The 57079-nt window shown below is 65.4% G+C and carries 53 protein-coding genes, 1 tRNA gene and 1 pseudogene (1 of these 55 cut by a window edge); 22 read left to right on the top strand and 33 right to left on the bottom strand.

What is annotated here, in order from left to right; all coding sequences use genetic code 11:
- The first annotated feature begins 34 nt into the window (after positions 1–34).
- The 6 genes and pseudogenes from QW887_RS22495 to QW887_RS22470 form a co-directional block, all read left to right on the top strand.
- Complete coding sequence (locus QW887_RS22495; RefSeq protein ID WP_315713645.1) at positions 35–514, top strand: c-type cytochrome, methanol metabolism-related; 480 nt, start codon at positions 35–37, stop codon at positions 512–514.
- Between the two features lie 78 nt (positions 515–592).
- Entirely contained in the window at positions 593–1702 is a 1110-nt protein-coding gene (locus tag QW887_RS22490; RefSeq protein ID WP_315752806.1) for an S-(hydroxymethyl)glutathione dehydrogenase/class III alcohol dehydrogenase, read from the top strand.
- A gap of 33 nt (positions 1703–1735) precedes the next feature.
- On the top strand, positions 1736–2299 hold the full coding sequence (gfa, locus tag QW887_RS22485; protein WP_315713222.1) for an S-(hydroxymethyl)glutathione synthase: 564 nt from the start codon (positions 1736–1738) through the stop codon (positions 2297–2299).
- A 358-nt stretch (positions 2300–2657) separates the two neighbouring features.
- Complete coding sequence (locus tag QW887_RS22480) at positions 2658–3110, top strand: (2Fe-2S)-binding protein (RefSeq protein ID WP_315713224.1); 453 nt, start codon at positions 2658–2660, stop codon at positions 3108–3110.
- A 2-nt stretch (positions 3111–3112) separates the two neighbouring features.
- Complete coding sequence (locus QW887_RS22475; protein ID WP_316183912.1) at positions 3113–5446, top strand: xanthine dehydrogenase family protein molybdopterin-binding subunit; 2334 nt, start codon at positions 3113–3115, stop codon at positions 5444–5446.
- A gap of 105 nt (positions 5447–5551) precedes the next feature.
- Positions 5552–5875 (top strand): annotated as a pseudogene (locus QW887_RS22470) (amidase); the annotation flags it as partial.
- An 8-nt stretch (positions 5876–5883) separates the two neighbouring features.
- Here QW887_RS22470 and ccoG read toward each other — a convergent pair.
- Positions 5884–7365 carry a cytochrome c oxidase accessory protein CcoG gene (ccoG, locus tag QW887_RS22465; RefSeq protein WP_316174183.1) on the bottom strand — a complete coding sequence of 494 codons (1482 nt, stop codon included), beginning with the start codon at positions 7363–7365 and terminating at the stop codon, positions 5884–5886.
- Between the two features lie 354 nt (positions 7366–7719).
- Entirely contained in the window at positions 7720–8514 is a 795-nt protein-coding gene (locus QW887_RS22460; protein WP_315752802.1) for a fumarylacetoacetate hydrolase family protein, read from the bottom strand.
- A gap of 959 nt (positions 8515–9473) precedes the next feature.
- Between QW887_RS22460 and QW887_RS22455 the strand changes: the two genes are divergently transcribed.
- Entirely contained in the window at positions 9474–10088 is a 615-nt protein-coding gene (locus QW887_RS22455; RefSeq protein WP_315752801.1) for a heme-binding protein, read from the top strand.
- Between the two features lie 270 nt (positions 10089–10358).
- On the opposite strand, the gene QW887_RS22450 is transcribed toward QW887_RS22455, so the two are convergent.
- Positions 10359–11135 carry a cyclase family protein gene (locus QW887_RS22450; RefSeq protein ID WP_315713232.1) on the bottom strand — a complete coding sequence of 259 codons (777 nt, stop codon included), beginning with the start codon at positions 11133–11135 and terminating at the stop codon, positions 10359–10361.
- A gap of 50 nt (positions 11136–11185) precedes the next feature.
- On the bottom strand, positions 11186–12175 hold the full coding sequence (locus tag QW887_RS22445; protein WP_315752800.1) for a fumarylacetoacetate hydrolase family protein: 990 nt from the start codon (positions 12173–12175) through the stop codon (positions 11186–11188).
- Positions 12176–12274: 99 nt separating this feature from the next.
- On the opposite strand from QW887_RS22445, the gene QW887_RS22440 reads away from it, so the two are divergent.
- The 5 genes from QW887_RS22440 to QW887_RS22420 are packed head-to-tail and all read left to right on the top strand — an operon-like array spanning position 12275 to position 16241.
- Entirely contained in the window at positions 12275–13210 is a 936-nt protein-coding gene (locus tag QW887_RS22440) for an ABC transporter substrate-binding protein (protein ID WP_315752799.1), read from the top strand.
- Complete coding sequence (locus tag QW887_RS22435; protein ID WP_315752798.1) at positions 13210–13908, top strand: GntR family transcriptional regulator; 699 nt, start codon at positions 13210–13212, stop codon at positions 13906–13908. The genes QW887_RS22440 and QW887_RS22435 overlap by 1 nt, the downstream gene beginning before the upstream one ends.
- Before the next feature lies 1 nt (position 13909).
- Positions 13910–14713, top strand: a complete 804-nt coding sequence (locus QW887_RS22430) for an ABC transporter ATP-binding protein (protein ID WP_315752797.1) — start codon at positions 13910–13912, stop codon at positions 14711–14713.
- Positions 14710–15477 (top strand): ABC transporter permease, encoded by a 768-nt coding sequence (locus tag QW887_RS22425; RefSeq protein WP_315752796.1) that lies wholly within the window; start codon positions 14710–14712, stop codon positions 15475–15477. The genes QW887_RS22430 and QW887_RS22425 overlap by 4 nt, the downstream gene beginning before the upstream one ends.
- The gene (locus tag QW887_RS22420) at positions 15474–16241 is read left to right on the top strand and encodes an ABC transporter permease (RefSeq protein WP_315752795.1); all 768 of its coding nucleotides are present in this window, start codon (positions 15474–15476) and stop codon (positions 16239–16241) included. Before QW887_RS22425 ends, QW887_RS22420 begins: the two co-directional genes overlap by 4 nt.
- A 495-nt stretch (positions 16242–16736) precedes the next feature.
- On the opposite strand, the gene QW887_RS22415 is transcribed toward QW887_RS22420, so the two are convergent.
- From QW887_RS22415 to QW887_RS22365, 11 genes are all read right to left on the bottom strand, one after another.
- Entirely contained in the window at positions 16737–16916 is a 180-nt protein-coding gene (locus QW887_RS22415) for a hypothetical protein (RefSeq protein WP_316174186.1), read from the bottom strand.
- Between the two features lie 347 nt (positions 16917–17263).
- A complete protein-coding gene (locus tag QW887_RS22410) occupies positions 17264–18655 on the bottom strand; it encodes a M20/M25/M40 family metallo-hydrolase (RefSeq protein ID WP_316174187.1) in 1392 nt (463 codons plus the stop codon).
- A 126-nt stretch (positions 18656–18781) separates the two neighbouring features.
- Positions 18782–19129: a RidA family protein gene (locus QW887_RS22405; RefSeq protein ID WP_316174189.1), complete on the bottom strand. Its 348-nt coding sequence runs from the start codon at positions 19127–19129 to the stop codon at positions 18782–18784.
- Between the two features lie 7 nt (positions 19130–19136).
- The gene (locus QW887_RS22400; RefSeq protein ID WP_316174191.1) at positions 19137–20270 is read right to left on the bottom strand and encodes an FAD-dependent oxidoreductase; all 1134 of its coding nucleotides are present in this window, start codon (positions 20268–20270) and stop codon (positions 19137–19139) included.
- Positions 20267–21673: an NAD(P)/FAD-dependent oxidoreductase gene (locus QW887_RS22395; RefSeq protein WP_316194997.1), complete on the bottom strand. Its 1407-nt coding sequence runs from the start codon at positions 21671–21673 to the stop codon at positions 20267–20269. Before QW887_RS22395 ends, QW887_RS22400 begins: the two co-directional genes overlap by 4 nt.
- On the bottom strand, positions 21670–21966 hold the full coding sequence (locus QW887_RS22390; RefSeq protein WP_315810554.1) for a (2Fe-2S)-binding protein: 297 nt from the start codon (positions 21964–21966) through the stop codon (positions 21670–21672). The genes QW887_RS22395 and QW887_RS22390 overlap by 4 nt, the downstream gene beginning before the upstream one ends.
- A gap of 33 nt (positions 21967–21999) precedes the next feature.
- Complete coding sequence (locus QW887_RS22385; RefSeq protein WP_316194994.1) at positions 22000–23136, bottom strand: FAD-dependent oxidoreductase; 1137 nt, start codon at positions 23134–23136, stop codon at positions 22000–22002.
- 11 nt (positions 23137–23147) lie between these two features.
- Positions 23148–23957 carry an ABC transporter permease gene (locus tag QW887_RS22380; protein ID WP_315713261.1) on the bottom strand — a complete coding sequence of 270 codons (810 nt, stop codon included), beginning with the start codon at positions 23955–23957 and terminating at the stop codon, positions 23148–23150.
- Positions 23954–24835 carry an ABC transporter permease gene (locus tag QW887_RS22375; RefSeq protein ID WP_315713263.1) on the bottom strand — a complete coding sequence of 294 codons (882 nt, stop codon included), beginning with the start codon at positions 24833–24835 and terminating at the stop codon, positions 23954–23956. Before QW887_RS22375 ends, QW887_RS22380 begins: the two co-directional genes overlap by 4 nt.
- Positions 24832–25875: an ABC transporter ATP-binding protein gene (locus tag QW887_RS22370; RefSeq protein ID WP_316194992.1), complete on the bottom strand. Its 1044-nt coding sequence runs from the start codon at positions 25873–25875 to the stop codon at positions 24832–24834. Before QW887_RS22370 ends, QW887_RS22375 begins: the two co-directional genes overlap by 4 nt.
- Positions 25876–25991: 116 nt before the next feature.
- Positions 25992–27023 carry an ABC transporter substrate-binding protein gene (locus tag QW887_RS22365; protein WP_316194990.1) on the bottom strand — a complete coding sequence of 344 codons (1032 nt, stop codon included), beginning with the start codon at positions 27021–27023 and terminating at the stop codon, positions 25992–25994.
- Between the two features lie 218 nt (positions 27024–27241).
- Here QW887_RS22365 and QW887_RS22360 point away from each other — a divergent pair, with 218 nt between their 5' ends.
- Positions 27242–28171: a LysR substrate-binding domain-containing protein gene (locus QW887_RS22360; RefSeq protein WP_316194988.1), complete on the top strand. Its 930-nt coding sequence runs from the start codon at positions 27242–27244 to the stop codon at positions 28169–28171.
- 124 nt (positions 28172–28295) lie between these two features.
- Here the strand turns inward: QW887_RS22360 and QW887_RS22355 are convergent, their stop codons facing one another.
- The 4 genes from QW887_RS22355 to QW887_RS22340 form a co-directional block, all read right to left on the bottom strand.
- Entirely contained in the window at positions 28296–29282 is a 987-nt protein-coding gene (locus QW887_RS22355) for an FAD:protein FMN transferase (protein WP_316194986.1), read from the bottom strand.
- Positions 29263–31467 carry a PepSY domain-containing protein gene (locus tag QW887_RS22350; RefSeq protein WP_316194984.1) on the bottom strand — a complete coding sequence of 735 codons (2205 nt, stop codon included), beginning with the start codon at positions 31465–31467 and terminating at the stop codon, positions 29263–29265. Before QW887_RS22350 ends, QW887_RS22355 begins: the two co-directional genes overlap by 20 nt.
- 16 nt (positions 31468–31483) lie before the next feature.
- On the bottom strand, positions 31484–31954 hold the full coding sequence (locus QW887_RS22345) for a DUF2271 domain-containing protein (protein ID WP_316194982.1): 471 nt from the start codon (positions 31952–31954) through the stop codon (positions 31484–31486).
- Between the two features lie 238 nt (positions 31955–32192).
- The gene (locus QW887_RS22340) at positions 32193–32630 is read right to left on the bottom strand and encodes a PepSY domain-containing protein (protein WP_316194980.1); all 438 of its coding nucleotides are present in this window, start codon (positions 32628–32630) and stop codon (positions 32193–32195) included.
- 140 nt (positions 32631–32770) lie between these two features.
- Here QW887_RS22340 and QW887_RS22335 point away from each other — a divergent pair, with 140 nt between their 5' ends.
- Positions 32771–33433: a response regulator transcription factor gene (locus QW887_RS22335; RefSeq protein ID WP_315713274.1), complete on the top strand. Its 663-nt coding sequence runs from the start codon at positions 32771–32773 to the stop codon at positions 33431–33433.
- Entirely contained in the window at positions 33430–34755 is a 1326-nt protein-coding gene (locus QW887_RS22330) for an ATP-binding protein (RefSeq protein ID WP_316194978.1), read from the top strand. The genes QW887_RS22335 and QW887_RS22330 overlap by 4 nt, the downstream gene beginning before the upstream one ends.
- Positions 34756–35322: 567 nt before the next feature.
- Here QW887_RS22330 and QW887_RS22325 read toward each other — a convergent pair.
- From QW887_RS22325 to QW887_RS22295, 7 genes are all read right to left on the bottom strand, one after another.
- Positions 35323–35398, bottom strand: a tRNA-Lys gene (locus QW887_RS22325).
- Between the two features lie 165 nt (positions 35399–35563).
- Complete coding sequence (locus tag QW887_RS22320) at positions 35564–36169, bottom strand: Spy/CpxP family protein refolding chaperone (RefSeq protein ID WP_315769039.1); 606 nt, start codon at positions 36167–36169, stop codon at positions 35564–35566.
- 149 nt (positions 36170–36318) lie between these two features.
- Complete coding sequence (locus QW887_RS22315) at positions 36319–37644, bottom strand: TRAP transporter large permease subunit (protein ID WP_315769041.1); 1326 nt, start codon at positions 37642–37644, stop codon at positions 36319–36321.
- A complete protein-coding gene (locus QW887_RS22310) occupies positions 37641–38207 on the bottom strand; it encodes a TRAP transporter small permease (protein WP_315752772.1) in 567 nt (188 codons plus the stop codon). The genes QW887_RS22315 and QW887_RS22310 overlap by 4 nt, the downstream gene beginning before the upstream one ends.
- A 122-nt stretch (positions 38208–38329) precedes the next feature.
- Positions 38330–39346: a TRAP transporter substrate-binding protein gene (locus tag QW887_RS22305; protein WP_315713282.1), complete on the bottom strand. Its 1017-nt coding sequence runs from the start codon at positions 39344–39346 to the stop codon at positions 38330–38332.
- A 299-nt stretch (positions 39347–39645) separates the two neighbouring features.
- The gene (locus QW887_RS22300) at positions 39646–41223 is read right to left on the bottom strand and encodes a 2-isopropylmalate synthase (protein ID WP_316174204.1); all 1578 of its coding nucleotides are present in this window, start codon (positions 41221–41223) and stop codon (positions 39646–39648) included.
- A gap of 112 nt (positions 41224–41335) precedes the next feature.
- Positions 41336–41461: a hypothetical protein gene (locus tag QW887_RS22295; RefSeq protein ID WP_284423887.1), complete on the bottom strand. Its 126-nt coding sequence runs from the start codon at positions 41459–41461 to the stop codon at positions 41336–41338.
- An 870-nt stretch (positions 41462–42331) separates the two neighbouring features.
- On the opposite strand from QW887_RS22295, the gene QW887_RS22290 reads away from it, so the two are divergent.
- The 5 genes from QW887_RS22290 to QW887_RS22270 all read left to right on the top strand — a co-directional run bounded on the left by QW887_RS22290 (position 42332) and on the right by QW887_RS22270 (position 50503).
- Positions 42332–43078 carry an alpha/beta hydrolase gene (locus QW887_RS22290; protein ID WP_316194975.1) on the top strand — a complete coding sequence of 249 codons (747 nt, stop codon included), beginning with the start codon at positions 42332–42334 and terminating at the stop codon, positions 43076–43078.
- Between the two features lie 315 nt (positions 43079–43393).
- Positions 43394–44953, top strand: coding sequence for a serine hydrolase (locus QW887_RS22285; RefSeq protein ID WP_316194974.1), 1560 nt, complete (start codon positions 43394–43396; stop codon positions 44951–44953).
- 256 nt (positions 44954–45209) lie between these two features.
- Positions 45210–46661, top strand: a complete 1452-nt coding sequence (locus QW887_RS22280) for a HAMP domain-containing sensor histidine kinase (RefSeq protein WP_316194973.1) — start codon at positions 45210–45212, stop codon at positions 46659–46661.
- A 348-nt stretch (positions 46662–47009) separates the two neighbouring features.
- Positions 47010–49310, top strand: coding sequence for a TonB-dependent siderophore receptor (locus QW887_RS22275; RefSeq protein ID WP_316194971.1), 2301 nt, complete (start codon positions 47010–47012; stop codon positions 49308–49310).
- A 17-nt stretch (positions 49311–49327) separates the two neighbouring features.
- On the top strand, positions 49328–50503 hold the full coding sequence (locus QW887_RS22270) for a PepSY-associated TM helix domain-containing protein (RefSeq protein ID WP_316194969.1): 1176 nt from the start codon (positions 49328–49330) through the stop codon (positions 50501–50503).
- A gap of 10 nt (positions 50504–50513) precedes the next feature.
- Here the strand turns inward: QW887_RS22270 and QW887_RS22265 are convergent, their stop codons facing one another.
- Together QW887_RS22265 and QW887_RS22260 are read right to left on the bottom strand one after the other, a co-directional pair.
- Entirely contained in the window at positions 50514–51077 is a 564-nt protein-coding gene (locus QW887_RS22265; protein WP_316195026.1) for an HXXEE domain-containing protein, read from the bottom strand.
- A 122-nt stretch (positions 51078–51199) separates the two neighbouring features.
- Positions 51200–51490: a hypothetical protein gene (locus QW887_RS22260; protein ID WP_315713297.1), complete on the bottom strand. Its 291-nt coding sequence runs from the start codon at positions 51488–51490 to the stop codon at positions 51200–51202.
- A 181-nt stretch (positions 51491–51671) separates the two neighbouring features.
- On the opposite strand from QW887_RS22260, the gene QW887_RS22255 reads away from it, so the two are divergent.
- Positions 51672–52277, top strand: a complete 606-nt coding sequence (locus QW887_RS22255) for a TetR/AcrR family transcriptional regulator (protein WP_316194968.1) — start codon at positions 51672–51674, stop codon at positions 52275–52277.
- A gap of 6 nt (positions 52278–52283) precedes the next feature.
- Here QW887_RS22255 and QW887_RS22250 read toward each other — a convergent pair whose 3' ends face one another.
- Positions 52284–52520 carry a hypothetical protein gene (locus tag QW887_RS22250; RefSeq protein WP_315825220.1) on the bottom strand — a complete coding sequence of 79 codons (237 nt, stop codon included), beginning with the start codon at positions 52518–52520 and terminating at the stop codon, positions 52284–52286.
- 123 nt (positions 52521–52643) lie between these two features.
- On the opposite strand from QW887_RS22250, the gene QW887_RS22245 reads away from it, so the two are divergent.
- Positions 52644–53369 carry a Crp/Fnr family transcriptional regulator gene (locus tag QW887_RS22245; RefSeq protein ID WP_315713303.1) on the top strand — a complete coding sequence of 242 codons (726 nt, stop codon included), beginning with the start codon at positions 52644–52646 and terminating at the stop codon, positions 53367–53369.
- Between the two features lie 69 nt (positions 53370–53438).
- On the opposite strand, the gene QW887_RS22240 is transcribed toward QW887_RS22245, so the two are convergent.
- The 4 genes from QW887_RS22240 to QW887_RS22225 all read right to left on the bottom strand — a co-directional run.
- Positions 53439–53792 carry a hypothetical protein gene (locus QW887_RS22240; protein ID WP_316192854.1) on the bottom strand — a complete coding sequence of 118 codons (354 nt, stop codon included), beginning with the start codon at positions 53790–53792 and terminating at the stop codon, positions 53439–53441.
- A 170-nt stretch (positions 53793–53962) separates the two neighbouring features.
- Positions 53963–54595 (bottom strand): CAP domain-containing protein, encoded by a 633-nt coding sequence (locus tag QW887_RS22235; RefSeq protein WP_315825222.1) that lies wholly within the window; start codon positions 54593–54595, stop codon positions 53963–53965.
- A 150-nt stretch (positions 54596–54745) separates the two neighbouring features.
- A complete protein-coding gene (locus QW887_RS22230) occupies positions 54746–55747 on the bottom strand; it encodes a transporter (protein WP_316194966.1) in 1002 nt (333 codons plus the stop codon).
- Between the two features lie 412 nt (positions 55748–56159).
- Positions 56160–57079, bottom strand: partial view of an arylsulfatase gene (locus QW887_RS22225; protein WP_316166002.1) — the 3' portion only. The gene runs 1288 nt beyond the window's last position; only the last 920 of its 2208 coding nucleotides appear in the window; its start codon lies beyond the right edge, outside the window; it ends in the stop codon at positions 56160–56162.

The following is a 57079-nucleotide window of genomic DNA, read 5'->3' as shown; positions in this document are numbered from 1 at the left end:
GGTCGCCACGGCTCTGTTCCTGGCAACCGGCGGGATGACTGTCGCCGAAAATGCCTGGGCGGAAAGTCCGGGAGATCCTGCGGCCGTCAAGTCCGAGGACGGGAAGTACTTCGATAAGGATGGCAATCCGACCTACAAGGTGGGCGCCGACGGATCGGTCGACTGGTACACCTACTCCGGATACCGCCGCTATCATTCCGAATGCCACGTCTGCCACGGGCCCGACGGCATGGGATCGACTTATGCGCCTGCGCTGAAGGACTCGGTCAAGACCATGAGCTACGGCGATTTCATCGGTGTCATCGCCAGCGGCCGCAAGAATGTCAGCACGTCCCAGGAGAACGTCATGCCGGCTTTCGGCGACAATCCGAACGTGGCCTGCTACATGGACGACCTCTACATCTACCTGCGTGCCCGCGGCAATGACGCGGTAGGACGCGTTCGCCCGGCCAAGCACGAGGACAAACCGCCAGCCTATACGGAAGCGGAGAACTCCTGCATGGGCAAGAAATGACTGACGACGGGGACCGCGGCTGAACAGTTTCCCTGGGCAGCGTCGCGGGCTCAAGAGAATGAAAGAGGAGTTTGAGACATGAAGACGCGCGCCGCGGTCGCTTTCGAAGCCAAGAAGCCGCTGGAGATCGTCGAGGTCGACCTCGAAGGGCCGAAGGCCGGCGAGGTACTGGTCGAGATCAAGGCCACCGGCATCTGCCACACCGATGCCTACACGCTCGACGGTTTCGACAGCGAGGGCATCTTCCCCTCGATCCTCGGCCATGAGGGCGCCGGCATCGTGCGCGAGGTCGGCCCGGGCGTGACCTCGGTCAAGCCCGGCGACCACGTCATTCCGCTCTACACACCGGAATGCCGCCAGTGCAAGAGCTGCCTCAGCCGCAAGACCAATCTCTGCACCGCGATCCGCGCCACGCAGGGCAAGGGCCTGATGCCCGACGGCACGTCGCGCTTCAGCTACAAGGGCCAGGCCATCTACCACTACATGGGCTGCTCGACCTTCTCCAACTTCACCGTGTTGCCGGAGATCGCGGTCGCCAAGATCCGCGAGGACGCGCCCTTCGACAAGAGCTGCTATATCGGCTGCGGTGTCACCACCGGCGTCGGCGCGGTCGTCAACACGGCCAAGGTCACGCCCGGCTCGAACGTCGTGGTGTTCGGCCTCGGCGGCATCGGGCTCAATGTCATTCAGGGCGCCAGGATGGCGGGGGCCGACAAGATCATCGGCGTTGACCTCAATGACAGCAAGGAGGAATGGGGCCGCCGCTTCGGCATGACCCATTTCGTCAACCCGAAGAAGGTGACCGGCGACATCGTCCAGCACCTGGTCGCGCTGACCGACGGCGGTGCCGACTACACCTTCGACTGCACCGGCAATACCACGGTGATGCGCCAGGCGCTGGAAGCCTGCCATCGCGGCTGGGGCGAATCGATCATCATCGGTGTCGCCGAGGCCGGCAAGGAGATCGCGACCCGCCCATTCCAGCTCGTCACCGGACGCGTCTGGAAGGGCACGGCGTTCGGCGGCGCGCGCGGGCGCACCGACGTTCCCAAGATCGTCGACTGGTACATGAACGGGAAGATCGAAATCGACCCGATGATCACCCACACGCTCAAGCTCGAAGACATCAACAAGGGCTTCGACCTGATGCATGAGGGCAAATCGATCCGTTCCGTCGTCGTGTTCTGACCCCAAGCACGCAAAACTGAGGAGGATTGCGCCATGACTGTCCACATCCATCCGTCCGTCGATAACGGCGTCAAACAGGGAAGCGGCCATTTCGCCGGCGGCACGCTGGTCTGCAAATGCCACGACCGGCCGGTCAAGGTCGGCATCAAGGGCGATGTCGCGCATAACCACGCGTGCGGCTGCACCAAATGCTGGAAGCCCTCCGGCGCGACCTTCTCGGTCGTTGCCGTGGTGCCGCGGCAGAACGTCACGGTGCTGGAGAACGGCGACAAGCTCAAGATCGTCGATCCCTCCGCCGTCATCCAGCGCTATGCCTGCACCGGCTGCGGCACGCATATGTATGGCCGCATCGAGAACACGGGCCACCCGTTCTACGGCCTCGACTTCATTCACCCCGAGCTGTTCCAGGAGCAGGGTTCGGCCGCGCCGGGCTTTGCGGCCTTCGTCTCCTCGGTGATCGAGTCGGGCGTGAAGCCGGAACAGATGGGCGAGATTCGGGCGCGATTGAAGGAGCTGGGGCTCGAGCCCTATGACTGCCTGTCGCCGGCCCTGATGGATGCGATTGCCACCCACGTGGCGAAAGCAAAGGCGGCCTGACGGCCGCCACGGACCAAGCGTACAACTGAAGCGTTCCTTCCTGAAGACTTGGTGCCTCGCCTGCCCCACGCTGGCGAGGCATTCTTTTTGTCGCCGTTTTGGTCAGGCGGCCGCCATCGTCGTCGGCGCATCGCCCATTGTTCCGCATTTGCATTGCAGCGGGCTGCACGCGCAGCGCTTGTCTGCTCTGACAACACACGCGCCTGTGTAGACCGATGCCTGTCCCGGTCTGCTATCATCAATCGTCTTCCGACAACTCTCAATTGATCCGGCGCGTGCACGTAAGGACATGTGGTCCCGCGCGCGTCCACCAACGATCAGAACCAGCGACCATTGGTCCGACAGAGCGAGGGCGAACATGATCAAGGTGAAAATCAACGGACAGGAGCAGAGCTGGGATGGCGATCCGAGCCTGCCGCTGCTGTGGTATCTGCGCGACGAGCTGGGTTTGACCGGAACGAAATACGGGTGCGGCGCAGCGCTGTGCGGCGCCTGCACCGTGATGGTCGACAAGGAAGCGGCGCGCGCCTGCATCACCGCAGTATCGGATGTCGCGGGACGGGAGGTCACCACCATCGAAGGTCTGCATCCGACCGGAGATCATCCGGTGCAGAAGGCATGGCGGCAGGTCAACGTGCCGCAATGCGGCTTCTGCCAGGCCGGGCAGATCATGCAAGCGGCCGCACTCTTGAACGAGAATCCCAAACCGTCGCATGACCAGATCAGGGATGCGATGGCCGGCAACATCTGCCGCTGCGGCTGCTATCAGCGCATCGAGAATGCGATCCATCTGGCCTCGACGGGGGTGTGATCATGAACATCATCGCAAATCCCGACATCGCAAAGTCTGCTTCTCGCCGCGGCTTCGAGCGGCATCTCAAGGTCGAGAACGTCTCGCGCCGTACCATCCTGCAGACGCTGGGCCTCGCCGGCGGGTTCGTGCTCGCGGCTCCCTTGCTGTCGCGCCCGGCGTTTGCCGCCTATGAAACCGGCGCCGGCAAGATGCCGCACGGCACCGTGGTCGATCCCAAGGTTTTCGTTTCGATCGCCCCCGACGGCATCGTGTCGATCCTCGCCCACCGCTCCGAGATGGGCACGGGCGTGCGTACCAGCCTGCCGCTGATCGTGGCGGAGGAGATGGAGGCCGACTGGTCGCGCGTGCGCGTCGTGCAGGCCCCCGGCGACGAGGTGAAGTTCGGCAACCAGGATACCGACGGTTCGCGCAGCACGCGGCACTATCTGCTGCCGATGCGACAGATCGGCGCCATGGCGCGGGCGATGCTCGAAGCCGCGGCGGCCAAGCGCCTCGGCGTGCCGCCGAGCGAGGTGAAAGCCGTCAATCATGAGGTCGTGCACAGCGCCAGCGGCCGCCGCCTCGGCTTCGGCGAGCTCGCGGCCGATGCCGCCAGTCTGCCGGTGCCTGCGGTTGACACCGTGCAACTGAAATCGCCGAAGGACTTCCGCTATCTCGGCAAGGGTCAGGTCAGCATCGTCGATCTGCACGACATCACCGTCGGCAAGGCGCGCTACGGCGCCGATGTCCGCCTGCCCGGCATGAAATACGCGGTCATCGCCCGGCCGCCGGTGACCGGCGGCAAGGTCAAGTCGTTCGATCCGGCCGAGGCACTGAAGGTGCCCGGCGTCGAGCAGGTGATCGAGGTCAAGGGCTGGCCCTGGCCATCGAAGTTCCAGCCGCTTGGCGGCGTCGCGGTGATCGCGCGCAACACCGGCGCCGCGATCAAGGGCCGCGACGTGCTCAAGGTCGAGTGGGACGACGGCGCCAATGCGAGCTACGACTCTGTCGCCTATCGGGCCGAGCTCGAGGCCGCCGCGCGCCAGCCGGGCCTCGTCGTACGCGAGGAAGGCGACGTCGAGGCCGCGCTGAAGTCGGCCGACAAGGTGATCACCGGCGAGTACTACCTGCCGCATTTCGCCCATGCCAGCATGGAGCCGCCGGTCGCGGTCGCCGACGTCAAGGGCGACAAGGCCGAGATCTGGGCGCCTGTGCAGAGCCCCGGCGGCACGCACGAGGATGTCGCCAAGACGCTGCAGATCCCGCCGGAGAACGTCACCGTCAACGTCACCCTGCTCGGCGGCGGGTTCGGGCGGAAGTCAAAATGCGACTTCGCGCTCGAGGCTGCCCTGCTGTCGAAGACGCTGGGCGCACCGGTCAAGGTGCAGTGGACACGCGATGACGACCTCCATCACGATTTCCTGCACACCGTGTCGGTGGAGCGCATCGAAGCCGGGCTCGACAAGAGCGGCAAGGTGGTGGCCTGGCGCCACCGCAGCGTCGCGCCGACCATCCTGTCGACCTTCGCGGCGGGCGCCGATCATGCCGCGCCGTTCGAGCTCGGCATGGGCCTCGTCGACATGCCGTTCGAGATCGCCAACATCCAATGTGAGAATCCCGCCGCCAAGGCGATGACCCGCATCGGCTGGTTCCGCTCGGTCTCCAACATCCCGCGCGCCTTCGCCGTGCAATCGATGGTCGGCGAGATTGCCCATGCCACCGGCCGCGACCAGAAGGACACGCTGCTCGATCTGATCGGCACTCCGCGCGTCCTGAAGCTCGCCTCGGTGAAGGATCTCTGGAACTACGGCGAGCCCTACGAGAGCTATCCGATCGACACCGGCCGGCTGCGCCGCGTCGTCGAGTTCGTGGCCGAGAAGGGCAATTGGGGCCGCTCGGTGCCCAAGGGCCACGGCCTCGGCATCGCCGCGCATCGCAGCTTCGTCAGCTACATCGCCACCATCGTGGAGGTGTCGGTCGACGACAAGGGCAAGCTCGTGGTGCATCAGGTCGACACCGCGATCGACTGCGGCACCTTCGTCAACCCCGAGCGCATCGCCTCGCAGCTCGAAGGCGCCGCGATCATGGGGCTGAGCCTCGCCAAATATGGCGAGATCAGCTTCAAGAATGGCCGGGTGCAGCAGCGCAACTTCGACGACCATCCGGTGGTCCGAATCGACGAGGCGCCGCTGGTCACCAACGTGCACATCGTGCCCGTTGATGCCGACACGCCGCCGAGCGGCGTCGGAGAGCCGGGCGTGCCGCCATTCGCGCCGGCGCTCGCCAACGCGATCTTTGCCGCAACGGGCAAGCGCCTGCGCGCATTGCCGATCGGCAATCAGCTCGCGACCTGAGCTTGCAGCAATCAGCAGATCATCGGCCGGAGCGATCCGGCCGATGATCACGCCAGAAGAAGCAGGATCAGTCAGCGCCCGTAGCGCACCGAGGCATAGCGGCCGATCACGGCGGACGGCGAGGTTTGCATCACCGCGCTCGAGACCGGCGTCACCGGCACCTTCCGCCTCACCGTGCGCAAGGACATGGACATCACCTGGCCGTTCGCCGAGAACGCCACCCACCTGATGTCGATCGGCCTCGGCGAGGATCTCGATGACGCCGCCAAGCAGGCGGTGCGCGAGATGGTCAAGCACGTCTGCGCCCGCACCAACCTGTCGCGCAACCAGGCCTACATGCTGTGCTCGCTGGCCGGCAATCTGCGCGTCACCCAGCTGGTCGACGGCAACAAGGGCATCCACATGCTGCTGCCGAAATCCTATCTGTAGGCCCTCCTCTACCGGTTCACGAAGCGGTCGCGCGCGGTCAGCACGACCTGGCCGTTGGCATCGACCGCCTGGAAGGTGACATCGGCATCCACAGACTCGGGCATGGTCAGCGTCACCCGCAGCGCCTCCGAGCCGTCCGGCTCGACCTCGATCGCATCCGCCGCCGCATGGCCGACGATGGCGAGCGCCGCATCGATGCCGCTGATGCCGAGCCTGAAGCTCTGCACGGCGGACGACTTGTTGAGCAGCTTCACCGTGTAGCCGTTGCGCACCGAGCCATCCGACAGCCGCACCGACATCGGATCGCGATCATGCTGCACCGACAGCACGGCGGTCGTCTTCGTGACGAACGACACAGCGATCACGCCGGCCACAGCGACGCAGGCGAGCGCGAGCCCGATCGTCTTCGGCCGCACCAGCCGTGAGACACGTGGCTCGCCGACACGCCCACGCTCGATGTTGCGCCAGCTCTCGTAGTCGATCAGGCCGCGCGGACGGTCGAGCTTGGCCATCACGCCGTCGCAGGCATCGACGCAGAGGCCGCAATTGATGCAGGCGAAGCTCGGCCCCTGGCGGATGTCGATGCCGATCGGGCAGACGGCGACGCAGGCGCCGCAATCGACGCAATCGCCGGCCGGCAGCCCCTGCGACCGCGCCTCGGCGGCCTTCTTCGCCGACATCCGGGTCTCGCCGCGATAATCGCGATAGTTCACCGTGAAGGCTTCCGGATCCCAGATCGCGCCTTGAAGACGCGGCCACGGGCACATGAAGGTGCAGACCTGCTCGCGCGCGAAACCGGCGAGGCCATAGGTCGTGCCGGCGAACACCAAGGTCCAGGTCAGCGCTGTCGCCGACATCTCGCCATGCAGGACATCGCGCACCAGCTCCGGCGCATCGGTGAAGTAGAAGATCAAGGTGCCGCCGGTGCCGAGCGCGATCGCCATCCACAGCGCGTGCTTGGTGGCGATCTGTGCGATCCGCCGCGCCGTCAGCGGCGCGCCGACGTTCTTCAGCCGCTGCCGGCGGTCGCCCTCGACGAGGCGCTCGACCAGCAGGAAAAGGTCGGTCCACACCGTCTGCGGACAGGCGAAGCCGCACCACAGGCGGCCGGCCAGCGCGTTGACCAGGACGAGGATGAACGTCGCCAGCAGCATCGCCGCGGTGATGAGATAGAGATCCTGCGGCCAGATCTCGGCGGGGCCAAGATAGAGCTTTCCGTGGGCGAAATCGAGCAGCACGGCCTGGCCTGGCGCATTCGGCCCGCGGTTCCAGCGCACGAACGGCGTGATGTAGTAGACGGCGAGCGTCAGAACGAGAATCAGCCATTTCAGCCGCCGGATTGGCCCCTTGACGCCCTGCGGAACCACCGGGCCGCCAGCGCTGCGCAACGACCGTGCCGGGCCGCGGGCCTGACCCTGGCCCCTGCTTGGGCCCTGGCCCTGCGCCATGCGCCGCGTCTTGGCGTGATCGATCTCGATGGTGATGGCCACGGCTGCCCTCGTTCGCTCGGCTGATGCAGGGCAACGATAGGCGGCGGTGCCCGGCGGCTCTTTGTCGGGCCACAAACTTGCGAACGGCTGGCAGCGCCTGTTTGCGCGGGAACAACGATAGTTCCCGTCCGACAGGCGATGAGAGGCGCGGCGCCGCGAGCGCCACGGCGTCAGTCGCAGCATCCGGAGGGATGGCTGCGGCTGCCGCGCTTGTTGGATAGCGCGCGTAGCGACGCTCGCTGCTCGTCTCTCCCCGCGCGCGGGGAGAAGGCGCGTACCGGCATTGCGGCGGCGACGTCCGTTCCGATCGGCAGCGTCAACGTGCTGCACACGACGTGTGGTCCAGCCCCTCTCTCAAACGATCTTGATCGACATGTCCGGCAGGCCCTCGAGCTTGCACAAGAGCACGTCGCCCTTGACGACCGGGCCGACATTCTCCGGCGTGCCGGAATAGATGATGTCGCCGGCCTTCAGCTCGAACGCCTCGGACAGTTTCGCGATCTGCTCGGCGACGCTCCAGATCATCTTGGTGAGGTCGGAGTTCTGCCGGACCGTGCCGTTGACCGCGAGCGAGATCGCGCCCTTGGTGAAGTGGCCGACCTTCGCCACCGGATGGATCGGGCCGAGCACGGCGGCATGATCGAAACTCTTGCCGATCTCCCATGGCTTCTTCTCGGCGGCCATGCCGTTCTGCAGGTCACGGCGGGTCATGTCGAGGCCGAGCGCGTAGCCATAGACATGATCGAGCGCGGACTCGGCGGGAATGTTGGTGCCGCCGGATTTCAGCGCCGCGACCAGTTCGACCTCGTGATGATAGTTCTTGGTCAGCGACGGATAAGGATGATCGGCGACCTCGCCGATCGCGACGTTCTGGATCGCGTCGGTCGGCTTCTGGAAGAAGAACGGCGGCTCGCGGTTCGGATCGGAGCCGCGCTCGATGGCATGCGCCGCGTAGTTGCGCCCGATGCAGTAGATGCGGCGGACGGGGAACACGCCCTGCTCGCCGGCGATCGGAATGGTGGTCGCCGGCACGGCGAAGATCGGCTTCGGCCCGGCCTGTGCAGCGGCAGGGTAGGTGTCCGTCATGATCGCAGCCGCTGCCGCGGCGCTGCCGGCGACGAGGAGATCGCGGCGTGAGGTGTCTGCCATGGGGTTCCTCCTGGATCAGCCGTTGCGGCCGGCTGATTTGTTGGTGGTGGCGCGCCAGCATCGGCGCCCCGCTCAACTGATAAGCATATCCAGTATGCCAGCGCCACCATGCGCGCACGCGCCGTCGCCCTCGCAGCGCAACACGCGCCCGAAGCGATGCTCGAGACCCTCGCCGGAAACGCGAGGGCGCAGGGAAGGCCGGACCTCGACTGAGGCCCGTGGCCCGCCTGCGGAAAAATGCAGGCGGCAGGAACCACAGGTTCAGCCGGACAGACCCGGCCTTCCCTGCGCGATGGGTGAACGTCTGCTCCGAGCTCTCCCCGGGGACCGGCTTGTTTGCCCCCGTCACCTGCGCAACCCGTCAGGTCGGCATCAGGCTTGGCGCCAGCATCGGGGCGCCAGGACCACACGGCTTGAACGTCCGCGAGCTGACAGTCGTCTTGCGCAAAAGCGCCTGACAGACCCGCGGCCACCGCTCCCCGCCTCAACGTATCGTGACGACGCGTACGCCCCTCTGCATGAGGCGGGATGGAGGGAGGAGAGCACATCTTCCGATAAAACGAAAGTTGGAAATTTTTACGCCGAGATCTGGACAGAGGCGATCGCGCTGAGCGCGCTGCGGAATTTTCGTTTTCGGCGCAGGCACGATCTGGATCATGAGAGGGGTTGCGGGGCGGCGCATCTTGTCGCGCCCGAGCCCGAGTCGCCCGACGGGCATGCACCGCCATCGGCACGCGCGTAGCCCGGATGAGCGCAGCGACATCCGCGGGTCCCCTACGCCTCGTGCGATCCCGGATATCGCTGCGCTCATCCGGGCGACGCTAAAGTCGGGCGTCGAAGGACGACCGCAGGCGGGCAGCCGGCACGTGATCTGCCGGACCTTCGCTCGCGTTTCCTCGTTATTCAAACCTGACGGCGCAACCGCGATGACCGAGCCGACACCACCGAGGAGACGCCGCATGCTGATCTGGCTCGCAGGCGCCACCGTGCTTGTCCTCGCCGGCGCCGCCATTGCCGCAGGGCCGCTCATGAGCCGGGTCGAACATCCCAGATACGACGTCGTTTCGCGCGATGGCGACTTCGAAATCCGCGCCTATGCACCGATGATCATCGCGCAGGCCGAGGTGCAGGGCGCGCGCAAGCCGGCGATCGAGGAAGGCTTTCGCATCATCGCCGGCTACATTTTCGGCGCCAACCGTGCGAAAGCCAAGATCGCGATGACGGCACCGGTGCAGCAGCAGGCCAGCGCCACCATCGCGCCCGCCGATGGCGTCGCCAGCGACCGCTGGAGCATCAGCTTCGTGATGCCCTCGAACTGGTCGCTCGACACTCTGCCGCCGCCGGCCGATGCCCGGATCAAGCTGACGGCCCAGTCTGCGCAGCGCATGGTCGCGATCACCTTTTCGGGCTCCACCTCCGACGGCATCATCGCTGACAAGACTCGCCAACTGCGCGACTACGCGCAGCGCAAGGGGCTGACCGTCACCGGATCGCCGCTGCTCGCGTTCTACAATCCGCCCTGGACCCTGCCGATGCTGCGGCGGAACGAGGTCATGCTGGCGTGTAGTTGCTAAAGCGAGATGAGAGAGAGCGGCCTGATTTTGTAGTTAAGGTCGGCTCGCAACTGTCACCACGACGCGCAACGAGCTCCCTCTCTGGCTTTGCCGAGCCCTCTCCTCGGTCATTCCGGGGCGCGCGCAGCGCGAACCCGGAATCCATCCTTCAGCACGTCGCGCGGCTCGATGGATTCCGGGCTCGTCGCGCTGGCGCGCGCCGCCCCGGAATGACGCGAAGATCAAACGCGCCAGAACCCATGTCGTGACTTCAATCGGAGATTAGCCGCCTCACCCCTCGATGATCGCCACCGCCCGCGTCCATCCGGCCGAGGCGCGCTCGATCTTGACCGGGAAACACGACACCATGAACCCCGTCGACGGCAGTTGCTCCAGATTGTGCAGCTTCTCAAGATGGCAATAGCCGATGTGGCGTCCGGCCTTGTGGCCTTCCCAGATCAGCGCGGCATCGTGGGTCTCGGCGTATCTCTGCGCGGTGAACACGAACGGCGCGTCCCAGCTCCAGCCGTCGGTGCCGGTCAGGCGCACGCCGCGCTCGAGCAGATACATCGTCGCCTCATAGCCCATGCCGCAGCCCGAATTGACGTAGTTGGCCTGGCCGAAGCGCGCGCCGGCCGAGGTATTGACCACGACGATCTCGAGCGGCGACAGCGTGTGGCCGATGCGCTTGAGCTCATCCTCGACATCCCTCGCGGTCACCACATAGCCGTCCGGGAAACGACGGAAGTCGAGCTTCACGCCCGGCTGCAAACACCACTCCAGCGGCACCTCGTCGATGGTCCAGGCGCGCTCGCCGCGATTCATCGTCGGATGAAAATGCCAGGGCGCATCGAGATGCGTGCCGTTGTGGGTCGAAAGATTCACCTGCTCGACCGCCCAGCCCTGCCCGTCCGGCAGATCCTCGGCTTTCAGCCCGTCGAAGAACTGCAGCATGCGCGGCAGGCCCTGCTGATGGTCGATATAGGTGATGGTCGGATGATTGCCGGGCGGATCGGCGGGCACGTCGTTCTGCAAGGGCACGGAGATGTCGATCAGTCTGCGGGCCATGGGCGGTCCTCTCGCTTTGTCGTTATTGGTTGTTGTCGTCGGCAGCAGGATCAGACGTCCTGCCGCTCGACCTTGTTCTTCAGGATGCCGATCTTCTCGACCTCGAGCTCGATCACGTCGCCATGTTCGAGATACCAGCCGAGCTCGAGACCGCAGCCGTTGCCGACGGTGCCCGAGCCGATGAACTCGCCGGGCATCAGGGTCTCGTCCTTGCTGATATAGGCGATCAGCTCCTCGAACGAAAATAGCATGCCCTCGCTGACGCCACGCGAGCGGACCTCGCCGTTGACCCGCGCCTCCATCTTCAGGCGATAGGGATCGCCGATCTCGTCGGGGGTCACGATCCACGGCCCCATCACGTTGCCGCCGTCAAAGCTCTTGCCTTTGGAGGGGCCGAGCCGGCCGTCCATCTCGATGCGCTGCGTGTCGCGCGCGGAGAAGTCGTTGAAGATCGTGAAGCCGAAGATGTGATCGCGCGCCTTCGCGGCCGGAATATCCTTGCCTTTGCCCCTGGTGATGATGCCGAACTCCAGCTCATAGTCCATCACCTTGCTGTAGCGCGGCCATTTCACCGTCGTGTTCGGGCCACGCACGCTGAAGCGGTTGGTGATGTAGAAGATCGGGACCTTGCGATAGACCTCGGGCAATTCGCCGAGCGGCTCGGCATCGATGCGCGCGAGCTCCTGCGCGTCGCCGCGCTGCCGCGCCGCGAGCTTTCGCTGGCCGCGCGGCGCCTGCAGGATGTGCAGCGGAAACGACATGCCGTCGCGCATCTGCCGCGGCTCCGGCACCGGGGCCAGCAGCTCGGTGCCGCCGACGTCGCGCGAGAGGCTTTCGTCGCTGCCATGGCGCTCGACCAGCGCGCGTGCTGCGTCGAGCGCGGCTTCGCCGGCATCGATCAACGACAGCATCGAGCCGAACGCCGGATTGCTCTTGCCAGCACGATCGGCGGCCGCGGTGAGGTCGAAAAGCTTGGAATCGCCGCCATGGACGACGCCGATCCGCTCCCCGCCTTCCGCCCGAAATGTCGCAAGTTTCACGCTGGCCTCCCCTTGTGTTCTGTCTAAAAATATACAAACATATAAAATATCGATAAACAAGAGGCATCCGAGAGACGGGCGCCCGGGGAGGAGTCAAGGATGCGTCATCGGATCATCAGTGCTGCGCTCGGATCGGTGCTGGCCACGCTTGTGCTCACATCTGCGACACGCGCGGAGAAGATCCAGATCGGCTGCACCGCCACCTCGGACTGCGCCTCGGCGATGGTCGCGGTCGATGAGGGTCTCTTCAAGAAGCACGGGCTCGACGCAGAGATGGTGCTGATCGGGATCAACTCGAACATCCCCGCCGCCATCCTCTCCAACTCGATCCAGATCGGCGGGCCGACATCGACCGTGTTCCTCCAGGCCGCCGACGGTGGGCTCGACCTCGTCGCGGTCTCCGGCGCCTCGATCATGAACAAGACCTCGAACGATGCGGTCGCCGCCTTCGTGCGCAACGGCATCACCATCACTGGGCCGCAGGACTTCAAGGGCAAGAAGGTCGGCGCCCCCGGCATCGGCGCCTTCCTGCACGTGCTGTTCGTGAAATGGCTGGTCGAGAAGGGCGTCGATCCACGAAGCGTCAACTTCGTCGAGGTGACGTTTCCGACTATGGCCGACACCATCAAGTCGGGCGGCGTCGATGCGGTGCTGACGGCCGAACCGTTCGTGACGCGCATGACCAATGCCAGCCTCGGCACGGTCGGCGCGCGCTACGCCGCCGAACTCGCCCGCACCGAGCCGATCATCTTCTATGCGGCCTCGCGCGAATGGGCCGAGAAGAACCCGGAGACGGTGAAGAAATTCCGCGCCGCCATCGCGGAGGCCGCCCCAATCGTGAACAATGATCGTGAGAAGGCCTCGGCCGCCATCGCCAAATTCACCAAGCAGCCGCTGGAGTTGGTCAAGCTGACGGCGCCGAACTACGCCGAGCCGGTGCTGAAGCCCGAGCAGCTGGCGTGGTGGATCGACGTGATGTCGGCGCAGAAGATGTTGCAGAGCAAGCTCGATCTCAAGACATTGATCCTCAACTGATGACGGCAACGAACCCGATCCTGCAGACTGAGCCGACGAGCGGCGACACGCTCAGCGAGCGCGCCGCCGCCCTGATCGAGCGCGACATCGTCGCCGGCATTCTGGCCCCCGGCTCGCGTCTGGGGATCGTCGAGCTTGCCAAGCGCTACGAGATCGGGCCGACGCCGCTGCGCGAGGGGCTGTCGCGGCTGGTGTCGCGCGGCCTGATCGTCGGCATCGGCCAGCGCGGTTTTCGCGTCGCCGAGGTCAGCCGCGACGATCTCGTCGACATCACGCGCATGCGCACTGTCGTAGAGAAAGAGGCGCTGCGGCTGGCGATGCAGAGCGGCGACGACCAATGGGAGGCCGGCATCATCGCCGCGCTCCATCAGATGCGCCGCTACATCCAGCGCATGCAGAGCGAGTTCCGCGAAGGCGCGCCGGAGTTCGATCGCTTGCACAAGGCGTTTCACACCGCGCTGCTGGCGGCCTGCGGATCACGGCGCCTGCTTGCCGCTCATTCGGATCTCTACGACCAGGCCTATCGCTACCGCCGCGTGATGATGCGCAGCTTCGAGGATGGCAGCGGATTCATCAAGGAGCACGAGACGCTCGCCGACCTCGTGCTCGCGCGCAATGCCGCCGCGGCCCAAGCGCGGCTTGAGGCACATCTGTGCTCGACCGTCGATATCGTCTATCCGCATCCGAAGGGAGCCTGAGATGGCAGAGCCTGCCCTCGCATTGGTGCAATCATCTCCCTCGCCTGCGCGCGCGCAGATCGCCTTCGACGATGTCGCGCTGGTGCTCGGCGGCAAGACGATCATCGACACGATCAGCCTGGAGGTCGCATCTGGCGAGATCCTGTGCGTGGTCGGCGCCTCCGGCTGCGGCAAGACCACGGCGCTGCGGCTGGCGGCCGGGCTGTACCAGCCGACCGGCGGCAGCGTGCGCTTCGAGGGCGAGGCGATGCGCGCGCCGCGGCGCGAGATCGCCGTCGTGTTCCAGGACTATGGCAAGGCGCTGCTGCCGTGGCGCACCGCCGCCGGCAACATCTCGCTGGCCTTGGAGACGATCGGAATGCCCTCCGCACAGCGCGAGGCGCGCATCGCCGAGTTGCTCGCCAAGGTCGGGCTCGCCGGCCATGCGGCCAAATATCCGACCGAGATGTCGGGCGGCATGCAGCAGCGGCTGCAGATCGCGCGCTGCCTCGCGCAGGATCCGAAGGTGCTGCTGATGGATGAGCCGTTCGGCGCGCTGGACGCGATGACGCGCCAGGGACTGCAGGACGAGATGCTGGCGCTGGTGGCGGCGACCGGCGCCACCGTCGTGTTCGTCACGCATGATCTCGAGGAGGCGATCTATCTCGGCGACCGCGTGGTCGGCCTGCTGCCGCATCCCGGCCGCGTCGGCCTGGAATTGAAGATCGGCCTGCCGCGGCCGCGCGACCAGTTGGCGACGCGCGAGCATCCGGAGTTCCTGCGGCTGCGGCGCGAGTTGTTCGACTTCATCAAGGCGAGCGAATGACGATGCCGGATCGCATCAAGCCCGCGCTGCTGCCGTTCGCGGCACTGCTCGTGTTCGAAGCCTGGATGCGGCTCGCCGGCGTGCAGAGCGACTCGCTGGCGCCGCCGAGCGCGATCGCGCTCGCCTTGCTGGGCGCGCTGACCGACGGCTCGCTGCTGGCGGCGACGCGCGACACGCTCGCCTCGGTGTTCGCCGGCCTCGCGCTCGGCGGCACCATCGGCCTCGTGCTGGGCATCGCGCTCGGCCTGTCGCCTATCTTCAACCGGCTGATGGAGGTCACGATCGAGGCGATCAGGCCCATTCCTTCAGTGGCGCTGCTGCCGATCGCGCTGATCGCGCTCGGCTTCGGCTATCGCATGGAGATCGCGATCGTCGCCTTTGCCTGCGTCTGGCCGGTGCTGATCGTGACGCGTGCCGCGGTGGGCGGCATCGAGCCGCGGCTGATCGAGGTGGCGCGCGTGCTGCGGCTGACGCAGCGCGATCGCATCAGGAAGATCGTCATCCCCGCCGCCCTGCCCCGCATCTTTCTGGCGTTCCGGCTCGCCGCCGGCATCGCGCTGATCGTCGCGGTCACGGTGGAGATCGCGATCAACCCGCTCGGCCTCGGCGCCGCCATCATGACCGCGCAGCAGGCGTTGCGGCCCGATCTGATGCTGGCCTATCTGGTATGGATCGGCGTGACCGGGTTTGCGCTCAATACCGCGCTGATGGCTGCACAACAAAGCTTGTTCGAGCGCGCGGCCGCGATGGGAGACCCCGCATGAAGTGGTCGGTCGCCGCCTGGCGCCTCGCCAGCTTCGCCGTCGCCGCCGGCATCATCGTGCTGTGGCAGTGCGCCGCCGATCAGCGGCTGATATCACCGGTGTTTCTTCCCAGCCCCGACCGCGCCTGGGCGGCGCTGCTGCGCGGCTTCACGAGCGGCGATCTCCTGACCAAGCTCACGGGCACCCTCACGCATATGGCCTATGGCTGGCTGCTCGCCTCCGCCGCCGGCATCGCGCTCGGCGCCATGATCGGCTCCTCGAAGGCGATGCGCATCTACGTCGCACCGACCCTGGAGCTGCTGCGGCCGCTGCCGGTCTCAGCGATCATTCCTGTCGCCATCGCCGTTCTTGGACTGAGCCAGGGCATGGCGCTGTTCGTGATCGCGTTCGGCTCGCTGTGGCCGCTGCTGCTCGGGACGATCCACGGCTTCGCCGCGGTCGAACCACGACTCTACGAAGTCGCGCGGGTGCTGCACATGTCGCGGCTCGCCGTGATCTTCAAGATCGCGCTGCCATCGGCGGCACCCGACATCCTCGCCGGCATGCGGCTGAGCCTCACGGTCGCGCTGATCCTCGCCGTCGTCTGCGAGATGCTCGCCGGTCTCGACGGCCTCGGCCAATGGGTGCTGCTGTCGGCGCGCTCGTTCCGCTCGGCGGATCTGTTTGCCGGCGTGATGCTGCTCGGAATCATCGGCTACACGACCGCGCTCGCGATGGGCGCGGCCGAGAGCCGGCTGCTGCGCTGGCAGCACGCGCGGCGCTGAGGCTCCGGTCGCACGCGCCCGGTCGGCGACGCGGCGTGGGGCGATCTCGATCTCACACTGTCGCGGAGATATCACCGGCTTGGAGGAGCGCGACTGGACCGAACGCCCATGGGGCCGATTGCGGGGGCCAGAGCACCACCCCACCCCCCTGAAAGAAAGAGGCCGCCGACACACGAAGTGCAGGCGGCCCAAGTCCAGGGAGGAAACGCCCCAAGAAGGGCTAGTTTTTACTTACTAGATCAGGAGAGTCGTGGGTATCCGGATGATACCGGAGGTTGTCATCGCGCTGACGGGTTCCATATCCCGACCGAGATACCGCCAGGTTACGCCGCCTGACGCTCCTCATACCCAACAAATTCCGTGACCTTCTCGGCATTGGAGTCGACCCACCCTGCCATCGGTCCTCCTCCTGCAACGACTGCTCGCGGGGCGCGCGAACCCTCCTCGACACCGGCGGCACGGCACAATGCGAGCCGCGACTTGTAGGTGGCGATCTCAAAAGTCTCGAATGTTGTTGGCGAAGGTGTTCTTCAGGAACTCGTCGCCGAACATCGCATGTTCGATCGCCGCCAAGAGCGGGACCTTCTCAGCGCCACATGGTTGGTGTGACAAGATGCGCGTCATCGGTTCGTTTCCGACCGAGAGCGCCAGGGCTTTGTGCAGCCTCATCGACATTGGGCGCAGGCTCGATTGCTGGCGCGTGGTCGAGCTGGATCACAGGAACCGCGGCGGGGTGTTCCGGAGCGCTGCGCTGATCGCGCGCGCAAGGGAAAGCGGAACTTGCCGAATCACTCGGCTGGTCAACGGGGTCGTGCATGTGGCAGCTCCGAGCCCTGAAGCGGCGATTACTAATCCCTTCCGAGACTAGGCGATATCAACTGCGTTAATCCATGCGCGATCTCGCCGCGTGCGGCCGATTCACCCGCAAGGCGGCGGACGACCGTGTGCTTGCCATCCGTTCGTGGCTGCTCGATGACGCCTCCCGCACTGCACGCGGAATCGTGATGGCCGTTCCGCCGGCATCAGCGCACGCGCGCGCCGACGCGGTCGAGCAGTGCCGCACCGGTGCGGATGCCATTGTAGAAGCAGTCGATCGTCATGTTCTCGTTGGGCGCGTGATTGGCCTCGTCGGCATTCGCATAGGGAACGACGAAGGCGGGAATGCCGAGGAGCTTGGTGAAGACGTAGTCCGGCAGACTGCCGCCGGTGCACGGGAATTCGAGCGGCGTGAGGCCCTGCGCGAGCGCGATGGCATCGCGCACGATCGCGCCAAAGGGCGAATCGAGCGGCACGCGCGACGGCAGCATGCCGCCGCGCCGGATGAACTCCACCTCCGGCGCATGGCGCTTCACATGCGCCTCCACCTTCGCCAACACGTCGTCCGGCGTCATCGCCTCGACCAGGCGGATGTCGCATTTGGCGAAGGCCTCGCAGGGCAGCACGGTCTTGCTGCCCGGTCCGCCATAACCGCCGTGCAAGCCGTTGATGGTCAGCGTCGGATGGAACATCAGACGTTCGTAGTAGCCGCGATCGGGCGGCGCATCGAGATGGCTGAGACCGAGGCTCGCCTTGGCGGCATCGAGGTCCAGCGGCAGGCGCTTCACGGCAGCAATGTCCAGCTCGCTCGGCGGCACGACTGCGTCATGCAGACCGTCGATAGTGATCTCGCCCGCGGCATTCTTCATCGTCCCGAGCAGGTGGACCAACGTCCAGATCGGATTCGGCACGATGCCGCCGAGGTTGCCAGAATGCACGTCGCGGCTGGCGTGCTTCGCGCGCAGCTCGAACGAGCACATGCCGCGCACGCCATAGGTCATGGTCGGCCGCCCCGAGGGGTGCATCGGCCCGTCCGCGGTGACGACGAAATCGGCCTTCAGCCCGTCGCGATGCTCAGCGACGAAATCGGCGATGCGCGGGCTGCCGATCTCCTCCTCGCCTTCGAGCAGAAAGATCACATTGCAGGGCAGCTCGCCATGCACTCGGAGATGGGATTCGATCGCCATGAGCTGCGCGAAATGCTGCCCCTTGTTGTCGCCAATGCCGCGGGCATAGATGCGCCCATCGCGGATGGTCGGCTCGAACGGCGGGCTCAGCCACAGCTCCAACGGATCCGGCGGCTGCACGTCGTAGTGCCCGTAGAGCAGCACGGTAGGTGCGCCCGGCTTCTTCTGCCAGCGTCCGAGCACCATCGGATGCCCGGCGGTCGCGATCGTCTCGGCGTCGAGGCCGATCTCCCGCAGCATGGCGACCAGCAGTGCGGCGACCTCGGTGATGCCGATGTTGTGAGCGCTGATCGAGGGATGCCGGACATAGTCCATCACGCGGGCCAGGAAATCCTGCTTTTGATTCTCGATGTGAGCGAACACTGCCTTCAGGCCAGCAGATGGACGCGGCAGGCTACGCTCTTCATTCATGATGTCGGCTTTCGGCGCGTGCGGTGGACGGACAGGCTCATGTTCGATCGAATTGGACCGAAAAGCAAATCACGCGCGGAGCGAGCCCCGCGCGTGATCGATTGACCGCTCGATGCGGCGCGATGCTCAACCCTTGACGGCCGTGACCACGATCTCGATCAGCGCGCCGCCGCCGAGATCGGAGACGCCGACCGTGGCGCGAACCGGCAGGTCGTCGCCGAAGAACGCAGTCCAAGCCGCATCCATCTCCTTCTTCTTCGACAGGTCGGTGACGAAGATCTGGCCGGAGACGACGCGCGACCTGTCGGTGCCAGCTTGCTTCAGGAAGCCGTCGATCTTGCCGAGGATGTTGCGGGTCTGCTCGCCCATCGACACCGAGGTATCGTCGGCGATGGTGCCGCCGATGAAGACGAAGCCGTTGGCCTCGACGATGCGGTGGTGGATGGCGGAGCGGATCTTGCGGGTGATGGTCATCATGTCCTCATGTGGATGGTGAAGGGATGGAGTTCTGAAAGCGCGCGATGCTGAGATCGCCGATGCGCGTCTGGGTGCCGCCGTGCGCGATGAGCTCGGCCATCACCGCGCCGGCGCCGGGGCCGAGCTGGAAGCCGTGCGCCGAGAAGCCGAACTGGTGATACAGCCCGTCGTGAACGGCGCTCGGCCCGAACACCGGAATGTCGTCGCGCATGCGCGCCTCGATGCCGGCCCAGGCGCGCACGATGGTCGCGCGGCGCATCACCGCGAACAGCTCCGCGACGGTGCGCGCGCTCTCCGACAGCTTGCGCCAGTCGAGCACGGTCTCGTTGCGGTCCTGGTCGGGCGTTGCAAGATGGCCCCCGCCGATCAGCACCGTGCCGTTGGGGAACTGCTTGAACGACAGCTTGCGGCCGCGCAGGATGACGACGGGATCGATGAAGTGCGCGACGGGCGACGTGATCATCAGCATCGGCGCGATGGTCTCGACCGGCACCGGCTCGCCGCACTGTTCCGCAATGCGGCCGGCCCAGGCGCCGGCGGCATTGACCAGCACCGGAGCGGCAAAGCTCTCGGAGCCGACGTCGACATGCCAAAGCTTGCCGTCCTTGCGGATGTTCGTCGCCGCCACGCCCTCGCGAATGAGCGCGCCGAGCTGCTCCGCCTTGCGGCGGAACGCCGTCGTGGTGCGCGCGGGCTGCGCCGCGCCGTCGCGCCGCGACACCACGCCGCCCGGACAGCTCTCCGCTACCGCCGGCACGAGGCGACGCAATTCCGTGCCGTCGATCAGCTCCTCGTGGCTGAAGCCGCGCGCGTTGAGATCGGCGACGCGGGCGCGACAGGCGTCGAGCTCCGCGTCGTTCTCGGCGACCAGCACCTGGCCGAAGCTTTCGAAGCCGCAATCATCATCGACCAGGTCGCTGATGTTCTCCCAGATGCCCATCGAGCGGATCGACAGCGGAATCTCCGCGACGTCGCGCATGAGTTGGCGCACGCCGCCGGCATTGACACCGGAGGCGTGACGGCCGGCATAGTCCTTCTCGATCAGCACCGGCTTCAACCCGGCCAGGCATAGATGCAGCGCGGTCGAGCAGCCGTGGATGCCGCCACCCACGATGATGGCATCCGTCTTCACCGTCATCCGCGCACCACGGCCTTGGTGGCCTCTTCAGTCTTCGGCAGGCCTGCGAGCTCCGACAGCATGATCGGCTTCACCGGCGCGCGCAGCCGGTAGTAGCCGATCTCCTGCGGGGTCTTGCCGCGCGCCTCGGCCATCAGCTCGGTGACGGTGAGGCCACACAGCCGCCCCTGGCACGGCCCCATGCCGGTGCGGCGATAGGCCTTGAGCTGGTTCGGCCCGGTGGCGCCGATCGCGACGGAGTCGAGCACGTCCTTGGCGGTGATCTCCTCGCAGCGGCATACGATGGTGTCGCCTTGCGGGATACGGAACTGCTTTGCCGGCTGGAACAGAACGTCGAGGAAGGTCCTACCGCGCTCGGCGCGGGCCAGCTCCGCAGACCTATCGATGACCTTTGCGTGCGGGCGAAGCGCCTTGATCGCATCCCCGGCCGCCCGCCGGCCGCGCACCACGGCCGCCTGCGCGCCGCCAATGCCGGCGCCATCGCCGGCAATGGCGATGCCGGGAATGGAGCTGTTACCAAGGGCATCCAGCACCGGAGTCCAGCACAGCTGCAGCTCGTTCCAGCGATGCTCGACGCCGGCGGCCATCGCGAGATTCACATTGGGGACCACGCCCTGATGCAGCAGCAGCAACTCGGCCGCCAGCGTCTCGCGCTTGCCGCCCGCGGTGGCGTAGCTGACCGCCGAGAGCTTGCCCTCGCCCTCTGCCACGAGTTCGGTCACGCCGCTGGTGACGCGCACCTTCGCGCGCACCTCGCGCATCATCGCGAGCCCCTTGCCGAAATAGGGCGAGGTCAGGAACGCGAGGGCATGAGGCAGCGCCGCGATGTAGTTGGCGCGCGGGGTGGTGTCGAGAATGCGATCGATGCGGCCGCCGAGGCGCAGGATCTGCGCCGCGAGCAGCCACAGCAGCGGCCCCTGCCCGGCCAAAATCGTCGGGCAGTCAGGCACGAGGCCGGAGGATTTCAACATCGTCTGCGCCGCGCCCGCGGTCATCACGCCGGGCAGGGTCCAGCCGGGAATCGGGAACGGACGCTCCTGCGCTCCGGTCGCGATGATAACCCGCTTGGCCTTGATGAAGGCCGAGCCGCCGGCCACCGAGACGCCGATCTCGAGATTGCGGTCGAGGCTCCACACCGTGGCGCGATGAATGATCTCCGCACCGCTGTCGCGCGCGGCTTTCACGAGCTGCTTGCCGGACCAATAGTCCGCGCCGAGCAGCGCCTCGCTCTTCAGAGGCGTCGCATCGATCGCACGCCAGACCTGGCCGCCGGGGCCGGCGTTCTCGTCGAGCAGCAGCGTCGACAGAGCGGCGCCAGCCGTCATCTCTGCAGCAGCGAGGCCCGCAGGACCGGCGCCGATCACCACGGCGTCATATTCATCATGCTTTGGCGCGGCGCTCATTTGCCGATCTCCCGCTTGCCCTTCTGGACTTCGATCTGCATGCCCTCGGCGACAGGCACGAGACAGCCTTGCCGGTTACCGACTCCATCGATGGTGACGAGGCAGTCGAAGCACACGCCCATCATGCAATAAGGCAGGCGCCTTGCGCCGCTGACCGCGGTGGCGCGCCGGACGTCGAGGCCGGAGGCGAGCAGCGCCGCCGACACGGAGTCACCCTCGCGCGCGGCAACCGGCTGGCCCTCGACATGGATCGTCACCGATCCCCTCGCATCACCCTCAGTTCGTTTGAACATCATCGTCTCCATGGCGCCTTGCGCCGTCATCCCTCAGTAGTAGCCACTGCCGCCCGCTCCCGCTTCGCTGTCGAAGCGGCTGGCTGTGAATGCACCGACCAGCTCCGGCTCGAGCGCACCGTCCTTGACCATGCGCGCGATGTCGAAAGCGTGGTTCGCCGCGAGCGTCACGCCGGAATGGCAGCAGGCGACGAAGGCGCCCGGGTGGCTCTCCGACTGCTCGTAGATCGGGAAGCCGTCCTTCGGCATCACGCGGATGCCGGTCCAGCTTCTGACGACGTTGAGCCGCGCCAGATGTGGGAAGGTGCGCTGGGCGCGATCGGCCATGACCGCGTTGACGGAAAAGTTCTGCACGCGGTCGTCGAGCTCGTCCTCCTTGCTGTCGCCGATCATCACCGTGCCCTCGTCTGTCTGGCGGATCGTGGTCAACGGATGCGGCAGGAACGGCATCGTGCGCTCGGTCACGACGATCTGGCCGCGCGTCGGCCCCATCGGCGCCGACAGCCCGACCATCGGCGCCAGGGTCTGGTTGGCATTTCCTGCCGCGAGCACGACCTTGGCCGCGCGGATCTCGCCTTGCCCCGTCGTCAGCCTGAACTCATTGCCGTCCAGCGCGATCGCACCGACCGCACGCTCCGGCAGATAGTCGACGCCGAACTGCTTCATGCCGGCGTGCAGGGCGCGGAAGGTGCGCAGCGAATTCACGTGACCGTCATAAGGGCAGAAGCTGCCGCCCGAGACCTCCGGGCCGATCAGCGGCAGCATCTTCTTCACCTCGGACGCCGGCAGCATCTCCATTTGATAGTCGGCGGCGCCGACCTGGTTGTGCATGCGCGCGACGAGCTGGGTGCGCTGCTCGTACTCGGCCTCGCCGAGGGTGAGATGAAAGCCGCCGTTCTGCTGCAGCACCACGTCGAGACCGGTCTGCGCCTTCAGCTCCTCGGCGAGCTTCGGCCACGCCTTGGAGCCGCGCACCGTCCAGCCGGTGTAGGCCGGCATGCCCAGGCCCTTGCTCTGCACCCACACCAGCGCGAAGTTGGCGCGCGAGGCACGCTTGGCGATGTCGCCCTCGTCGAGCACGGCGACGCGCTGACCGAGCCGGCCGAGCCCCCAGGCAATCGCAGAGCCGAGCAGGCCGCCGCCGACGACGGCGACGTCATAGTCTCTCATCGTAGTATCTCCTATCGTCCTGCGTCGCCGCCTTTGGCAGTGAGCACGCGGTCGAGGCCATAGACGCGATCGAGCACGATCAGGACGGTCATGGTGATGGCGATGACGCTGGCCGACACCGACGTCACCAGCGGATCAATGTTGTCCTGGATGTAGAGGAACATGCGCACCGGCAAGGTCTCGGTGCCGGGCGTCGCCAGGAACACGGTCATGGTCAGATCGTCGAACGACTGGATGAAGGCGAGCATCCAGCCGCTCACGATGCCAGGCAGGATCGCGGGCAAGGTGACGCGGCGAAACATGGTCCAGCCGTCGGCGCCGAGCGAGACCGCGGCCATCTCGATCGACCGGTCCATGCCGGTCGCGGCCGCAAGCGTCAGCCGCAGCGCGAACGGAAACACCACGACGACATGGGCGATCACCAGCGCCACGAAGGTGCCGCCGATGCCGACCGACGTGAAGAAGCGCAGGAAGGCGATGCCGAGCACGACGTGCGGGATCATCAAGGGCGACAGGAACAGCGCCGACAGCGCGTCACGGCCGCGGAAGCGATAGCGGCTGATCGCCAGCGCCGCCGGCACCGCGAACAAGAGCGCCACGCACGAGGACAGCGCGCCGAGCCACAGGCTCACGCCGAAGGCGTGGACGAATTCCGGATAGTCGGCGAGCGCCCTGAACCAGCGCAGCGAGAAGCTGGTGATCGGGATCGACAGAAAACCTTCGGGCGTGAACGCGACCCAGCACACGACGACGATCGGCGCCACCATGAAGACGACGAACACGGCATGGAAGATCAGCGCCAGAGGGCCGTTCCGGCTCATCGGAACACCTCCTGATAGCGGCGCTCGATCAGCGCGTTGGAGCCGACGACGATCAGGACGAGCGCGATCAGCAGCAGCACGGCGACCGCGGCGCCGAGCGGCCAGTTCAACGTATTGAGGAATTCGTCATAGGCGAGCGTCGCCGCGACCTTGAGCCTGCGGCCGCCGATGATCGCCGGCGTCGCGAACGCGCTGGCGGACAGCGAGAATACGATGATGGCGCCCGACAGCACGCCCGGCATGATCTGCGGCAGCACGATGCGGCGGACCACCGTCAGCGAGCTTGCCCCCAGCGACAGCGCCGCATTCTCGACCTGCGGATCGAGCCGCTGCAGCGCGGTCCACACCGCGAGCACCATGAACGGCATCATCGCGTGCGCCAGCGCGATCACCATGCCGGTCTCGGTGAACATGAACCTGATTGGTGACTCGATCAGGCCTGATGTCATCAGGAGCTTGTTGGCGAGCCCGTTGTTACCGCCGAACAGGAGCGCCCAGCCGAGGGTGCGCGCAACGACCGAGATCAGCAGCGGGCCGATGATCACCAGCAGGAAGAGACCCTTCCACGGCCCCTGCATGCGGTTGAGGATATAGGCCTCCGGTACGCCGAACACCGCCGTGATCAAGGTCGCCAGCACCGCGACGCGGAAGGTGCGCCAGAACATCTCCGCGTAGTAGGGATCGTCCACGATCTCGCGCCAGTTCTTCAGGATGAAGACCGGCTCGATGCCCTTGTACTGGCCCCAATCGTGGAACGACAGCATCACGGTCATCGCCAACGGGATCACGACGACGCCCAGGAACAGCATCAAGGCCGGCAGCGCCAACGAAAGGCCGGCGCGCGTCTCCGACGAGTTGGACGCGATGGTCGCGCTCATGCTGCAGCCTTCGCAGTGCGCAGGCTCATGTCCGAGACCTGCCAGACGAGATGCACCGCTGCGCCCTGCTCCGGCTGCGGCTGGCCGTCATTCTGCCGGATTACGATGGCGGGCCCGCATTCGGTGTCGCATTGGAACAGCCAGTGATTGCCCTGGAAGATGCGGCTCGTGATGCGCCCTGCAAGCCCGGCGTCGCCGAAGTTGATGCGCTCGGGCCGGACGCTGACGGCGACGGAGCCGGCCACGCCGGCCGGCGCCGGCGCACTCCACGATCCCGCGACCAGTCTGGCCTGCCCCCCGGTGTGGTCCACGGTCGCAGCAAACTCGTTGGTCTTGCCGAGAAACTGCGCGACGAAGGCGGAAGCCGGCTGCTCGTAGACCTGCTGCGGCGTGCCGATCTGCTCGATCCTGCCTTTGCTCATCACGACGATGCGGTCGGACAGCGACATCGCCTCGATCTGGTCATGGGTGACGAGGATGGTCGTGGTGCCGAGATCGCGCTGGATCTGGCGCAGCTCGATCTGCATGTCCTCGCGCAGGCGCGCATCGAGGTTGGACAGGGGCTCATCGAGCAGCAGCAGGCTCGGCCGGATCACCAGCGCGCGCGCGAGCGCAACGCGCTGCTGCTGGCCGCCGGACATGCGGCGGGGATGACGGTCCTCATAGCCGGCAAGGCCGACCAGCGCGAGCGCCGATCGCACGCGCTCCTCGCGTTCCTTGCGCGCGACTTTGCGCATCTCCAGGCCGAACGCGACGTTCTCGGCGGCGGTCATGTGAGGAAACAGCGCGTAGCTCTGGAACACGATGCCGAGGCCGCGCTTCGCCGGTGGCACTGCGACGAGATCCCTGCCCTCGAGGCGGATCGCGCCGTGTGAGGGATCGAGGAAGCCCGCGATCATCTGCAACGTGGTGGTCTTGCCGCAGCCCGAGGGGCCGAGGAACGAGATGAACTCGCCCTTGGCGACGCCGAGGCTGAACTCTTCGACGGCCGCGTTGGGGCCGAAAGATTTGCCGACGCGATCGATCTCGAGGAAGGACATGCTTTGGATCCAGATGGGCGAGGAATACTGGCGCCCCGCGCACGGTGCACTTCCCTTCCCCCCTGCGGGGAAGGGAGAACACCGTCGTCAACGAGAGGCTCGCAACAAACGACCAGTCAGCGTTCGACTTCGCGATTCCAGCGCTTGGTCCATTCCTCGCGCTTTTCGTTGACCACGGTCCAATCGGGCGCATAGACCTTGGCGGCGCGTTCGCCGATCGGCGCCATCGCGCCCACGCCCTCGGGGACCACGACGGACTTCACGACCGGGCCATAGCCATATTCCTTCAGCATCGTGAGCTGGATCTTCGGATCGAGCAGCAGCTTGATGAAGCTCGAGGCCAGCGGCGAGACCGACGGCTTGGCGATCGGACACGCCGTCGTCAGCAGGCTCACGGCCCCTTCTTTCGGATAGACGAAATCGACCGGGAAGCCGGTGTTGGCAAAGCTCTGCACGCGACCGCTGCCCCACACCGCGATGACCGCCTGCCCCGATTGGAACAGCTCGGTCATCTTGCCGGGCGACGGCTCGTAGGCCAGCACGTTGGGATTGATGTCATTCTTGAAGATCTTGAAACCGGCATCGACATTGCTCTCGCTGCCGCCGTTCATCTTCGCCAGCATCAGGAGCACGTTGAGGCCGTAGGTGTTGTTGATCGGCGGAATGACGAGCAGCTGCTTGTATTTCGGATCCTTGAGATCGTTCCACGAGGTCGGCGCGGCCCAGCCTTTCTCGGCAAACACCTTCTTGTTGTACATCAGGCCGGTGGCGACGAGGCCGATGGCGACCGCCTTGTCGTCCTTGAAGCGCGCGACCTCCAGCAGATCGCCGGGCAGTCCGGCGACCTTGTCGCAGAAGCCGAGCTGGATCGCCTGGTACATCGGGCCGTCATCGACGATCGCGACGTCGATCTGCTGGTTGCCCTTCTGCGCCTGCAGCTTGGCGAGGGTGTCGGTGGAGTTGCCGGCGACGTATTCGACCTTGACGCCGTTGGCCTGCTCGAACGGCGGGATCACCTCCTCGCGGATCGTCTTCTCGAACGAGCCGCCATAGCCGGCGACATAGAGCGTCTTCTGCTGAGCCCAGACCTGCGAGGCAGAGGCCAGGATGGCGACACCGACCGCCATCAGGAAATTAGGGTGCTTCATCGGACCGATCTCCATCATCTTGGATACGAGACGGTATTAAAAAACCGCCCCCAGGGAGATCGGCTTGCCCGATGGCATCCGCACCCCAGAAACCCGGAGCTGAAGCCTAAAAAACGAGCCTTCCCTCACCCTGCCAAAAAAGATCGCAGCAGAGACTTTGATCGTCCAATGAATAATGGCACCCTATTCATACAAAAATGTTATGGATGTGAGAACGTATGGCGCGGATCAACTCGCGGCAGGTCGAAGCCTTCCGGGCGATGATGCTGAGCGGCAGTGTGACGGAAGCCGCCAAGCTGATGGCGGTGACCCAGCCGGCGGTCAGCCGGCTGCTGCGCGACCTGCAGGCGCTGCTCAAGATGGAGCTGTTCGAGCGCCGCGGCACCGGCCTGGTGCCGACCGCGGCAGCGACGGCGCTCTACATGGAGGTCGAGCGCTCCTTCGTCGGGCTCGATCGCATCACCGCAGCCGCTGAGGAGATCCGTGGCCGGCGCACCGGGACGCTGCGCATTGCCGCGCTCCCCGCGCTCGCCAATGGCTATCTGCCGCGGCTCGCAGGCCACTTCCTGCAGGAACGGCCGAACCTCAACCTCGCCTTCTTCGGCGTGATCTCGCCGATCGTGATCGACTGGGTGCTGAACGCGCAATGCGACGTCGGCTTTGCCGAGGTGCCGATCGCCCATGCCGGGCTGCCGAGCATCAAGCTGCCGGCGCTGCCGCGCGTCGCCGTTCTCCCCGCAGGCCATCCGCATTGCGCGAAGACGATCTTGGTGCCGCGCGACTTCGAGGGGGAGACCTTCATCTCGCTCTCGTCAGGCTCCACCAGCCGGCATCTGATCGATCAGATCTTCCATCGCGAGGATGTCAGGCGCGTGCTGCGGGTCGAGACGACGCTGTCGGAAATCATGTGCGGGATGGTGTCGTCGGGATTGGGCGTCTCGATTTGCGATCCGTTCACCGCGCGCGAATTCGACGGCCGTGGCGTGGTGATGCGGCCATTCACGCCGCGCATCGATTTCGAATTCGCCGCGGTGTTCCCGCCGCAGCGCAGTCCCTCGCCGGTGGCGCTGGACCTCGTCGAGTCGGTGCGACAGGCCCTGGAAGAGCTCGGCCGAGCATCGATCCCTGGAGAAACCGATGAAGGTTAGCTGGGCGAACCTAGAACCCGCTGATTGAGCGGCGTGTGATCTGGTCCTTGCTGAGAGCCACCAAGGCCGACGCCATCGCCACGGACCAGAACGCGGGAATGCTTGTGATTGAGAGTCTGCCGGTTTACGGGCTCATTTCCTGCCGCGCGCCCCGAGGCTCATAGAACAAGGGACCGACAGGAATCTCCAAGAACGTCTCGTTTTGCCGCTGGATGAGCAGTGCATCCAGTCCTTGCTTCTGCGCCAGCGCCTTGCCTTGCTCCGGACCGAGAACCATGAGCGCAGTGGCCCAGGCATCGGCATCCATGCAGCTAGCGGCAACGACTGAAACTGACGCAATTCCATTTTCTACCGGACCGCCGCGCGATCGGTCCATCGTGTGAGAGAGGCGCTTTCGCCCGATATCGACCCAGCGCCGATAGTCGCCCGACGTCGCGACCGCCGCATCACGCAATTCGATCACGCCGAGCGGCCCGCGCCGTTCATAGTCAGGCGCTTCCACCGCTACGCGCCACGGGGCTCCGTCTGCCTTGGCGCCCCGCGCTTTCAACTCTCCATCGAGACCGACCAGCGCATTGGAGACGCCGAAGATCTCAACCACGCGCATCATCTCGTCCACGGCAAAACCCTTGGCGATGCCAGAAAGATCGAGGGCGAAGTGGCTGTGTTTGCGCGCTCTTCGTCCCGGCACATCCAGTTCAAGAACAGTGTGGGTTGGTGGCAACCGCTCGCGAAGAGCCGCGCGAAGCGCTTGCGCGTCTGGCACCGAACAGGGAGGTCCGAAACCCCAGGCATTGACGAGACTTCCGAGCCCGATGTCAAAGGCGCCGCCCGAGGCGCGTCCGATTGCAACTCCCCGCTCCAAAACCCGCATGAGTTCAATCGGCAAGGATTCCCAGGTTCCCGGCGACGCTGCATTGAGACGCATCAGGTCGCTGTCCGGCTTCCATGTGGACATCTGATGGTCGACGCAATCGACGGCGTGAGCCAATGCGGCTTCCAGCGCGGCAAGATCGGTCGACGGCGGTGCATAGAGCAGCGCCGACCAGCGCGTTCCCATGGTGGCGCCGCTCAATACATGACGGAGCAGGTCAGTAGACATCTTCAACATACCTCCCTTGGGCTTTGAGTGCGACAGGAGTCAGACCGAGGGGCGCCAATACATCCGCCACCGCCTGCATGACGTCCGCTGCCATGTCGCGCCCGCCACAGACCATGACCTGCGCTCCGTTGGCGACGAGTGCGCGCAGGCGATCGGCGTCACCGCGCAGGCGATCCTGCACATAGCCGCCGCCCTTCACGCGCGAGAAGGCAGTGGTGAAGCTCGTCAGTCGTTTCTCACCCAGCCAGCCATCGATTTCGCGCTCATAAAGAAAGTCCGAGGCTGGATCGCGCCCGCCGAAATAGAGATGCATCGGCCGGCGCCCGCCGTTGGCACGAACAAATCCTGCCAGCGGACCGATGCCGGTGCCGGCGCCGATCAGGATCACCGGTTTTCGTCCATGTGAAGGGCGGAAAGCGGGGTTTGCCTTCACGAAGGCCTCGACCTTGTCGCCCGGCTGAAGGCCGTGAAGCAGACCAGAGCAAAGTCCACCCGGACGCTTGCGGACGCAGATTTCGACGAAGCCATCACGGGTCGAACTTGCCAACGAATAGTAGCGCGGCAAGTTGCAGTCCGGCGGCAGAACCGCGATCAAGTCGCCTGCGGCGAAGCGCGGCCAGGCATGCCCTGTGAGGCGCGCGAACATGCCGCTTCTTGGCAGCGCGAAGCGCAGCACGCAGGTTGGCGCCTGCACCTCCGCGCCGTAATCGACGCGTTCGATGAGCGTCAGCGTACGAGTACGCGGCCGCTCCGGCACATGTATCAGCACGATGTCTTCACCCATGACGTCCGACAGGGCCTCGCCCCACCGCGCAAACTCTTGCCCGGACTGGCGGTCGATCGTGTCCAGCGGCATCAACGATCTCGAACCTTTACGCGCCAGGGCCGCTTCGACGTCGCGGGCGAATTGACAGAATTGCGGGAATTGCCGATCACCGAAGCCGAGGACCGCGACCGGAAAAGGCAGTGGCGCGGTGATCGCGTCGAGACGTTTGAGGAACGCGCCGGCTGTCGCCGGCGCTGCGCCGTCGCCATAGGTTGCCGTCAGCAGGAACATGCGCTGCGTCGACGGATAGGATCGTAACAAGCTGTCCATCGGAGCGACGTGAACCCTGTGCCCGTTGGCCGTCAGCGCGGCATGCAGCGTGCGGGCGAAGCCCCATGTGCTGCCGCCCTCGCTGCCGACCAGGATCACGGTGTCGGCATCTTGGGCGGGAACGTTGTCGGTGATGGGAGCGTGAGCGTGCTTCCTGCTCGACCACACCACGGCTCCGCTTAACCCGAGCACCGGCACGCCGAGGGCGCTGACGCCGAGCAGCAATCCAAGCCACCAGAGCCCTTGCCCGGTGTGCAGCATGTAGATGAATTCGTAGATCTGCCGGGCGACCGAATTGTCCTGCCAACCCAGCAGCTCTCCACCGACCGGGTCGACGTAGCCCTCGCCTGCGGCGGTGGCTAGCTGGAAGGGATCGTTCGGATTCGCGGGGTTGGGAAACGTCAATTCACGCAGTTGGGAAAGATCGATGCCACGCAAAGCCTGGATTTGCTCGACCGGAAGAGCAGGGCCGCGGCTTGTCACGCTCGGAAATGTGGACACCTGTGCCGTGCCGTCCGGGATCAGTCCGAACGTCGTGAGCGACAGATACAGCGCCGTCATCGCCGACAGCACGAGCCCGAAGGCCACCAGTCGACCGAGATCGGTATGCAGGCGTTGCATGCCGCCGCCGCGGGAGCAGCCGAGAATGTGCCGCCACCCTCCCATGCGCCGGGCCGTCATCTGCAGACCTGACAGCGTCAGGACGAGCATCGCGAATGCGCTCGCGCCTGTGGCCACGCGTCCGCCATCGCTCAGAAGGAACGAGCGGTGCAGGTTTGTCATCCAGCGCTCGAACGGGGAGCGCACGTAGTCCGAAACCGGCTTGCCGCTGGAAGGGTCCACCACGCTCGCGGCCGGGCCCGCTGGTCCGGAGTAGAAGGCGACGACCTTGCCGGAGGTCAGTCGCTTGATCTGCTCGACGCCAGGATATCTGTGGGCGATCCGGCCGGCGAGGTCGGCGACGCTAATGCTGTCTGGCGATATCGCCCCAGCTCTTTCCCAAGCCGGGATCACCGACAGCACCGCTCCGCTCAGGACAAGCACCATCAGCGGCAGGACGACGGCAAAGGCCAGGACCCTATGAATCCAGCGCAGCATCACACCCATCCTAAGGCTACATGTCGTAAGCGAACGAGCGGATGTAGGTGCGCCCTGCCAGCGGCCGGCCCGCGCTCGCGGATGTCAGCGGAACGACCACCTCGGACGGGCTGTCGCGCATGTCCTCGGCGGCGGCGTCGATATGCAGCTTGTAGCCCGCATCGAAGAGCGCATCCGCAAGATCGAGCGTGATTTTCAGCGTACGGCCGGCTCCGACGCTTGCGCCGGTGATGCCGTTGATATCGGCAAGGTTTCCACGAGAACTGCGCTCCCAGCCGCTGAGATGACTGTAATATTTGGACTTGGAGCCCGCCATCCACAGCGTGCCTTTGTAAGCTCCGGTCGCGTCGGTCACGTAGAGCGCCAAATACGCGCCGTTCCCGCCGTAGTTGTTGAGCGTCGTGGTCAACGTGACAGGTCGCGCCATGGCCAGCCCGGGGGCGGTCAGCGCGGTGGTCAGGGCAAGGGCGGCAATCATCGATCTCATTTCTGTCTCCGACAGTGGCGTTTCTATCGCGCCATAACTGAATGGCGCGGCTGACGTGCTCCTGAAGGCCGATCCGATTCTGCTTCAGGTCGCCGTCAGGTTGGCGCCCTCTGCAAAAGCAAACGCCCCGCACGACGCGGGGCGCGCTAGAACGCGATGTCGCGTTCGCTCGATTCAGGCGATGTCCGTCGGTCGGGCCAGCCTTTTGCGTCCCACGATGCTCGTCGCTTCCGGACCGCTATTGAACTTGGACCTTGGGGGTCGTGCCGCCCTGAATAAGTCCGTTGGGGGGCGGCGCCGTAGGCGCGGCTGCTCGTCCTGGTCCCGACTGATCGCCTCGCCGGTCTCGGTCACCTTCATCATGATCCTTGTCGTGCTCTCCGCGCTTTTGCTTCACGCGGATCACAGCCAGAGATGCAGGATCAACCTTTGCCTCGATGGCGCGACCGCCTTCGTCCTGTCCCCTGATCTCATAGCATCCATCGTCGATCTTGATTCTGCGCACGGTCCAGCCGCGCGCTTTCGCCATTTGTTCGACCGCTTCGCGCGGCTGCCATTGCGCCATGGGCGCGCTGCAATCGTCATCATCGGCCAGCGCCATGCCGGGGGTCAGCGCCCCCAGCAGAATGGCGGCAATCAACACTGTCCTGTTCACGTTCTCCTGCTCCCGCTTCAAGGCTCCTGCCTGCCTTCTTCTTGAGCCGGTTTCCTGACGTTGACCTGAAGACGCCGCGACTTTTGCTTCAGGTCAACGTCAGAATCTCCTCTATGATTATCTCTAACCTCACAGGTCGACGGGGTGCGCGGAATGACCCGATGCGGATATTGCTGATCGAAGACGACACGATTCTGGGGGCGGCAGTACGCGACCAGATTGTGTCGGATGGCCATTCCGTGGACTGGGTGACCCGCTTGGATGCGGCACGGGAATATCTTGGCACCGCGGCCTATGACCTCTTGCTCCTGGATCTCATGCTGCCGGACGGCCGCGGTATCGGACTGCTGCGCGATCGACGCGCCAAGGGCGACGTGACGCCGGTCATCATCCTAACGGCGCTTGATCAATTGTCCGACCGGATCGAAGGGCTCAACGCCGGCGCAGACGATTACATGATCAAGCCCTTCGATCTTTCGGAGCTTACGGCGCGGCTGAATGCCGTCGCTCGCCGCTATGCCGGCAATCCGAACCCGCTCATCCGAATTGGCGATCTTCAGATCGACCTGGCCGCTCGGTCGATGACGCGTGCAGGAAAGAGCATCGCCCTGACAGCGCGGGAATGGGTGCTGCTCGAGGCTTTCTTGCAGCGTCCACGGCAGGTCTTGTCCAAATCGCTGCTCGAGGAACGGCTCTATTCCTTCGGCGAAGAGATCGAGAGCAACACCATCGAAGTCCATGTCAGCCGGCTTCGCAAGAAGCTCGGACACGCCGTCATTGAGACCGTGCGAGGTCTCGGCTATCGGCTGGGAACCGCCTCATGAAGGGCCCGCGTAGTCTGCAGTGGCAGATCTCGCTGTGGCTCGGGCTCGGCGTCGCACTCCTTTGGATCGTTGCAGCCGTCGTGACCGGCCAAAGGCTGCGTCACGAAATGAACGAAGTATTCGATAGCGCGCTCGAGGAAACGGCTCAGCGGATTCTTCCACTTGCGGTGCTCGAGATCCTTGGCCGTGAGGCAGACGGCACGTCTCAGCGTATCGCTACGCTGAGGCAGCACGACGAGTACTTCACTTATGTGGTCCGTGACGAGCGCGGCACCGTCCTGCTGCGCTCGCACGGCGCCGACGACGCGATCTTTCCTCCTTTCTCCAGAATGGGGTTTGTCGACACCCCAACCCATCGAATCTACTTCGACACTGCAGTGCGAGGCACGATGACGATCGCGGTGGCGGAGCTGCTGACACATCGCCGCGAGGTCGCGAACCAGGCGCTCCTCGGGCTTGCCTGGCCGTTGGGATTGCTCATTCCCCTCAGTCTTCTCGCCGCATGGGGCGTCGTGCGCGTTTCGATGACCCCGGTCAGGCGCCTACGAAGCGACATTGAAGCGCGCGGCACCGGCGATCTGTCCTCGGTTCCAGCCGCGGGACTGCCCTCCGAGATCGGACCGATCGCCGACGCCGTGAACGGCCTCCTGGAGAAGCTTCGACGCGCCCTGGAAGCTGAGCGAAGTTTCACGGCCAATTCCGCGCACGAACTCCGTACACCGGTGGCTGCCGCGCTCGCGCAGACGCAACGGCTCATCGCCGAGACCAGGGACACCGCGGCCCGAACCCGGGCCCAGCAGATCGAGGTGGCGCTGCGGCGGCTTTCGCAATTGTCTGAAAAGTTGATGCAGCTCGCGAAGGCGGAAGGTGGACGGCTTCAGGGCAAGGGGACGACGGATATCGCATCGGTTCTGAAACTGGTCGTCGGGGAGATGATGCGCGATCCGGCTGCGGCCGGTCGGCTCGCCGTCAACATTCCTGCTACGCCGGTCCTTTTCGATATCGATACAGATGCCTTTGCCATTCTAGCGCGCAACCTCATCGAGAACGGCCTCAAGCACGGAGCGCCCCACGCGCCAGTCGTTGTAGCTCTTTCCAACACTGGCGTGCTGACCGTTACAAATGAGGGAACAGCCGTTCCGCCGGAGTTGCTGGAACGCTTGTCTCGCCCGTTCGAGCGTGGCAGCACCGATGCCGACGGCTCGGGATTGGGCCTCGCCATTGCAAAAGCCATCGCCTCCGGAGTCGGGGCCGAGCTTGTCCTGACATCCCCTTTGCCTGGAGCGCAGGGCGGCTTCCAGGCGAGGTTTTCCGCGCCGTGAGTTCGTGGGCGGCTCGTCCATGATTTTTCGAGGAATTGGGAGCAGATTGGGATGTGGCAATTGGGGCCAATCAGCAGGCCGGCGGCGAATCACGCGCGCGTGGCGGCCAGCTCTTCGAGAAGCGCTACGGTAGCTATCAGGCTTCGGCTCGGCGGCGTCATCTGATTGGCCACCTCGCGCGCGCGAGTGGCGCATTCTGGCTCCAAGACGGTCCACAGGTCATGGCGAAGGGTCGCTTGTGTCGTTGCGGAAAAACGACGCGAGGTGCCGACACCCAGGCGTCTGATCCGTGTCGCCCATACCGGCTGGTCGGCGCCGATCCAGAGGACAAGAGTTGGGACGCCGGAGCGAACGCTCGCTGCCGTGGTGCCGGAGGTGCACCCCGACAGCACCAATCAACGTTCAAAGACATTGGGGCTGGACGCCACCGAAGATCGCGGCTGGCTAGCCGTACGTCCCCTGGTTCGCCTTTCAAACTATTGAGAGCAGACTGTCGAAAAACACCGTCTGAAAAACCGTTAGTTTTTCAACCTCAGACGGTGTTTCTGCATAAGTCTTTGAAAGGCTTGGTGGGCGCACTAGGGCTCGAACCTAGGACCCGCTGATTAAGAGTCAGCTGCTCTACCAACTGAGCTATGCGCCCGGATCTTGCATCCGGAGAAAGCCTTCCGCGAGAGCCGGTCGTTTAGCAAAGCGATTCCAGGATGTCCAGCGATCCCTGAGCATTTTTCGGCACTTTCGATGCAGAAAAACCGCCGGCGGGCGGCGGTTTTCCCCAAATGAAATCAGAAGGATCGTCAAACGGCTGTCAAAGCCGCCCGGACTCGCGTTCCTCCTCGGACCAGCCCATGTGGCCCATCGGTCCCGGGCCGAAGCGATGCTCGCCGAAGCGCGGACCGTCCTCCATGCCGCCCTCGCCGCGCTCCATCCAGCGGTGATGGCGCAGACCGTCCGGTCCCATCATGCGCCCCATCGGCCGGGTCAGCATCGACAGCCGGCGCTTCTGGCCATCGTCGAGCGTCTTGTAGAGCGGGTCGGCGGCGTCGGCGACCTTCTTCATCGCATCCGCCGTGACCGCCATGGTGTCGGCACGCTCGCGCAGCCGCGCCACCGGATCGACATCCTTGTCCTGCGCCTCGTCGGCTGCCTTCATCCGCGCGTTGGCACGATCGAACCGCAGCTTGACGAGATCGCGCACCGCGCTCTCGACCGGCGGCCACAATTTCTCCTGCTCCGCCGTCAGCTTCAGGCCGGCATGGACGGAAGCGATGCGCGCATCGAGCATGGCGGCGCGATCTTCCGGATTCATGCGCGCATGATGCATGTGATCATGAAACCAGCCGCGCTGGGCGTAGACCGCGGTCGAGCCGGCGATGGCGAGCACGGCGACTGCGGCAATGGTGAACCTTCTCATGCCAACCTCCTTGGAAACTCGGATCAGCATGAGCCTGCCGTTCCGCGCCTTCAACTTACAGTTTGGACAGAGTGTACGACCTTACGAAGATGTAATTGCTTCAAATACCTTTCTGTTTTTGCAAATCAGTTTCAGTTTGTTGCCGCGCCTCAAAGCATCCCCAGCATGCGCGGCAACCACAGCGAGATTTCCGGCACGTAGGTGACGAGCGCGAGGAAGCCGAGCATCGTCAGCAGCCAGGGCATGACGGCGATGGTCAGTTCGGTGATGCCCATCTTGGCGATGCCGGAGGCCACGTAGAGGTTGAGCCCGACGGGCGGGTGGCACATGCCGACCTCCATGTTGACCACCATCAGGATGCCCAGATGCACCGGATGGATGCCGAGCTTGACCGCGACCGGGAACAGGATCGGCGCCATGATCAAGACGATCGAGGTCGCCTCCATCACGTTGCCGGCGAGCAGCAGGAGGATGTTGACGACCAAGAGGAACACGATCCAGTTGACGCCAGCCGCCGCCATCCAGTTGGCGATCTGCTGCGGGATGTTCTCATTGGCCATCAGGAACGAGAACAGCACGGCATTGGTGATGATGTAGAGGATCATCGCGCTCATGTTGGCCGAGCCGAGCAGCACCTTCGGCACGTCCTTCAGCGACATGTCGCGATAGACGAACACCGCGATGACGAAGGCATAGACGGCGCTGACGGCCGCGGCCTCGGTCGGCGTGAACTTGCCGGTGTAGATGCCGCCGAGCACGATCACGATCAGCAGCAGGCCCCAGACGCATTTGCGGAAGGCCGTGAAGCGCTCGGCCCAGCTCGCCCGCGGCATCCGTGGATAGTCGTTCTTCCAGGCCCGGTAGAAGGTCGTGAGGCCGAGCAGGCTCGCCAGCATCAGCCCGGGGATAACCCCGGCGATGAACAGCTGACCGACAGAGGCCGAGGAGACGCGATGACCGGCCGGATCGAGCGCGATGCTGCCGCCGGTCGCGACCGCATAGACCACCATCACGATCGAGGGCGGGATCAGGATGCCGAGCGCGCCTGACGTCGTGATGACGCCGGCGCCAAAGCGCTTGGGAAAGCCCTGCTTGACCATCGCCGGCAGCATGATCGAACCGATCGCGATCACGGTCGCCGGCGAGGAGCCGGAGACGGCGGCGAACAGCGCACAGGCCACGACGCCGGCAAGGCCGAGGCCGCCATACCAGTGCCCGACCATCGAGGTCGCGAAGTTGATCATCCTTCGGGCGACGCCGCCATGGGTCAGGAAATTGCCGGCGAGGATGAAGAACGGGATCGCCATGATCTCGAAATTGTCGATGCCCGTGAACAGCTTCAGCGCGACCGATTCGGTCGGCACGTTCGTCATGAAGAACACGAACGACAGCACGGTGAGGCCGAGCGCGATCGAGATCGGCATGCCCGTCAGCATCAGGAAGATGAGCAGGCTGAAGATGAGGAGGCTGCTCATCGCAGCGCCTCCGTCGCCGTCGGGTCGACGCCTTCGACATAGGCGTGGTCGTGATGCGGCAGCTCGTCGTGGCGCAGATAGTGCCAGGCGACCTGCAGGAAGCGGAAGCACATCAGATAGGAGCCGAGCGGGATGCAGAGATAGACCAGCCAGCTCGGCAGCTCCATGTCGGGCGTCACCTGGTCGGTCTGCGACAGGCCGTAGACGAACTTGGCGCCCATCGTGCCGATGATGGAGGTGAACAGCGCTCCGCACAGCAGGCCGAACAGGATGGTCACCTTGCGCAGCGATGGCCGCATCATGTTGACGACGACGTCGACGCCGACATGGATGCCCGTGCGCACGCCGTAGGCGGCGCCGAACTTGGCCATCCACACGAACATGTAGATGCAGAGCTCCTGCGCCCAGGACAGGTCGATCGGAAACAGGATGGGATAGAGGAAGGGCACGCCGACCAGATAGCGGTGCAGCACGGCCACGAAGATGATCGAGGTCGCCGCCGCGATCAGGAATGCGATCAGGATCTCCTCGAGCCGATCGAGGATGCGCAACAGAAAGCCCAAGTCCCCTCCCCCACAATCAAAACGTCCGCGGCGCTTGGCTGCGCCGTCTGCCTTCTTGCGCGCCGAGTGCTTCGCCCCCTCGGTGCGCGGGCCATTGTCCGCGCACCGCTCGTCTCACGCCATCAGTTGGTCGAGCCGCGCGTCTCCTTCAGGAACTCGTCGATCAGCGGCTGGCCGACGCGCCCCGCGACGTCCTTGTACACCGGCATCATCGCCTTGCGCATCGCCTCGTCCTGGGCCGGCGTCAGCTTGACCAGCTCGGTCTTGCCGGACTTGCGGATCTCCTCGAGCGCGTCGTCGTTCTCCTTCGCCGACTGGTTGTTGCCGTAGGCGGTCGCTTCCTTCATCGCCTTCTCGCAGGCGGCGCGGATATCCGGCGGCAGGCCGTCCCAGAACTTCTTGTTCACGACCACGACGTAGCCGATGTAGCCGTGATTGGTCAGCGTGATGTACTTCTGCACCTCGTGCATCTTCTGGGTATAGATGTTCGAGGGCGTGTTCTCCTGGCCGTCGACGACGCCGGTCTGCAGCGCCTGGTAGACTTCGGAGAAGGCCATCACCTGCGGGATGGCGCCGAGGGTGCGGAATTGCGCGTCCAGCACCTTCGAGGACTGGATGCGGAACTTCAGACCCTTGTAGTCGGCGGGATCGACGAGCTTCTTGTTGGCGCTCATCTGCTTGAAGCCGTTGTCCCAGTAGGCGAGCCCGATCATTCCCTTGGGCTCGAGCAGCTTCAGCAGCCTGGTGCCGAGCGGGCCGTCGGTCACCTTCCGCAGGGTGGCGAGGTCGGGCAGGATGTAGGGCAGATCGAACACCTCGAATTCCTTGATGCCGATCGGGCCGAACTTGGAGTTCGAAGGCGCCAGCATCTGCACCGCGCCGAGCTGCAGCGCCTCGAGCTCTTCCTTGTCCTTGTAGAGCTGCGAGTTCGGATAGACTTCGACCTTGACCTTGCCGTCGGTGTATTTCTCGGCCAGCTCCTTGAACTTGTCGGCGGCGAGGCCCTTCGGGGTGTTCGAGGCCACCACGTGGCTGAACTTGATCACGATCGGATTGTCGGCGGCGAGGGCCGGACCGGCCAGAGCGAGCACCGCGAGCGAGGCGGCGGTGGCGATCACGTGGCGAAACTTGAAGTGCAAGGTGTCCTCCCGACGTTTCGGGGGACATTGCAATGACGCCCCCGCTTTGTATGCCAAGGACATTGTTAGCGGGTCGACGGCCGGAATGCCATTGACCGTTAGCCGCAGAGGCGGGGATTCCCATGCCGCAGCGCAAAAAGTGGTGGTGACTGTCATTCCGGGGCAGCCGCGCAAGCGGCTGAGCCCGGAATCCGGAGGTTATTGGCGCGGGCGCAAGCCAAGCTCGGGATTCCGGGTTCGACGCTGCGCGTCGCCCCGGAATGACGAAGCAAGGTTCGGCCCAACCGACGATCGTGAACTCAGCTCGCCGCTGCGGCCGCCGTACCCGCGCCCTGCGCCACGTCGCGCTGGCGCTTCATGACCAGCTTGTTGAGCGCCCCCAGATAGGCCTTGGCCGAGGCCACCAGCGTATCCGGATCCGCCGCGCGCGCGGTCATCGAGCGGCCGTCCTGCGACAGCCGCACCGAGACCTCGGCCTGCGCATCGGTGCCCTCGGTCACGGCATGGACCTGGTACAATTCCAGCTTGGCCTCGTGCGGCACCAGCGACTTGATGCAGTTGAAGACGGCATCGACCGGCCCGTTGCCCTCGCTCTCCTCGATCTTGGTCACGCCGTCGACGTCGAGCTTCATGGTGGCGCGCTGCGGGCCGCGGGTGCCGGCAATCACCGACAGCGACAGCAGCTTGATGCGGTCATGGGCGCTCACCATGCCCTCGTCGATCAGCGCCTCGATGTCCTCGTCATAGATGTGCTTCTTGCGGTCGGCCAAAGCCTTGAAGCGGACGAAGGCGTCCTCGACCTGGTTGCCCGCCAGCTTGTGGCCCATCTCCTCCAGCTTGTGGATGAAGGCATGGCGGCCGGAATGCTTGCCCATCACCAGCGAGGTCTGCTTCACGCCGACCGTCTCCGGCAGCATGATCTCGTAGGTCTGCGCGTTCTTCAGCATGCCGTCCTGATGGATGCCGCTCTCATGCGCGAACGCATTGCGGCCGACGATGGCCTTGTTGTACTGCACCGGGAACGAGGTCGCGGCCGAGACCACCTTGGAGGCGTGGGTGAGCTGCGTGGTGTCGATCTTGTTCCAGTACGGCAGCTTGTCGTTGCGCACGCGCATCGCCATCACGACCTCTTCCAGGGCCGCATTGCCGGCGCGCTCGCCGATGCCGTTGATGGTGCATTCGATCTGGCGGGCGCCGGCGCGCACGCCGGCCATCGAGTTGGCGACCGCCATGCCCAGGTCGTTGTGGCAATGGACCGAGAATACCGCCTTGTCGGAGTTCGGCACGCTCTCGCGCACGCGCTTGAACAGGTCGTAATACTCCTCCGGCACGGCATAGCCGACGGTATCCGGAATGTTGATGGTGGTGGCGCCGGCCTTGATCGCGGCCTCGACGCAGCGGCACAGGAAGTCGAACTCGGTGCGGGTGCCGTCCTCCGACGACCACTCGACATCGTCGGTGTGGTTGCGCGCGCGCGTTACCGACGAGATCACCAGTTCGAACACCTGCTGCGGGTCCATCTGCAGCTTGTACTTCATGTGCACCGGCGAGGTGGACAGGAAGGTGTGGATGCGGCCGCGCTTGGCTGGGCGGATCGCCTCGGCGCAACGGTCGATGTCCTTGGCGCCGGCGCGCGACAGGCCGCAGACCACGGCGTTCTGGGTGCGCTTGGCGATCTCGTTGACGGCCTCGAAGTCACCGTCGGAGGCGATCGGGAAGCCGGCCTCGATGATGTCGACGCCCATGCCGTCCAGCATGGCGGCGATGTTGAGCTTCTCCTCGAACGTCATGGTGGCGCCGGGGCACTGCTCGCCATCGCGCAAAGTGGTGTCGAAAATGACGACGCGGTCCTTGTCGGACTGAACGGGATTGGACATCTGCTTTCCTCGAACTTTTCGGGTGGTGCGCGTGGCTTCCAGAGGCGCTGAAGGGTGTTTCGGTGTCGAAGCAGCCCCCTGAGTGCCCAGGCGCATCCCGCCCAGCCGGCCCTCAGGGGCAGCTAAGAAGCAGAAGCTCGATCGCGCCGATCAGGTCGGCGGGCTGCAGCGCGGCGAGCGCGATCGTCCGGGCGTCTGCCCCGGCGATGGCCTCGATCTCTGCGCTGCGAATCAGCATTGCCAAACCCTTTGCGAGAACACGAAAACTGTGCGGCAAAACCGTTGACGGTTTGTTGCCGAGGTGCCCTCGACAGCGCTTTTACTGGGAATGGGAGGGTCTCGCAACGCCGAATAATGGTCAGGAGGGGTGACGTATTGAGGGGGACTGCCCAGCGGCGAGGTCCCGCCCCGCCCACCGCTGTCATACCCGGGAAAGCGGGTATCCAGGACGCCGCGGCCTCTCGGCTGAACCACAACCGTCCCTGGAATAATGGATCGTCCGCTTTCGCGGACGATGACAGTAGGGGTGGAGCGACGCGCTCCCCCCGCGTGATTGACGCAACATCCGCGCGCCTCACTCTCATCAGACCTCGGCCAAACAGCCTGCATCAGAACGCACCTCATCATCCCCGCAGCACGACCGTGCCCAGGCTGATCATCAGCATCAAAGCCCTCGTCAATCGAGGGTGCAGGGAAGACCGGGCGTCTGCCGACACCCGCGGCCCCCGTGCGTGAAGAAGTGCACGGGGCAGGAACCACAGGTACGGCCAGGACATCCCGGCCTCCCCTGCGCAACGGCTTTACGACTTACTTCGTGCTCTCCTCGGGGACCGGCTTGATTGCCCCCGTCACCGGCGCGCTCGTCATGAACAGCGCCGGCTTGACACCAGCATCGGGGTGCCAGGACCACACGACTTCGCCGTCCGCAAACGTGCCGGTCGTCCACCGGCACCCTCACGGCCATCGCTCCCCGCACTCCACGTATCGTGACGACGCGTACGCCCCTCTTCGACGAGGCGGGATGGCGCATACAATCATGATTTCTGAAAAAAAGAAAGTAGAATTTTTGTGCATGATGCAGCGACACGGCCTGTGATAGGCACGAGCCATGACCAACCGCCTCTTTCTCCACGGCGTCCCCGATACGCCCGCGATCTGGGGCCCGCTGATCGCAGCGCTCGGCGAAACCGTCGCCGTGCCCTGCCTGCCGGGCTTCTGCGGCGAGCCGTCCGCGGGCTTCGCAGGCACCAAGGACGCCTACGCGGACTGGCTCCTGGCGCTGATCGAGGCGCAGCATGCGGCGTTCGGGCCGATCGATCTGGTCGGGCATGATTGGGGCGCGCTGCTGGTGCTGCGGGCGGCGTCGCTGCGGCCCGAACTGGTGCGCTCCTGGGCCATTGCGGGCGCGGCGCTCGATGCGGACTATCGGGGACATCTGATCGCGCGGATCTGGAACACGCCGATCCTGGGCGAGCTGTTCATGGCGCTGCCGTCACAACGCATGATGGCGCGTGCGTTCCGCCAGTGCGGCCTGCCAGCAGAGCTTGCTGCGCGCGAAGCCGCGGCATGGCAGGCACCGATGCGCCGGTCGATCCTCGCGCTGTATCGTTCCGCCAACGCGCTTCGCTTCAGCGGTGACTGGATCGAACGGCTGGCGAATCTGCCACGCCGCGGCCTCGTGATCTCGGGCACGCGTGATCCTTACATGTCGCTCGACACCCTCAGCCGCTTCGCGCAGCGCCATGGCGCCCAGCTCCATGTCGAGCAGGACGCCGGCCACTGGAGCATCGTCGAGCGGCCGCAGAGCATTGCCGCCGCGCTGCGGGCGCATTGGTCCGACCGAGAGGACCGATGAGGATGATTGCCGGCCACACATTCGCTGTCGTCCCGGGCAAGTCCGACAACGCGCAAGCGTTGGCGGACCCTTACCCGGGACCCATACGCCGCGGCCGACGTGGCTGGGCGAGAACGGTCGGCCATCGTGCCTCGCACATCTCCCTGGGGCTATGGATCCCGGATCGGCGCGCGCGTTGCGCGCTTGTCCGGGACGACACCGGGTATGAGGCGAGCGTCGGTGGCAGTATGACGGCGCGCGCGATCATCACGCAATCTTTGATTGATTGTCGCGCTCTGATAGCATGTCCTACGCCCCGTTCGCCGGGGGAATGCCATGTTGCGTGTCAGGACCGGATTCTGGTTTGCCGTCGCCCTGCTGCTCGTCTGTCCGCTCACGCCCCACGCGGCCGCCGATGAGGCGAGCCGAGCCGGCTTTCCGCAATCCGACTGGCCAATCGCCACCCCCGAGGATGAAGGGATGGATTCGGCGGCCTTGGCGAAGCTCGTCGCCGCGGGCAAGACGTTCAGGTTCGACAGCCTGCTGATCACGCGCCATGGCCGCATCGTGCTCGATGCCAGCTACGCGCCCTACAAGGCCGACGAGCCGCACATCATCAATTCCTCGACCAAAGCCGTGGTCTCGACGCTGATTGCGATGCTGCTCAAGGACGGCGTGCTCGACAGTCTCGATCATCCGGTGCTCGACTTCTTCAAGGATCGCAAGATCGACAATGTCGACGCGCGCAAGCAGGCGCTCACGGTGCAGCACCTGCTCAACATGACCTCCGGGTTCGACTGGGACGAGGGTTATAGCGGCGGCGCCGAGACATCCCTCTACGAGATGGGCCGGAGCCCGGATTGGGTGCAGTACATCCTTGACCGGCCGATGGCGCAAGCGCCCGGCGAGACGTTCTACTACAACAGCGGCAACTCGCATCTGCTCTCCGCGATCGTCACGAAGCTCACCGGCAAGAGCGCGGAGGACTTCGCCAAGGAGAGGCTGTTTGGGCCGCTCGGGATCACCGAGCACGCCTGGTTCAAGGATGCCCAGGGAATTTCCGCCGGCGGTTTCGGGCTGGCGCTGAAGCCGCGCGACATGGCGAAGATCGGCTACCTCTATCTGCGGCGCGGCCGCTGGGGCGAGCAGCAATTGCTGCCGCCGGACTGGATCGAAGCTGTCAACCACGCCACCGTCAGCATGAATGCGAAGTTCGATCCGGGGCTCTCCTACGCCGATCAGTTCTGGGCCCTGCCGGACAAACACGTGTTCATGGCGGTCGGCTACCACTGCCAGGTCATCATGGTACTGCCCGACCGCGACATCGTGGCGGTGATGACCGCGCGGGAGTTCTGTCCATTCCGCAAGCTCGCCAACACCATTTCGGCGACTGTGACATCTGACAGCGCCCTGCCTGCGGCGCCGGAAGCGGCAGCCGCGCTCGCCGCTGATGTCCGCGAGGTCGCGACGGAAACCCGAGGCCCGGTCGGAGCCGTGCCGGAGATGGCGGCTTCCATCTCGGGCAGGACCTACAGCTTCCCGCCCGGCCCGCTCGGCATCAACACGATCAAGCTGGACCTCACGGGACCGGAACCGCAGGCCACCTGGGACATCCCCTCGCGGGACCGCGCCGGAGGCACGGTGCATCTGCAGAGCCCGATCGGCCTCGATGGCCTCTATCGCAAGACCGCGCCGCCCCATCCCTGGCAGCCCTTCACCTACCGGGCCATGAAGGGCAGCTGGATCGACGCCACGACCTTCGTGATCGACGCCCAGTTCATTGGCCAGGGCGAGGAGCGCAATTGGCGGCTCAGCTTCGACGGCAACAAGGTGACGTTCCGAACGAAGGGCCGCTACGGCAAGGACGTAGTGGTCGAGGGTCATGCGGCGCCATGAGTCCTCGGCGGCTCTGCGCAGCCTGACGAAAGTCGAGCGCAAATGCTGCAGCACTGATCGGCTCCGTTCGGCTGGGCGGAGACATGCCGCACGGCGAGAATTGGAACAGTTCTCATAGCGCTCTGCGTGCCGCGGGCGGCGGATGCGATCTCCCGTCGTTTTCTCAAACAGATCATCTCGTGTATGTCTGCCTTCCCGCCAAGCCTCCGGCCCTGCCCGGCGCGGCGGGGGATCGTTTTTCGATTGCGGTGGCATAATGTTGGGATTGCTGGAGCGGCTGGGGCTGCGTTTCGAGGATGCCGTCGAGGAGCGGCGTTTCGTCGACCATTACGTCCGCGGCAGCACCGCCTGGACGCAGATCGCGATGCTGCTCGGCGCCCTCACCTTTGCCGGCTACACGCTGTGGGACTGGGTGCTCTATCCCGAGATCGTGCCGACCACGTTCGCGATCCGCGGCGGCACCGCCGCGCTGGTGCTGCTGCCGCTGACGGCTTTGCTGTCGACGCCGGCGCGCCGATGGGCCGAGCCGATCCATCTCATTTATTGCGTCATCCCCGGCTGCGTGCTGCCGACCATCTACTGGGTGCTGCCGTCGGGCTTCACCTATTCTGCAGCCGGCATGATCATCGTCATCCTGTTCGTCTCCACCATGCTGCCGCTGCGCACCGGCTCCTACGCGATCTTCTGCGCGACGAGCTGGAGCGCGCTGGCGGTGGCCGAGAGTCTCGCGACCGAGCCGCTGCCGCCGGGCCTGCGCTTCATCGATCATTCGCTGGTCGGCAATGCCTGCCTGCTCTCGCTCTATGCCGTCGGCGCGCGCGAGTACCAGGCGCGCAAGCAGTTCCGCACCGCGGAGGCGCTGCAGCGGGAGAAGGAGCGCTCCGAGGCCTCGCTGCGCGATCTGCATGCCACGCAGGCCCATCTGGTGCAGGCGGAGAAGCTGGCCTCGCTCGGCCAGCTCGTCGCCGGCGTCGGCCACGAGGTCTCAACCCCGCTCGGGCTGGCGCTGACCACGTCGACGGCGATGGAAGACGACGTCGAGGCGATCGCGCGCATGCTTGGCGGCGGCCCGGTGCGGCGCTCGGATCTGGCGAGGGGCGTCGCTCGGCTGCAGCAGGGCCTGCACTTGACGACGCAGAGCCTGCACCGCGCCTCCGAGATGGTACACAGCTTCAAGCAGGTCGCCGTCGACCAGGCCAACGAGGCGCTGCAGACCTTCGAGCTGCAAAGCTGGATGACCGATCACGTCGCCAAGCTCCGCCCGCTGCTGGCGCGCCAGGGCCTGACGGTCGTGCTCTCCTGCCCGGAGGGCATCGTGCTCACCAGCTATCCCGGCGCACTCGGACAGGTCATCAGCATCCTCGCCTTCAATGCGGCGACGCATGCCTATCCCGGCGACATCAGCGGCGTCTTCACCGTGGAGGTCGCACAGCCCGGCGACGACTCGGTGCGCATCGTCTGCGCCGATCAGGGCGTCGGCATGCGCGACCAGGTTCGCGGGCGGGTGTTCGACCCGTTCTTCACCACGCGCCGCGAGAAGGGCAATGCCGGCCTCGGCCTGCACATCGCCTTCAACCTCGTGGCATCCACACTCGGCGGCCGCATCGAGCTCGACAGCCAGCCGCAGCAGGGCACGCGCATCACGCTGGACATTCCGCTGATCGGACCAGGCAAGCCGGCCGAGCTGGAACTCACCGCCGCACAATAGGCTCGGGGGTGCGCCCGCATCAACGACCGGTCCCAAGCGTTGAGCGTCCTCGGCACGCAGTCCCGGAAAACGAGACCACCAGCGCTCCGTCCGCAGCTTGGGTGGGGCGCTTATCGCGCATCATCGTGCACGATCATGAATCACTCCGCGTCGATCGTGATCATCAAATGCGCAATGCCGCAGAGACGCCGCGACCTGCGCATCTCCGAACCAATTAGAACAATTCAACACCGCATGGCTTAGAGCAATTCAATCCGGCGCGTTGTGTCTTTCGCTGCACTGCGTTGCTAGACGTCGCATCGAGCTGACCGTTCCCTCGAACGGTGCGACGTGGAAGTGCAATAGACGATGACGAAGTGTGAAGGCCGGCGCGATGCGCGCGCTCGTACCGGCATGCGTGGCGCGATTGCGCTCGTGAGTGCTCTGACCGCAGACCTCCTCTGGTCCCCCTCTCCCGTGTTTGCGCAGGCGACGCTGCCGCCGGTGACGGTCGACGTGCCGGCGCCGAAGCGCAAGCCTGCGAGCGCCGCCAGCGCGCCGCAGCGCCAGGCGCGTGCGCTGCCGTCACGACGCGCGATGCCGCCGCCGCCGATGCCGACACGCGCGGAACGCGCCGCGGCCGAGGCCGTAGTCCTCGACGCCGCCAAGCTCAACTACCGCGCCATGCCGAGCGCGACCACGCTGCGCAGCGGCGCCTCGCCGCTCGACACCGCGCAATCCGTCAACGTCGTGCCCGAACAGGTGATCAGGGACCAGTTGCCGCGCAACATCGACGACGCGCTCGCCAATATCAGCGGCGTCACCCAGGCCAACACGCTCGCCGGCACGCAGGACGCGGTGATGCGTCGCGGCTTCGGCGACAACCGCGACGGCTCGATCATGCGCAACGGCCTGCCGCTGGTGCAGAGCCGCAGCCTCAATGCGGCCGTGGAGAGCGTCGAGGTGCTGAAGGGCCCGGCCTCGCTGCTCTACGGCATCATGGATCCCGGCGGCATCGTCAACACCATCAGCAAGCGCCCCGAGCTTTATCAGCACGGCTCGGTGACGCTGCTCGGCTCGGCCTACGCCAACAACCGGACCGGCGCCGACGGCACGATCGACGTCACCGGCCCGATCGGCGACGGCGGCCTCGCCTATCGCTTCATCGGCTACGGCGTCAGCGAGGATTACTGGCGCAATTTCGGCCGCCATCGCGAGATGCTGGTGGCGCCGTCGCTCGCCTGGTACGGCGACACGACCACGGTCCAGCTCAACTACGAGCATCGCGAGTTCATCACCCCGTTCGATCGCGGCACCGCCTTCATAAATGGCGCGCCGCTCGCGATCCCCGCGACGCGGCGGCTCGACGAGCCCTTCAACAACACATGGGGGCAGTCCGACCTGGTCCAGGCCTCGGTCGAGCAGAAGCTCAACGACGATTGGAAGCTCACCGCGGCCTACAGCTACAACACCGAGAGCTCCAGCGCCAACCAGCTGCGCATCACCACGATCGATGCGAAGGGCAAGGAGACCCGCAGCAATGATGGCACCTGGGGCTCGCTCAGCCGGGTCAGCTACGGCACGTCCTATATTCAAGGCGCCTTCTGGCTCGGCGGCCTGCGCAACGAGGTGCTGTTCGGCGGCGACGCGCAATACCGCACGATCTATCGCCAGGACCTGATCCGCGACAAGGTCACGAGCGTGTTCAATGTCTACAACCCGGTCTACGGGCTGATCCAACCCGGCACGCTGGTCTCGGCCAGCGACAGCGACCAAACCGACAAGCTCGGCCAGTATTCGCTGTTCGTGCAGGACACGCTGCATGTCACCGAAAAGCTCTCCTTCGTCGGCGGCGTGCGCTACATGGACTACGAGCAGATCGCCGGCCGCGGCCGGCCGTTCAAGGCCAATACCGACGTCGCCGCCGACACCGTGCTGCCGCTCGGCGGCGCCATCCTCAAGCTCAACGAGCAGGTCTCGCTCTACGCCAGCTACACCAAGAGCCTGAAGCCGAACTCGACCATCGCCCCGCTCACCGGCGGCGTGGTGCTCGGCTCCAACATCGCGCCCGAGCAAGGCACGGCGTGGGAGACCGGTTTCAAGTTCGATCTCGACAAGAGGCTGTCCGGCACCGTCGCGGTCTACGACATCGACAAGCAGAACGTGCTGGTGTCGCAGACCAATGCCAGCAACGTCGTCGAATACACCACCGCCGGCAAGGTGCGCTCGCGCGGCGCCGAGGTCGACGTCACCGGCAAGATCGCCGAGCACTGGACCATGATCGGAAGCTACGGCTACACCGATGCCAGGGTCACGGACGACCCGGTCTATCGCGGCAACCGCCTGCAGAACGTCGCGCTCAACACCGCCTCGCTCTACCTCGTCTACGATTTCGGCACGGCGCTGCCCGGCCAGCTCAGGCTCGGCGGCGGCGCGCGCTATGTCGGCGACCGGGCCGGCGATGCCGCCAACAGCTTCGTGCTGCCGCCCTACGTCGTCGCCGACGTGTTCGCGAGCTACGAGACCAAGCACCATAACCTGCCGGTGATCTACCAGCTCAACGTCAAGAACCTGTTCGACAACGTCTACTACCCCTCGGCCAACAGCGCGCTGACCGTCGCGGTCGGCGATGCGAGGCGGGTGTCGCTGTCGGCGACGGTGAAGTTCTGAGCCAAGGAGAAGCGTGCGTGACGTCCTTCCGCATCAAACCGGCGCTGCTGCAGATCCACTCTGTCCTGGGTCTTGCGGCCGCGCTGATCCTCTCCCTCTTAGGCATCACCGGCGCGATCATGGGTTTCGAGGACGAGATCCAGGCCGGTCTCAACGCCAAAATGTCCCACGTCGCGCCGCGTACGGAAGCGCCGCTTTCGCCCGCCGAGCTGGTGGCGCGGCTGCAGGCTGATCCGGCACTCGGCAAGGTCTCGGCGATCACGCTGTCGCGCGATCCCCTGGCGGCCGTGCGCGTCCGCTTCGCGCGCAATGAGGATGGCGGCCGGCCCCTCTCGCTGCTGGTCGATCCCTATGACGGCCGCGTGCTCGGTGAGCCCCGCGGCGAGGCGTTCTTCGCCACCGTGCGGAGGCTGCATCGCTGGCTGCTGCTGCCGGGCGACGGCAACGGCGCCGGCCGCCAGATCACCGGCGCCGCGGTGCTCGGACTCGTCGTGCTGCTGATCACGGGCCTCGTGCTGCGCTGGCCGCGCCGGGCGAGCAGCGCAGCACTCTGGCTGAAGCCGCAGCTCGGACTGAGCGGACGCGGCCTGCACCGCTCGCTGCACAGCGTGATCGGCACATGGGTGCTGCCGGTGTATCTGGTGATCGCGCTGACCGGGCTGTCCTATTCCTACGCCTGGTACAAGGACGGCCTGGCCGCGCTGCTCGCGCCGGCATCGTCGGGAGCATCGATGCCCGGCAAAGCTGCGCGCGAGGGTCGCTCCGGGTCTGCGGACGCAAAGCCTGTCGCGCTCGATCTGGTCTGGGCCACGTTGCGTGAGCAGATCGGGGATCGCTTCGCGGTGATGCAGCTCACCTTGCCGGCGGGCGCCGGCGCGGCGGTGCGCGTGCGCGCCTGGCCGAGCGAGGCGCATGACGGCCGGCGCGACGAATTCCGTATCGACGGCGCGACGGGCCGGCTGCTCGCGGCCGAGCGTTACGCGGACAAGACCGCCGGCGAGCGCGTGCTCGCCCGCATCCTGGATATCCACCGCGGCAGCATTCTCGGCTGGCCCGGCCAGCTCGCCTTCATGCTCGCCGCCGCGTTGATGCCGCTGTTCGCCGTCACGGGCACGCTGCTCTATCTGTCGCGGCGGCGCTTGCGGCGGCCGCCGCAGCCGGCACGCGCTGTCCAGCTCGTTCCCGGCGAATGAGGCCGCGCGCTCAGGCCGCGGCGCGGACGTGCGACGCGCGCCGGATGGCGTTGGCCGCGATGATGACGTGCAGCAGCAGCGACAGGCCGAAGCCGAGGGCATGCTGGGCAGCCGTCGCCGGGATGGTGAGGACCGTCACGAGGCCGAGCGGAATGAACAGCACGATGCCGGTGACGAGGCCGGGATTGTAGCCACGGAAGCGCAGCGCCGGACCGATATGGCCGAGCGAGTTGACGAGCATCAGATAGGGCGCGACCAGCGCCCAGACCGGGCCGGCGATCCAGGCGACGTAGAGCGCAATCAGGTCGATGCCCCAGACCGCGCCGCAATTGACCCAGAGCACGTCGATCGTGGTCAGCGCCTCGCGGCCGCCGAACATCACGTTGTTGACGAAGCTGCGGAAGCGGTCGCCGGTGTGCTCCTCGACCTGGTGGATCATGTAGCCCGGCGAATGCAGGAAGATCAGCAGCAGCGCGAGCGGCCAGTCGGCCGCCAGCAGCGGTACCAGCGCCAGCAGCGCTGCGGCCATGAACACGGCACCGGCCACCCAGTGACGGGAGAGAAGGTCCAGCATCAGCGAGTGATGCGCGAGTCGGCTGAACTTGCCAAGCCGGGTTGCTCCGGACACCGCCGCGCCGGGAGGCTGCGGCGTGATGTCCTGTCGCAGCCTCCAAACCTTTCGGAGCGCGGCGCGACCTACTTGAGCAGCACCAGGCATTCGCCGGCCGGCGTGGCGTTGGCGCGGGCGGTGTCGCGATCGAACTTGCCGGCCATCACCAGCGGCCTGACACGCTCGACGATGACGTCCTTGACGACGCTGTCCGGGCCGATGGCCGGCGCGGCGACGTCGTAGATCTGCTTCGCCACGGGCGACAGCTTGGCGGCACAGCTGTCGGCGGCGGCGCGGTTGCCGGCCAGCGCGGCCTGCGACAGAAGACATTGGGAGACGGCGACGAATGTGACAAACGGGAATGCGACGCGCAGCATGGCAATCAGTCCTTCGTTCAAATGAGGTTCAGCCCGGCGCAAGCAGGCTCGGTCCGGAGCACATCCACTCAGTGTCCGGCCGGCCGCATGCGGGCTCTGATCTAACCCGAGCCGGCAGCAACGCCTACTCGATTTCACCCTTCCGCCAGCCGAGGTCCAGACCGTGCAGCAAGCTCCTGAAATGCTTCGAAAAACCCCGGTGCAGAAGCGCACGCGGCAGACCCTCGACGTGATCTTCGAGGCAACCGCTCAACTTCTGCAGAGCGGCGGCGGCAAGGGCCTGAGCACGAACGCCATCGCCGAGCGCGCGGGCTTCTCGATCGGCACGCTCTATAGCTATTTCAGGGACAAGACCTCACTGTTGCGTGCGCTGGTGCTGCGCGAGTTCGCTCGACAGGAGGCGGAGTTCGGGGAGGCGCTGGAGGCGCATCGCGGGCTTGGACGCGAGGCGATCGTGCGCGCGGCGGTGCGCCAGGGCTTCGCCCCGTTCGCCGGCCGTCACCGTGTGCGGCGCTATCTTATCGGTCTGTTGGGCAACGACGCGGAGCTGCAGAAGGCGCTGCACGAGATGGTGGGCCGCATGACCGAACGGCTGATCGCGACGGTGGGATTGCGGAGCGAAGCGATGCCGGCCGCGCGCCGCTTCATCCTGGTCCGCGCTGCGCTGGGCCCGATCCGGGCTGCCGTCATGCGCGAACATCGCCTCGTCGGTACACGCGAGCTCGAGGACGAACTGGTGCGGCTGATGCTGTTCCTGCTGGCGCCGGATCCCGCCAAATCGTCATGAGAGCCGTCACGAGGGGCCGTCGGGCTTGGCGGCCTCCAGCCGCTCAGCGAGCTTCTTCAAGGCCTCCTCCGACGCCGGCCGGCTCTGGAACTCGCGGATGGCGCGCGACAGCTCCTGATCCGACATCGGATGAGCCGGCTGCTTGATGCGGCCGTCGGCAAGGGCGGCTGCGATGGTCTCGATATGCGGCCCCGCGCCACCGAACAATCGGCGGAGCCGGTTGAGGAACGCGATGTGGGGCACAGCTGTTCTCCCGATGCGGCGACCGGCAACCTTCGACCGCATCTGCTGACGGCGACCTTAGTCGGTAACGCCGGCTCCGTCGTCTCATTTGATACGCAACACCGCCCGGACGGTAGGATTTTCATGGATGCGGACCGGATCGTCACCAACAAGCTCAGGGAGCATTCGAAACTGTCCGGCGAGGACATCGCCGAGATCCGGAATTTCAGCTCCGCTTTGCGCGAGCTCACCGATCAGGAGGACCTCATCCGCCAGGGCGACGAGCCGGACCGTTCCGTCGTCGTGATCTCCGGATGGGTGGCGCGCTATCACCTGCTGTCCGGCGGGCAGCGGCAGTACCTCTCCTTTCACATGCCCGGTGACTGGCCCGACGCCCAGTCGATCTTCCTCGACTGCATGGATCACGCCGTCTGCGCGATCGGGCCGGCGGTGGTGGCGAGCGTTGCGCACAAGGAGCTGACCCGCGCGATCAGCCGGCGGCCGACGCTCGGCTTTGCGATCTGGCGCGAGACGCTGATCGATGCGTCGATCTTCCGCGAGGCCATCACCAACAACAGCGCGCGGAGCAAGCCGGCGCGCATGGCGCACATGTTCTGCGAGCTGTTCTATCGCGCCCGCGCGCTCGGCCATGTCCGCCACGATCAGTTGCAGTTGCCGGTCAGCCTGGTGCAGCTCGGCGAGGCACTGGGCATCGCGATCGCGACGGTCAACCGCACGCTGGTCGAGCTGCGCGCCAGCCGCGCTGTCGATTTCCGCAGCGGGCTGCTGACAGTGCACGACTGGACGCGGCTATGCGCGATCGGCGAGTTCGATCCCAGCTATCTGCACCTGAAGAAGCAGCCGCGCTGAGGCACAGGTCTCAGCGCGGCCACTCACGTGGGCTCGCGACTCCCACCTTTAACGGTTGCGCGCGTCAGCTCAGGCGACCTTGGTGATGAGCTTGACCACGTAGGCGTAGGGCCCGTTCGGGCTCTTCTCGGCGATCCAGGCGCAGTGCCAGTCGGAGCCGTAGCGCAAGCCCGTGTCCCATCCCGAGCCGCCGCCGTGCTCGTTGTCCCACGACCAGGCCTTGCGGTCCTTCTGAGGATCGGAGGGGAAGCTGCTGCCGCTGTAGACGGAGATCTGCCCCTGCTGCGCGCGGAACGGCGAGTTCGTGCTCCACGTGAGCCACAGATTGCCCTGCTCCTCGTAGGACGTGAGCGACCATTGGTAGGACGCTGAGACGGTCTGCGGATTGGTGCTGGTGGCCGAGGTCTGCTCAATGACTGCCATGATGGTCTCCTTACAAAATGAGATGAAAAATCTTCACAATAGTGGCTGCCCAAAAGACAACCATTGATTGTATATCTGATAAAGCTCACCCCGACAACGTGCGCTGTTCGCACAACGCCGTGATCGCGCGGCAGGCGTGGCGTCCAGCCGAGGCCCACCGATCCCTGCACTCAGATGCAGAGACCGATCACCTTGATGCTGAGGTGGCAGTCCTTGGAGGCGGACGCCGGCGGCTTGGCGCCCCAGCGCGTCGCCGGCTTGGCGTCGCCTTTCGCGGATCGGGTCGCGGCCTGCGCGACGACGGCCTTGGCCTTGCTCTTCGGAGCGCCCTTCGGCCTGTCGGTCTCGTAGTCGCCCGCGATCACCATCGCCCAATAGGTGCGCTTGCCGCTGGCGTTCTTCGCGCTGGCGATGCCGACCTTGGTCGCCTTGGGAAGCAGCAGGTTCTTGCGGTGCCCCGCCGAGTTGATCCACTGCCCCAGCGTCTTGTCGAAATTGTCGTAGCCATAGGCGATGTTCTCGGCCGCGCGGCCGGCCTTCGACGGAGCCACACGGCGGGTGAAGGGACCGAGCACCTCGTGGCTGAGATCGTCCTTGTCGGCCATCGCGCGCGCTTGCTCCATCGCGATGCGGTCGAGCGTCGCGTCGCGCGTCACGCGGCCTTCGCCATGCGCGAGCCGAAACGCCGAGATCTGATCGGCCGGTGCGGAGTCGCCGGCAAATGCCGCATGGGCCGACAGCGCCAGCAGCGCTGCAACCAAAACCGCGCGAAAGCCGCGCAACGTGAAACGAAGCTCCCGCATGCTAGGACACGTGCTCATCAATCCGGAGTAGGTAACGGTCGCTCGATCCCGCTTTGATCCGAAGCGACGGACGTGCTGGACCGCCGCGGAACCACCCGATATGACAATGCCGGAATTCAGTCCAATGCGGGCGGTCGATACTTCTCTATTCTATTTCGACACTTTGTGCCAAGTCGGCGCAATCATGCTGGCGGGCGCGGCCTCCGAGATCGAGAACGTCAGCCACGTGTTCCAGCCCGACGGCCGGTTGGCGGCGTCGAACTCGCCATATCCCTTCAGCCCCAGGAACGCCTGATTGCTGCCGATCTGGAAAATATATCCGATCTGCGGGCCAACGCCGAGGACGCGCGAGCGGAAGCTGCCGAGAGCGGCGGGCTGACCGACGTCGTCGGTAATCTGCTGATAGGCGTAGCCAACGAAGCCGGCGAAGACCTGCTTCGACAGGAACTGCGACACGCCCCAGTCCAGATGGAAATCGATGCCGCTCTGGTACCCGGTATCGGGATTCTTGAAATTGTAGGTCAAGCCCCCGACGGCCGAAAATTCCGTGCCGGTCGCCGGATTCAGAAAAGTGTAGCCGCCGCCAAAGTCGATGGCGCCGTGACCGATGCCGATGTTGGCCAGCCGGTTCCGACTGTAGTCGCCGACGGGAATATCGCCGGCGCCGTAGACCATGATGTTGTGGACGCCGTTATTCCACTTCAGCTTCACGGTCGGATAGAGATCTCCGTAAGAGACGAGTGCGTCTTCGAGGAATCCGGTGCGCGTGCTGACGATCGGACCGGCAACCGTCGTCAACGTACCGGCGATACTCGCGGAATTTCTGCCGTAGACGCTGGCCAGCGTCGCCGACAACTGGCCGCCGAGTACGGGCGTCGCAAACGTGTAGGTCGGCGCGACGAACATCAGATCGGCCTGGCCGCGCAAAGCCAGATTGAGATCGATGTTGACGGTCGGAGAAAATCGTCCGACTTGGAACTCGCGCGACGCCGCGGCCGCGCCTGAGGCACCCACGCTCGTATGATAGTAGATGGCAGCCACCGACCAGCCCGGTGTGGCAGGCGTTGCGGCGAGGCTGCCGTACAATCCCGGCAGCCAGAACGAGATGCCGCTCTCATCGGCATGGGCGACCAGAGGCGAAAAAGAAGCCAACGCGGCGGACGCGAAAACGCCGCTCAGCCACAATCGCAGGAAGCCGGACCTGCGTCCCGATCTATCGCGCTGCAATCGTAATCCCCCCAACGCTCCCATTTCAGGCGGCATGCCTGAGTTGTCGTCGACGACTACGGCTTGTAGTCGCTCATCCCCCGTCCGGTCTTGTCGTAGACATTGAAAAACTCGTCCGACATGATCGTAGCGATGCCACTTCTGGGTACCTCGGTCAGATCTTTCTCAAGCGTCTTGATCCGGAACTTCCACCCGAGAACCTCGGCTCCACGGTGCTTGCATTTTGCCCGACGCCCCCTCAGCTTGAAGCCAGAAGGATCGTCGCCAGATTGGCTATTTGCATTGCACGCTCCTTCTCAAGGGACCGATCACTGACCTGGCGAGCACGAAGAGCGCATCAATCGGACAGTCCTTTCTTCAAAGCCGCTGCCTTGCGGGCCTGGACGGCTTCTTCATTGTCGGCCTTCTTCATACCCACTAGATCGATCGTCACCTTGCCGATCTTCCCTGTGAACTTGAACGGCACCTTGTAGGCCTCGGTAACAGGCGTGCCTTCATCGGCACCGACGTCTGCGCCTTCGTCCGCGGAGTAGAAGCAGCATTGGGTTCGTTCGATCCGGCCGGTCGCGACGGTCTTTCCGTTCACGAGGATCGTACCCACGCCCCCCTTGCCCAGGCCGCCACCGTCATAAGCGAACTCAAAGCGCAGTGCGGCTTTGCCTGCCGGAAGAGCCTGCTTGGCGGTTACGGTGTATCGCTGCAGACCGAGAAAATTATACGTGTAGGTCGGCTTGCCGTCCTTCAGGTAGAAGGTCCAGCCACCGAACCGTCCGGCCTGAGCGATGATGACGCCATTGGCTCCGCCCTTCGGGATGTCCAGATCGGCAGTAATGGCGTGCGATTGGTTCTTCAGGTTGATGAAGACATTCTCCGTCATCCCGATCATGCCTTCGTAGACCGTCAGGCTGGTGCGGCCCGCCATCAGGTCGGGACGTCCGACCAGCGCCGCGTTGGTGCGCTCCAGGGTGCGGTCGTCGAGCGGCAGCACGTTGTATTTCACTGCTTCCTTCAGGAACAGCTCCTGCATCTCCTTCAGCTTGTCCGGATTTTTGGCAGCCAGATCGTTGCTCAGGCTGAAGTCCGATCGCGCATCGTAAAGCTCCCAGATATCCTGCTGGAGCGGCCGCCGCGGCTTGGTTTCCCAGGCCGCCCGGTGCACCGTGCCGGCAAGCCAGCCGTCGCTGTAGATCGCGCGGTTGCCGAAGATTTCGAAATACTGCGTCACATGCCTGCTCGGCGCCTTGGCGTCGGCAAAGC

This window comes from Bradyrhizobium sp. SZCCHNRI3052, assembly GCF_032484895.1.
Classification (GTDB): domain Bacteria; phylum Pseudomonadota; class Alphaproteobacteria; order Rhizobiales; family Xanthobacteraceae; genus Bradyrhizobium.
Note: the sequence above shows the minus strand (reverse complement) of the source record. Positions and strands in the feature narration are given on the sequence as shown.

Excerpts from the sequence above, each read along its gene's own strand:
- QW887_RS22495 (WP_315713645.1), top strand. The coding sequence starts at position 35 with ATGACTGTCGCCGAAAATGCCTGGGCGGAAAGTCCGGGAGATCCTGCG.
- QW887_RS22490 (WP_315752806.1), top strand. The coding sequence starts at position 593 with ATGAAGACGCGCGCCGCGGTCGCTTTCGAAGCCAAGAAGCCGCTGGAG.
- gfa (WP_315713222.1), top strand. The coding sequence starts at position 1,736 with ATGACTGTCCACATCCATCCGTCCGTCGATAACGGCGTCAAACAGGGA.
- QW887_RS22480 (WP_315713224.1), top strand. The coding sequence starts at position 2,658 with ATGATCAAGGTGAAAATCAACGGACAGGAGCAGAGCTGGGATGGCGAT.
- QW887_RS22475 (WP_316183912.1), top strand. The coding sequence starts at position 3,113 with ATGAACATCATCGCAAATCCCGACATCGCAAAGTCTGCTTCTCGCCGC.
- QW887_RS22460 (WP_315752802.1), bottom strand. The coding sequence starts at position 8,514 with ATGGCAGACACCTCACGCCGCGATCTCCTCGTCGCCGGCAGCGCCGCG.
- QW887_RS22455 (WP_315752801.1), top strand. The coding sequence starts at position 9,474 with ATGCTGATCTGGCTCGCAGGCGCCACCGTGCTTGTCCTCGCCGGCGCC.
- QW887_RS22450 (WP_315713232.1), bottom strand. The coding sequence starts at position 11,135 with ATGGCCCGCAGACTGATCGACATCTCCGTGCCCTTGCAGAACGACGTG.
- QW887_RS22440 (WP_315752799.1), top strand. The coding sequence starts at position 12,275 with ATGCGTCATCGGATCATCAGTGCTGCGCTCGGATCGGTGCTGGCCACG.
- QW887_RS22435 (WP_315752798.1), top strand. The coding sequence starts at position 13,210 with ATGACGGCAACGAACCCGATCCTGCAGACTGAGCCGACGAGCGGCGAC.
- QW887_RS22430 (WP_315752797.1), top strand. The coding sequence starts at position 13,910 with ATGGCAGAGCCTGCCCTCGCATTGGTGCAATCATCTCCCTCGCCTGCG.
- QW887_RS22425 (WP_315752796.1), top strand. The coding sequence starts at position 14,710 with ATGACGATGCCGGATCGCATCAAGCCCGCGCTGCTGCCGTTCGCGGCA.
- QW887_RS22420 (WP_315752795.1), top strand. The coding sequence starts at position 15,474 with ATGAAGTGGTCGGTCGCCGCCTGGCGCCTCGCCAGCTTCGCCGTCGCC.
- QW887_RS22415 (WP_316174186.1), bottom strand. The coding sequence starts at position 16,916 with ATGTCGATGAGGCTGCACAAAGCCCTGGCGCTCTCGGTCGGAAACGAA.
- QW887_RS22410 (WP_316174187.1), bottom strand. The coding sequence starts at position 18,655 with ATGAATGAAGAGCGTAGCCTGCCGCGTCCATCTGCTGGCCTGAAGGCA.
- QW887_RS22405 (WP_316174189.1), bottom strand. The coding sequence starts at position 19,129 with ATGACCATCACCCGCAAGATCCGCTCCGCCATCCACCACCGCATCGTC.
- QW887_RS22400 (WP_316174191.1), bottom strand. The coding sequence starts at position 20,270 with ATGACGGTGAAGACGGATGCCATCATCGTGGGTGGCGGCATCCACGGC.
- QW887_RS22395 (WP_316194997.1), bottom strand. The coding sequence starts at position 21,673 with ATGAGCGCCGCGCCAAAGCATGATGAATATGACGCCGTGGTGATCGGC.
- QW887_RS22390 (WP_315810554.1), bottom strand. The coding sequence starts at position 21,966 with ATGTTCAAACGAACTGAGGGTGATGCGAGGGGATCGGTGACGATCCAT.
- QW887_RS22385 (WP_316194994.1), bottom strand. The coding sequence starts at position 23,136 with ATGAGAGACTATGACGTCGCCGTCGTCGGCGGCGGCCTGCTCGGCTCT.
- QW887_RS22380 (WP_315713261.1), bottom strand. The coding sequence starts at position 23,957 with ATGAGCCGGAACGGCCCTCTGGCGCTGATCTTCCATGCCGTGTTCGTC.
- QW887_RS22375 (WP_315713263.1), bottom strand. The coding sequence starts at position 24,835 with ATGAGCGCGACCATCGCGTCCAACTCGTCGGAGACGCGCGCCGGCCTT.
- QW887_RS22370 (WP_316194992.1), bottom strand. The coding sequence starts at position 25,875 with ATGTCCTTCCTCGAGATCGATCGCGTCGGCAAATCTTTCGGCCCCAAC.
- QW887_RS22365 (WP_316194990.1), bottom strand. The coding sequence starts at position 27,023 with ATGAAGCACCCTAATTTCCTGATGGCGGTCGGTGTCGCCATCCTGGCC.
- QW887_RS22360 (WP_316194988.1), top strand. The coding sequence starts at position 27,242 with ATGGCGCGGATCAACTCGCGGCAGGTCGAAGCCTTCCGGGCGATGATG.
- QW887_RS22355 (WP_316194986.1), bottom strand. The coding sequence starts at position 29,282 with ATGTTGAAGATGTCTACTGACCTGCTCCGTCATGTATTGAGCGGCGCC.
- QW887_RS22350 (WP_316194984.1), bottom strand. The coding sequence starts at position 31,467 with ATGCTGCGCTGGATTCATAGGGTCCTGGCCTTTGCCGTCGTCCTGCCG.
- QW887_RS22345 (WP_316194982.1), bottom strand. The coding sequence starts at position 31,954 with ATGAGATCGATGATTGCCGCCCTTGCCCTGACCACCGCGCTGACCGCC.
- QW887_RS22335 (WP_315713274.1), top strand. The coding sequence starts at position 32,771 with ATGCGGATATTGCTGATCGAAGACGACACGATTCTGGGGGCGGCAGTA.
- QW887_RS22330 (WP_316194978.1), top strand. The coding sequence starts at position 33,430 with ATGAAGGGCCCGCGTAGTCTGCAGTGGCAGATCTCGCTGTGGCTCGGG.
- QW887_RS22320 (WP_315769039.1), bottom strand. The coding sequence starts at position 36,169 with ATGAGAAGGTTCACCATTGCCGCAGTCGCCGTGCTCGCCATCGCCGGC.
- QW887_RS22315 (WP_315769041.1), bottom strand. The coding sequence starts at position 37,644 with ATGAGCAGCCTCCTCATCTTCAGCCTGCTCATCTTCCTGATGCTGACG.
- QW887_RS22300 (WP_316174204.1), bottom strand. The coding sequence starts at position 41,223 with ATGTCCAATCCCGTTCAGTCCGACAAGGACCGCGTCGTCATTTTCGAC.
- QW887_RS22295 (WP_284423887.1), bottom strand. The coding sequence starts at position 41,461 with ATGCTGATTCGCAGCGCAGAGATCGAGGCCATCGCCGGGGCAGACGCC.
- QW887_RS22290 (WP_316194975.1), top strand. The coding sequence starts at position 42,332 with ATGACCAACCGCCTCTTTCTCCACGGCGTCCCCGATACGCCCGCGATC.
- QW887_RS22285 (WP_316194974.1), top strand. The coding sequence starts at position 43,394 with ATGTTGCGTGTCAGGACCGGATTCTGGTTTGCCGTCGCCCTGCTGCTC.
- QW887_RS22280 (WP_316194973.1), top strand. The coding sequence starts at position 45,210 with ATGTTGGGATTGCTGGAGCGGCTGGGGCTGCGTTTCGAGGATGCCGTC.
- QW887_RS22275 (WP_316194971.1), top strand. The coding sequence starts at position 47,010 with ATGACGAAGTGTGAAGGCCGGCGCGATGCGCGCGCTCGTACCGGCATG.
- QW887_RS22265 (WP_316195026.1), bottom strand. The coding sequence starts at position 51,077 with ATGCTGGACCTTCTCTCCCGTCACTGGGTGGCCGGTGCCGTGTTCATG.
- QW887_RS22260 (WP_315713297.1), bottom strand. The coding sequence starts at position 51,490 with ATGCTGCGCGTCGCATTCCCGTTTGTCACATTCGTCGCCGTCTCCCAA.
- QW887_RS22255 (WP_316194968.1), top strand. The coding sequence starts at position 51,672 with ATGCTTCGAAAAACCCCGGTGCAGAAGCGCACGCGGCAGACCCTCGAC.
- QW887_RS22245 (WP_315713303.1), top strand. The coding sequence starts at position 52,644 with ATGGATGCGGACCGGATCGTCACCAACAAGCTCAGGGAGCATTCGAAA.
- QW887_RS22240 (WP_316192854.1), bottom strand. The coding sequence starts at position 53,792 with ATGGCAGTCATTGAGCAGACCTCGGCCACCAGCACCAATCCGCAGACC.
- QW887_RS22235 (WP_315825222.1), bottom strand. The coding sequence starts at position 54,595 with ATGCGGGAGCTTCGTTTCACGTTGCGCGGCTTTCGCGCGGTTTTGGTT.